The 57671-nt window shown below is 64.3% G+C and carries 54 protein-coding genes and 1 tRNA gene (2 of these 55 running past the window's edge); 41 read left to right on the forward strand and 14 right to left on the reverse strand.

Translation table 11 applies throughout. The features are described 5' to 3' along the window. From B5E42_RS15455 to B5E42_RS15530, 16 genes are all read left to right on the forward strand, one after another. Positions 1 to 1640, forward strand: the 3' portion of a protein-coding gene (locus tag B5E42_RS15455; RefSeq protein ID WP_087241266.1) for a hypothetical protein. 139 nt of this gene lie to the left of the window's left edge; 1640 of the gene's 1779 nt are visible here — the last part of the coding sequence; the start codon falls outside the window, past its left edge; it ends in the stop codon at positions 1638 to 1640. A gap of 34 nt (positions 1641 to 1674) precedes the next feature. Next, complete coding sequence (locus B5E42_RS15460; protein ID WP_087241268.1) at positions 1675 to 2406, forward strand: hypothetical protein; 732 nt, start codon at positions 1675 to 1677, stop codon at positions 2404 to 2406. A gap of 5 nt (positions 2407 to 2411) precedes the next feature. Further along, positions 2412 to 5033 carry a hypothetical protein gene (locus B5E42_RS15465; protein WP_087241270.1) on the forward strand — a complete coding sequence of 874 codons (2622 nt, stop codon included), beginning with the start codon at positions 2412 to 2414 and terminating at the stop codon, positions 5031 to 5033. Between the two features lie 28 nt (positions 5034 to 5061). Further along, positions 5062 to 5466, forward strand: a complete 405-nt coding sequence (locus tag B5E42_RS15470; RefSeq protein ID WP_087241272.1) for a hypothetical protein — start codon at positions 5062 to 5064, stop codon at positions 5464 to 5466. Between the two features lie 32 nt (positions 5467 to 5498). Further along, the gene (locus B5E42_RS15475; RefSeq protein ID WP_087241274.1) at positions 5499 to 8084 is read left to right on the forward strand and encodes a TolC family protein; all 2586 of its coding nucleotides are present in this window, start codon (positions 5499 to 5501) and stop codon (positions 8082 to 8084) included. A 16-nt stretch (positions 8085 to 8100) separates the two neighbouring features. Then, positions 8101 to 8691 (forward strand): DUF4255 domain-containing protein, encoded by a 591-nt coding sequence (locus B5E42_RS15480; RefSeq protein ID WP_087241276.1) that lies wholly within the window; start codon positions 8101 to 8103, stop codon positions 8689 to 8691. Further along, positions 8688 to 9416, forward strand: a complete 729-nt coding sequence (locus B5E42_RS15485) for a hypothetical protein (protein WP_087241278.1) — start codon at positions 8688 to 8690, stop codon at positions 9414 to 9416. Before B5E42_RS15480 ends, B5E42_RS15485 begins: the two co-directional genes overlap by 4 nt. A gap of 196 nt (positions 9417 to 9612) precedes the next feature. Beyond that, complete coding sequence (locus tag B5E42_RS15490; protein WP_087241280.1) at positions 9613 to 9996, forward strand: DUF4280 domain-containing protein; 384 nt, start codon at positions 9613 to 9615, stop codon at positions 9994 to 9996. Positions 9997 to 10033: 37 nt separating this feature from the next. After that, on the forward strand, positions 10034 to 12178 hold the full coding sequence (locus B5E42_RS19745; protein WP_087241282.1) for an ATP-binding protein: 2145 nt from the start codon (positions 10034 to 10036) through the stop codon (positions 12176 to 12178). A 61-nt stretch (positions 12179 to 12239) separates the two neighbouring features. Beyond that, positions 12240 to 12536 (forward strand): STAS domain-containing protein, encoded by a 297-nt coding sequence (locus B5E42_RS15500; protein WP_087241284.1) that lies wholly within the window; start codon positions 12240 to 12242, stop codon positions 12534 to 12536. Positions 12537 to 12547: 11 nt separating this feature from the next. Next, positions 12548 to 14302: an MATE family efflux transporter gene (locus B5E42_RS15505; RefSeq protein WP_087241286.1), complete on the forward strand. Its 1755-nt coding sequence runs from the start codon at positions 12548 to 12550 to the stop codon at positions 14300 to 14302. 34 nt (positions 14303 to 14336) lie between these two features. Next, a complete protein-coding gene (locus B5E42_RS15510) occupies positions 14337 to 16376 on the forward strand; it encodes a SpoIIE family protein phosphatase (protein WP_162614007.1) in 2040 nt (679 codons plus the stop codon). Beyond that, positions 16373 to 18022 carry a SpoIIE family protein phosphatase gene (locus B5E42_RS15515; protein ID WP_087241290.1) on the forward strand — a complete coding sequence of 550 codons (1650 nt, stop codon included), beginning with the start codon at positions 16373 to 16375 and terminating at the stop codon, positions 18020 to 18022. The genes B5E42_RS15510 and B5E42_RS15515 overlap by 4 nt, the downstream gene beginning before the upstream one ends. Continuing rightward, complete coding sequence (locus B5E42_RS15520) at positions 18015 to 18431, forward strand: ATP-binding protein (protein ID WP_087241292.1); 417 nt, start codon at positions 18015 to 18017, stop codon at positions 18429 to 18431. The genes B5E42_RS15515 and B5E42_RS15520 overlap by 8 nt, the downstream gene beginning before the upstream one ends. 18 nt (positions 18432 to 18449) lie before the next feature. After that, the gene (locus tag B5E42_RS15525) at positions 18450 to 19373 is read left to right on the forward strand and encodes a phosphatidylglycerol lysyltransferase domain-containing protein (protein WP_087241294.1); all 924 of its coding nucleotides are present in this window, start codon (positions 18450 to 18452) and stop codon (positions 19371 to 19373) included. A gap of 154 nt (positions 19374 to 19527) precedes the next feature. Further along, positions 19528 to 21285, forward strand: coding sequence for a DUF4157 domain-containing protein (locus B5E42_RS15530; RefSeq protein ID WP_087241296.1), 1758 nt, complete (start codon positions 19528 to 19530; stop codon positions 21283 to 21285). 47 nt (positions 21286 to 21332) lie between these two features. Here B5E42_RS15530 and B5E42_RS15535 read toward each other — a convergent pair whose 3' ends face one another. The 7 genes from B5E42_RS15535 to B5E42_RS15565 form a co-directional block, all read right to left on the reverse strand. Continuing rightward, on the reverse strand, positions 21333 to 22079 hold the full coding sequence (locus B5E42_RS15535) for a GHKL domain-containing protein (protein WP_087241298.1): 747 nt from the start codon (positions 22077 to 22079) through the stop codon (positions 21333 to 21335). Next, entirely contained in the window at positions 22076 to 22807 is a 732-nt protein-coding gene (locus tag B5E42_RS15540; RefSeq protein ID WP_087241300.1) for a LytTR family DNA-binding domain-containing protein, read from the reverse strand. Before B5E42_RS15540 ends, B5E42_RS15535 begins: the two co-directional genes overlap by 4 nt. Further along, positions 22800 to 23489: a LytTR family DNA-binding domain-containing protein gene (locus tag B5E42_RS15545; RefSeq protein WP_162614008.1), complete on the reverse strand. Its 690-nt coding sequence runs from the start codon at positions 23487 to 23489 to the stop codon at positions 22800 to 22802. Before B5E42_RS15545 ends, B5E42_RS15540 begins: the two co-directional genes overlap by 8 nt. Positions 23490 to 23734: 245 nt before the next feature. After that, positions 23735 to 24586 carry a LytTR family DNA-binding domain-containing protein gene (locus B5E42_RS19245; RefSeq protein WP_087241304.1) on the reverse strand — a complete coding sequence of 284 codons (852 nt, stop codon included), beginning with the start codon at positions 24584 to 24586 and terminating at the stop codon, positions 23735 to 23737. A 96-nt stretch (positions 24587 to 24682) separates the two neighbouring features. Further along, positions 24683 to 24758: transfer RNA gene (locus tag B5E42_RS15555), tRNA-Ala, on the reverse strand. Between the two features lie 113 nt (positions 24759 to 24871). Next, positions 24872 to 25126, reverse strand: coding sequence for a heavy-metal-associated domain-containing protein (locus B5E42_RS15560; RefSeq protein WP_087241306.1), 255 nt, complete (start codon positions 25124 to 25126; stop codon positions 24872 to 24874). A 277-nt stretch (positions 25127 to 25403) separates the two neighbouring features. After that, entirely contained in the window at positions 25404 to 25871 is a 468-nt protein-coding gene (locus tag B5E42_RS15565; RefSeq protein WP_087241308.1) for an NAD(P)H-dependent oxidoreductase subunit E, read from the reverse strand. 132 nt (positions 25872 to 26003) lie between these two features. On the opposite strand from B5E42_RS15565, the gene B5E42_RS15570 reads away from it, so the two are divergent. Further along, entirely contained in the window at positions 26004 to 26468 is a 465-nt protein-coding gene (locus B5E42_RS15570) for a helix-turn-helix transcriptional regulator (protein ID WP_087241310.1), read from the forward strand. Between the two features lie 48 nt (positions 26469 to 26516). Here B5E42_RS15570 and B5E42_RS15575 read toward each other — a convergent pair whose 3' ends face one another. Next, entirely contained in the window at positions 26517 to 27917 is a 1401-nt protein-coding gene (locus tag B5E42_RS15575) for a PLP-dependent aminotransferase family protein (RefSeq protein ID WP_162614009.1), read from the reverse strand. A gap of 191 nt (positions 27918 to 28108) precedes the next feature. Between B5E42_RS15575 and sigG the strand changes: the two genes are divergently transcribed. The 6 genes from sigG (at position 28109) to B5E42_RS15605 (ending at position 33348) form a co-directional block, all read left to right on the forward strand. Further along, entirely contained in the window at positions 28109 to 28879 is a 771-nt protein-coding gene (gene sigG / locus B5E42_RS15580) for an RNA polymerase sporulation sigma factor SigG (protein ID WP_087241314.1), read from the forward strand. Between the two features lie 197 nt (positions 28880 to 29076). Then, positions 29077 to 30510 (forward strand): ECF transporter S component, encoded by a 1434-nt coding sequence (locus B5E42_RS15585; protein ID WP_087241316.1) that lies wholly within the window; start codon positions 29077 to 29079, stop codon positions 30508 to 30510. Positions 30511 to 30605: 95 nt separating this feature from the next. Continuing rightward, the gene (locus B5E42_RS15590) at positions 30606 to 31688 is read left to right on the forward strand and encodes a hypothetical protein (protein WP_087241318.1); all 1083 of its coding nucleotides are present in this window, start codon (positions 30606 to 30608) and stop codon (positions 31686 to 31688) included. Between the two features lie 17 nt (positions 31689 to 31705). After that, entirely contained in the window at positions 31706 to 32005 is a 300-nt protein-coding gene (locus B5E42_RS15595; protein ID WP_087241320.1) for a cysteine-rich small domain-containing protein, read from the forward strand. A gap of 129 nt (positions 32006 to 32134) precedes the next feature. Then, a complete protein-coding gene (locus B5E42_RS15600) occupies positions 32135 to 32515 on the forward strand; it encodes a metal-dependent transcriptional regulator (protein WP_087241322.1) in 381 nt (126 codons plus the stop codon). 83 nt (positions 32516 to 32598) lie between these two features. Next, on the forward strand, positions 32599 to 33348 hold the full coding sequence (locus B5E42_RS15605) for a GH25 family lysozyme (RefSeq protein WP_087241324.1): 750 nt from the start codon (positions 32599 to 32601) through the stop codon (positions 33346 to 33348). On the opposite strand, the gene B5E42_RS19000 is transcribed toward B5E42_RS15605, so the two are convergent. After that, complete coding sequence (locus B5E42_RS19000; protein WP_162614010.1) at positions 33296 to 34207, reverse strand: DDE-type integrase/transposase/recombinase; 912 nt, start codon at positions 34205 to 34207, stop codon at positions 33296 to 33298. The genes B5E42_RS15605 and B5E42_RS19000 overlap by 53 nt on opposite strands. A gap of 293 nt (positions 34208 to 34500) precedes the next feature. On the opposite strand from B5E42_RS19000, the gene thiS reads away from it, so the two are divergent. From thiS to B5E42_RS15635, 5 genes are read left to right on the forward strand one after another with little or no spacing between them, the layout of a single operon-like run. After that, positions 34501 to 34695 (forward strand): sulfur carrier protein ThiS, encoded by a 195-nt coding sequence (gene thiS / locus B5E42_RS15615; RefSeq protein ID WP_087241325.1) that lies wholly within the window; start codon positions 34501 to 34503, stop codon positions 34693 to 34695. Position 34696: 1 nt separating this feature from the next. Further along, positions 34697 to 35332: a sulfur carrier protein ThiS adenylyltransferase ThiF gene (gene thiF, locus B5E42_RS15620; RefSeq protein WP_087241327.1), complete on the forward strand. Its 636-nt coding sequence runs from the start codon at positions 34697 to 34699 to the stop codon at positions 35330 to 35332. A 43-nt stretch (positions 35333 to 35375) separates the two neighbouring features. Then, on the forward strand, positions 35376 to 36161 hold the full coding sequence (locus tag B5E42_RS15625) for a thiazole synthase (protein WP_009261111.1): 786 nt from the start codon (positions 35376 to 35378) through the stop codon (positions 36159 to 36161). A 15-nt stretch (positions 36162 to 36176) separates the two neighbouring features. Then, positions 36177 to 37430, forward strand: coding sequence for a 2-iminoacetate synthase ThiH (gene thiH, locus B5E42_RS15630; RefSeq protein WP_087241329.1), 1254 nt, complete (start codon positions 36177 to 36179; stop codon positions 37428 to 37430). After that, positions 37423 to 38022, forward strand: coding sequence for a thiamine phosphate synthase (locus B5E42_RS15635; RefSeq protein WP_087241332.1), 600 nt, complete (start codon positions 37423 to 37425; stop codon positions 38020 to 38022). The genes thiH and B5E42_RS15635 overlap by 8 nt, the downstream gene beginning before the upstream one ends. A gap of 339 nt (positions 38023 to 38361) precedes the next feature. Here the strand turns inward: B5E42_RS15635 and B5E42_RS20065 are convergent, their stop codons facing one another. Together B5E42_RS20065 and B5E42_RS20070 are read right to left on the reverse strand one after the other, a co-directional pair. Next, a complete protein-coding gene (locus tag B5E42_RS20065; protein ID WP_343214202.1) occupies positions 38362 to 38523 on the reverse strand; it encodes a hypothetical protein in 162 nt (53 codons plus the stop codon). A gap of 6 nt (positions 38524 to 38529) precedes the next feature. After that, entirely contained in the window at positions 38530 to 38805 is a 276-nt protein-coding gene (locus B5E42_RS20070) for a transposase (RefSeq protein WP_343214203.1), read from the reverse strand. A gap of 86 nt (positions 38806 to 38891) precedes the next feature. Between B5E42_RS20070 and B5E42_RS15645 the strand changes: the two genes are divergently transcribed. After that, positions 38892 to 39650, forward strand: coding sequence for an IS5 family transposase (locus B5E42_RS15645; protein ID WP_087241334.1), 759 nt, complete (start codon positions 38892 to 38894; stop codon positions 39648 to 39650). Positions 39651 to 39868: 218 nt separating this feature from the next. On the opposite strand, the gene B5E42_RS15650 is transcribed toward B5E42_RS15645, so the two are convergent. After that, the gene (locus B5E42_RS15650; protein ID WP_087241336.1) at positions 39869 to 41782 is read right to left on the reverse strand and encodes a S41 family peptidase; all 1914 of its coding nucleotides are present in this window, start codon (positions 41780 to 41782) and stop codon (positions 39869 to 39871) included. 221 nt (positions 41783 to 42003) lie between these two features. Between B5E42_RS15650 and B5E42_RS15655 the strand changes: the two genes are divergently transcribed. Further along, the gene (locus B5E42_RS15655) at positions 42004 to 43422 is read left to right on the forward strand and encodes a carbohydrate-binding domain-containing protein (RefSeq protein ID WP_087241338.1); all 1419 of its coding nucleotides are present in this window, start codon (positions 42004 to 42006) and stop codon (positions 43420 to 43422) included. Between the two features lie 252 nt (positions 43423 to 43674). Here the strand turns inward: B5E42_RS15655 and B5E42_RS15660 are convergent, their stop codons facing one another. After that, complete coding sequence (locus tag B5E42_RS15660; protein ID WP_087241340.1) at positions 43675 to 43995, reverse strand: YbjQ family protein; 321 nt, start codon at positions 43993 to 43995, stop codon at positions 43675 to 43677. Beyond that, complete coding sequence (locus B5E42_RS15665; protein WP_087241342.1) at positions 43976 to 44629, reverse strand: MerR family transcriptional regulator; 654 nt, start codon at positions 44627 to 44629, stop codon at positions 43976 to 43978. The genes B5E42_RS15660 and B5E42_RS15665 overlap by 20 nt, the downstream gene beginning before the upstream one ends. 227 nt (positions 44630 to 44856) lie before the next feature. On the opposite strand from B5E42_RS15665, the gene B5E42_RS15670 reads away from it, so the two are divergent. The 11 genes from B5E42_RS15670 to B5E42_RS15720 form a co-directional block, all read left to right on the forward strand. Continuing rightward, positions 44857 to 45075, forward strand: coding sequence for a helix-turn-helix transcriptional regulator (locus tag B5E42_RS15670; RefSeq protein WP_087241344.1), 219 nt, complete (start codon positions 44857 to 44859; stop codon positions 45073 to 45075). Continuing rightward, the gene (locus tag B5E42_RS15675; protein ID WP_087241346.1) at positions 45068 to 47344 is read left to right on the forward strand and encodes a DNA internalization-related competence protein ComEC/Rec2; all 2277 of its coding nucleotides are present in this window, start codon (positions 45068 to 45070) and stop codon (positions 47342 to 47344) included. Before B5E42_RS15670 ends, B5E42_RS15675 begins: the two co-directional genes overlap by 8 nt. 14 nt (positions 47345 to 47358) lie before the next feature. Continuing rightward, positions 47359 to 48396, forward strand: a complete 1038-nt coding sequence (gene holA, locus B5E42_RS15680; RefSeq protein ID WP_087241348.1) for a DNA polymerase III subunit delta — start codon at positions 47359 to 47361, stop codon at positions 48394 to 48396. Between the two features lie 2 nt (positions 48397 to 48398). Further along, on the forward strand, positions 48399 to 48827 hold the full coding sequence (locus B5E42_RS15685; protein WP_087241350.1) for a toxin-antitoxin system antitoxin subunit: 429 nt from the start codon (positions 48399 to 48401) through the stop codon (positions 48825 to 48827). A gap of 1 nt (position 48828) precedes the next feature. Continuing rightward, positions 48829 to 49440, forward strand: coding sequence for a DUF4093 domain-containing protein (locus B5E42_RS15690; RefSeq protein ID WP_087241352.1), 612 nt, complete (start codon positions 48829 to 48831; stop codon positions 49438 to 49440). A gap of 153 nt (positions 49441 to 49593) precedes the next feature. After that, positions 49594 to 50136, forward strand: a complete 543-nt coding sequence (locus B5E42_RS15695; protein WP_087241354.1) for an NADH peroxidase — start codon at positions 49594 to 49596, stop codon at positions 50134 to 50136. A gap of 561 nt (positions 50137 to 50697) precedes the next feature. Beyond that, entirely contained in the window at positions 50698 to 52089 is a 1392-nt protein-coding gene (trkA, locus tag B5E42_RS15700) for a Trk system potassium transporter TrkA (RefSeq protein WP_087241356.1), read from the forward strand. Next, positions 52086 to 53522 carry a TrkH family potassium uptake protein gene (locus B5E42_RS15705; protein ID WP_087241358.1) on the forward strand — a complete coding sequence of 479 codons (1437 nt, stop codon included), beginning with the start codon at positions 52086 to 52088 and terminating at the stop codon, positions 53520 to 53522. Before trkA ends, B5E42_RS15705 begins: the two co-directional genes overlap by 4 nt. A gap of 169 nt (positions 53523 to 53691) precedes the next feature. Then, entirely contained in the window at positions 53692 to 55797 is a 2106-nt protein-coding gene (locus tag B5E42_RS15710) for a sodium-translocating pyrophosphatase (RefSeq protein ID WP_087241360.1), read from the forward strand. A gap of 151 nt (positions 55798 to 55948) precedes the next feature. After that, positions 55949 to 56353, forward strand: coding sequence for an Rrf2 family transcriptional regulator (locus B5E42_RS15715; RefSeq protein WP_087241362.1), 405 nt, complete (start codon positions 55949 to 55951; stop codon positions 56351 to 56353). A 60-nt stretch (positions 56354 to 56413) separates the two neighbouring features. Further along, on the forward strand, positions 56414 to 57671 hold the 5' portion of the coding sequence (locus tag B5E42_RS15720) for an acyl-CoA dehydrogenase family protein (protein WP_087241364.1). 656 nt of this gene lie beyond the right edge of the window; 1258 of the gene's 1914 nt are visible here — the first part of the coding sequence; its start codon is at positions 56414 to 56416; its stop codon lies off the right edge, out of view.

A 57671-nucleotide genomic window follows, 5' to 3' on the forward strand; every position in this document is an offset into this window, starting at 1 on the left:
GCGTGGTATGCGGCCTGGGGGTGACCGCCAGCGACGAGTCCACCCTGATGATCGAGAGCGGCGTGGCCCTGGACTACCAGGGGCGGGAGATTGTCCTGCCCGAGACCCTGTTCCGGAAGCTCCAGATGCTGGAGGGGCAGGAGACCCTGGAAGGCAAAAAGGACGCCTTCCTCTGCCTGTCCTATGCCCAGGAGGACGTGGAGCCGGTGAACGCCACCGGCGCCGACGCGGGGGAGGGGCAGCAGTTCGACCTGACCCGGGAGGGCTTCCGCCTCTACCTCACCGCCGAGCCGCCCGCCTACCAGAGCCTGCTGGAGGCTTCCGGCCGGGAGAACGTGTCGGTGCTCTACCAGAGCGACGATCTGATTCTGGTGCTCTCCGTGCCCGCCAACGTGTGCAGCGGGGAGGAGTTCCAGGCCAGCGTGCTGGTGGTGAAGAATGAGAATACTCCGCCGGTTCAGTTCACCCTGGAGGGGGAGAACACCTTTGTGGAGAGCGACAACGGCCGGGTGCGCCTGGCCTGGCGGGAGAGCCGGGAGGAGAAGCGGTGCGTCTATACCGTGGACTTCCCCCTGCGGGCCCGGGCCCTCAGTGATGTGGACAGCCAGATGTTCCCCGGCAGCTGTGAGCTCAATGTGGAGCTGGGCAGCCACCACTACAAGAACTACCTGACCGTGGAGGCCGCCGTCCACCTGTGCCGGGATCAGGAGGACTGCCGCATGCGCCGCCAGCGGCTGGACGATCTGGAGCGGCACCTGCGGGGGCGGGAGCTGCCCATCTACCTGGCTAAGCTGGAGCTGATCCACTCCGCCGGCGGGGTGTTTGTGGGCTCCGTCACCAGCCTGCCCTTCCAGCAGTCCGTCTCCCGCGAGGCGGAGCAGGGCGCGGGCGGCGCCGGGGACTTTACCGTGACCACCTCGGTGCGCAGCCTGGAGTACTGGCAGAAGCCGGACGTGAAGGCGGTGTACCAGCCCTCTGTCGGGGCGCTCCATCTGGACTTCGGCATCCCGTCTCCGGAGCAGTATGACTACGCCGTGGCCCACGGCACGGTGGATCTCACCATGCCCGGCGGCATCCGGGTCAACAGCCGGGTGTTCTCCGAGGAGATCGCCCACGGCCTGGGGGCCGGGGCGGTGGATGTGCGCCTGAGCGTGGAGTTTGTGGACAGCGAGAAGGAGGAGACCGCCCTGCTGTGCGGCAACAGCGAGGTGTTCAAGTCCAAGAACATCAAGCTCTCCCCCCCGTGGGTGGAGGCGGCCGCCGTGGTGTACCCGGAGCGGGGCACCATGCGCATCGGCCTGTGGCTCCACGACACGGTGGACGGCAACCTGGTGCGGGTGCACTACTTTGCCCAGAAGCCGGAGCGGGACACCAGCCGCATCCTGTCCCAGCGGCGGGTGAGCCTGTCGGTGACGCCGGAGTTCTCCCGGCTGAGCTGCCGGGGCAAGCTCCAGTTCCAGGCCGATGTGGTGGGCAGCGAGGACAAGAGCGTCATCTGGGCCGTCCGGGAGGAGAGCGGCGGCGCCATCGACCGGAACGGGCTCTACCAGGCGCCGGAGCTGCCCGGCACCTATGAGATCACCGCCACGGCGGGGGCGGATGAGAAAGTGACGGCCAGCGCCTTTGTGATCGTGGAATAAATCGGCTCCGCCGGGCGGAGAGGAGGGGAGAGGCTTGGATACCCTGCTGGTACGGGAGCGGTATAAGCTTGTCCGGGTGCTGGAGACCCGGGAGAACTACGCCTGCGCAGAGGCGGTGGACATCCTGGATCGGGAGAAGCGATCCTGTCTGCTCAATATCTACGAGGGGCCGCTGCTGCGGGCGTTCCTGCCCTGCTTCGACCGGCTCTCCGCCTGTCCGGAGTTCCAGGGAATGTTTCTGGAGGGGGAGAGCCTGGTCACCGTGTTTGACGACTGCGGCGGGGTTCCCATCGACCAGGTGTTCTACCGGGGGGATCGGCACAGCTGGCAGACCCGGCTGGACTATGCGGAAAAGCTCCTCTACCTGGCTCTGAGCATGGCGGACTTCCCCCCGGAGGTGAGCTGTGCCGCCCTGCTGTCGGAGAACGTGCGGGTGGACGAGAAGAGCAACACCCTCCGCCTGCGCTTTCGGGTGGTTCCCATGGAGGGAATGAATGAACGCGAGATGGTCTACCTGGCAACAGACCAGGTGCGCAAGATCCTGCTGCCCCGCTTTGCCTCGCCCAGGGAGGAACTGGAGTTCCTGGACGAGCTGGAGCAGGGGCTCTGCCGGAACGCGGTGCAGCTCTACGGCCTGTGGCGGGAGCAGGAGGGACGGATCCGGGCGGCCTATGAGGCGCTGGACAAAAAGAATTTCTTTCGGCGCTGGTGCGCCTTGCTGTGGGGGCGCGCCAAGCGGCGGGCCGCCCGGCGGAAGCGGAGGTGAGGAACGTGGCGGGACTGAAAAAGCTGGGAATATTCGTGCTGATCCTGGCCCTGCTGGGCTGCGGCACGGCCCTGCTGTTCTGGGATATCGGGGCGGACTGCCTGTCCGTCCTGCGCACCGGGACGGGAAGGGCGGAATATCTGCTCGCCGCCTCCGACGCAGAGGGCGGCATCTATGCCCTGGGCCGGACTGACCGGGGCTATCAGCTGGTGGTCGGTGATCAGACCGGCCGGCGAACCGGGGTATGGCGGCTGACGGCGGAGGGCCTGCCCGAGGAGAGCACGCCCGCCCTGCTCTACCCGGCGGCAGGCGGAGCGGTCTACCTGGGCCTCTACAACACGGAGGAGGAGACCCGCCTGGAGCTCTACCGGATCACGCAGGAGGGCGCGGCGGCGGAGCTGCTGCTCAGCGAGCCCTGCCCGGGCGGAAACCTCCAGGATCAGATGTCGGCCTTGACCCTGTCCAGCTTCTCCCAGGTGGACAGCGTGGTCACCTTTGCCCTGCTCCGGGGTGATACCGCCGAGTTTTACCAGCGAACCAGCGCCTCCAGCGGCCTGGAGCAGACAGAGAGTGTGGAGCAGCCCGGCCTGCGTGCCGCCCTGGCCCTGTCCGACGGCACTCTGGTGCTGGCCGCCGGGGACAGTCTGATCCGCACCGACCGGGAGCCCATCCCCCTGACGGACGGGGAGAATATCATACAGCTGACCCAGGCTGGTACAGGCGTTTACTACGTGGACGGTGCCAGTCTTGAGGTGTTTTATGCCGACTTTGCCGACTGGCAGCCCTATTCCTACCTGACCCTGGAAAAAGACGCCTACGATCTGGATGCATGCAGCGATCTGCATCTGACCCGGGACGGGGATGTCCTGCTGCTGATGGAGGGCCGCCGCCTGCTGCTGGATCGGGGAAGCGTGGTGTCGGATCTCAGCGGGATGCTCTATCGCCCGGCGGCCCAGTGCGGGCTGATCCTGGCGGGGATGGCCGCGGCGGTGGCGGCGGTCACCGTCTTGCTGTGGTACGCGGTGTGTGAGCAGCGCAGATTCCGTCTGCCCCTGCTGCTGCGCTGGGGCGTGCTGACGGCTGCGGCAGCCGCCCTGGGCGTGGGCATCCTGGTGCGGGGGGCGGTGCTCCCCGTCAGCCGGACGTCGGCGGAGCGGGAGGCCGCCGGGCTGACCGGCGCCGTCACCGCGCAGCTGCTCCAGACCCTCCCCATGGACGACGCGGAGCTCCCGGATCGCCTGGGAGACAGCCTGGCCGGGGCGGAGGGCGGACTCTATGCCGACACGGCCGTATCGGTGTATCGGGTGGACGAGAGCGGCGTCTGGACGCTGGAGCGGGACAATGCCGGCCGGGCGGCCGGCCTGCGGGCGGAGCTGAGTCCCAGCTTCGACCGAAGCCGGGCGGAGGAGGCCAGGACAGATGGCTCTGTGTTCTGGAGCCGCTCCCAGGGGGGCGAGACCCGCTATCTTCTCTACCGGACGGAGGGGGATCTCCTGCTGGCAGTGGATGTGGACGGGAGCGCCCTGCTGGAGCACGGGCGGAGCAGCTGCCGGTGGATGATCCAGGGCCTGACGGCGCTGGCCGTGCTCCTCACCGCGGTCTCCCTGGCCATTTTGTGCTGGATCACCATCGGCCTGCGCCGGGCGCTCCGCGGCATGGAGCGGCTGGCGGCGGGAGAGCGGGATGTGGCCGTAAGGCTGGGCGGCGGCGATGAGCTGACCAGCCTGGCCGACGATGTGAACGCCCTGTCCGCCGCCCTCCAGGACGTGGATCGGCAGCAGAGCGAGCTGGCCCAGTCCTACCGCCGGTTCGTGCCGGAGCGGGTGCTGTCCCTGCTGGGAAAGACCAGCATCCTGGAGGTGGATAAGCAGACCTTTGTCTCCCGCCACCTGGCGGCCATGATGCTCTCCTTCCACTTCCCGAACCAGGTGTATGAGAAGAGCGGACGGGAGCTGTTCGACAACCTCAACGAGGTCATCGAGCGCACCGCGTCCATCGTCAACAGCAAGGGCGGGGCGGTCTTCAACTTCGCCTACGACGGCTACGACGCGGTGTTTGAGGGTGGCAGCGCCGCGGCGGTGAGCACCGCCGTGGCGGTGCAGCAGGAGATCCTGGAGCTGAACCGGGAGCGGGAGGCGGAGGGACGTCCCCCGGTGGAGGTGCGCATCGCCCTGGACGAAGGGGACGTGATGCTGGGCGTGGTGGGCGACGAGAACCAGATCGAGCCCGCCTCCATCTCCGCCAGCTTCTCGGTGGCCCGCCATCTGGTGGCGCTGTGCGGCCGGCTGGAGGCCAACATCCTGTGCACCGAGGCGGTGCTGGACGGGGCCAGGGGCTATGGCAGCCGGTATATGGGCAAGTGCCTGGAGAGGGGCCAGCCCGTCCGCACCTACGAGATTTTTGACGGGGATCCCTACGACATCCGCAAGGTGAAGGAGGCCACCGGCAGCCGCTTCTCTGAGGGGGTCTACGCCCTGTACAGCCGGGATTTCTCCAAGGCCAAGCGCATCTTCCTGAGCCTGGTTCACCACAATACCGGGGACGGAGGGGCCCGCTATTACCTGTACCTGGCCGACCGCCTGGAAAAGCGGCCGGAGGAGGAGATCAGCCTGGATTCCGGCCTGTGACTGCGCCAAACTGGGGAGGTCTTGCACCATGGGAATCACACAATTTGACATCATCCGGCAGCAGGCGGAGGCGGCCGCGAAAAACGCGGTGAGCCGGGCGTCGGCCAGCCTGCGCCGGGACACCAGCCTGGTGAACCAGGCCTCCCGGCTCACGGGGAAGGCCATCCGGGAGGGGGAGGCCGCGGTGAAGCGGGCGGCCGGGAGAGACCGCCGGCGGACGGCCGGCGAACCCCGGGCCACGGCGGCCGCCGACCGGCCCCGGCCCCGGCAGGCGGCGGACGGCTATGTGCGCCGCTCCCCGGTGCAGCCCATCCATGAGGCGGCGGACTACCGGAGCCGGCTGCTCCGCCGGGGGGTGGGGGCCGTGCTTCTGCTGGCCGCGGTCTGCGCGGGCGTGATTCTGCTGTTCCGGCTGGGCATCTTTGCGTGGTAAAGCCTTTCACGGATACATAGGGGGATATACCTTTGCTGAGTTATCTGCTGCGACAACTGACCAACTCCTTCGGGATCTTTTTCCGCACCATCCGGGCCTTCTTCACCCGGAAGCTGGTGGGGGTGTGGTCTTATCTGCGCCGCATCACCAACTTCTCCCGGCAGGCCACCAAGGTGGCCTCCGCCTCCCTCCAGGGGGCGGCCGCGGCGGTGAAGAAGCCCACCAGGCGGGAGGACTATATTGAGACCCGGCGGCTGTTCATCTCCAAGTCCTTCCTGATCCTGCTGGCCATCGGGGTGGTGCTGCTGGCCCTGCTGATCTACTTTGTGATCTGGCCCTTCCTGCTGCGCACCTTCTTCACCGCCCGCCTCTGGCAGGACGATCCGGAGCTGGAGACATGGTCGGGCCGGGTTGTCATCTATTACGACGAGGCCAAGAAGAATCCCAGGTACAGCGGCACCCTGCAGGACGGCCTCCTCCAGGGCCGGGGCACGGAGTATGACGAGGACGGCCTGCTGGTCTATGAGGGGAACTTTGTGGACGGCCTCTATGACGGTACCGGCTCCCGGTATGAGGCGGGTGTGCTGGTCTATCAGGGGGATTTCTCCGCCGGCACGGCCAACGGCATGGGCACCGCCTATTCCGACGGGGTTATGTGCTATGAGGGGGCCTTTGTGAACGGCCTCTACAAGGGAGAGGGCACCGAGTACAACGCCGACGGCTCCGTCCGGTACAAGGGCTCCTTCTCCGCCGGGGTGTACGAGGGGGTGGGCACGGCCTACTATTCCAGCGGCACCCGGGCCTACGTGGGCAATTTCTCCGGTGGCCTCTACGAGGGGGAGGGCACCGAGTACAACGCCGACGGCTCTGTCCGGTACAAGGGCTCCTTTGCCGGGGGCCTCTACGACGGCACCGGCACCCGCTTCCTGGACAATGGCGACCAGATCCAGGCCGAGTTCACCGCCGGGGCCGCCAACGGCGCCATCCAGTGGTACCGGAGCGGCAAGCTGTGGTACGACGGCGGGGCGGACGATCTGACCCCCGACGGCTTCGGCACCCTCTACGCGGAGAGCGGCGACCCGGTCTACGCCGGGGAGTTTGACCAGGGCACCCTGGACGGGGCCTGGCTGCTCACCCTCACGGCGGAGGAGCTGCGGGCGGCCTTCGGGGAGGCGTCCCTCACCGAAACCGATCAGGGCACCGGCTTTGTCATTGTCAACGAGGCGCTGGGCCTCACCGCCCTGTGCAGCTATCAGCAGGGGGAGACGGAGGCCCAGGTGTACCGGCTGTGGTTCGCCCCGGAGGCGGGCTCGGCCGCGGAGACCCTGCTGCCCTGGAGCGATCTGGCGGAGGCCCGGGACTGGGCTGCCGCGGAGCGGGAGCCGGAGCCCACCGCCGCATCCTTCCAGGGGGCGGCCTACCGGCCCGACGGCACGGTGGGGGGCGACTGGTATCAAAGCCAGTACCGCTATGAGGACTATGTATGCACCCTCCTCAGCACGGAGGAGGGCGCCGCCCCGGCGGAGCTCTACTGGAGCCGGGATATGACCCTGCCCGGCGGGGACGGCACCTCGGTGGATTCCTCGGTGTCCCAGGCCCAGGAACGGCTGGATGCCCTGCTCTCCGCCCTGGAGGGGGCCGGAAGTTCCGGCGCGGGCTCCGGCGGCACCGTTCAGCAGGGGGATGTGGAGCGTCTGCTGGGCCTGATGCTCACCGCCGACAGCGGACAGGAGCTGGTGGACGCCCTGGCGGACTACTACGTCTACGGCCAGATGCTCACCGCCCTGGAGGGCAGCCAGCCCCTGCTGCAGCAGAATCTGGCCGAGGCCCAGACCCAGCTCTCCCGGGGCAGCGGCACCCAGACCGCCGTGGACAGCGCCAAGTCTGAGCTGGACAGCCTGGATCGCCGGCTGGCCCAGTATGAGACCGCCCGGGAGCAGGCCCTGCTGACCATCCAGGAGCTGTGCAAGCTGAGTCCGGACGACTATGATCTGGCGGCGGTGCTCCTCACCTTTGACCCGGTGGAGCTGGATGCCGCCGCCCTGTATGAGGCGGCGCGGCTCTACGCCGTGTCGGTGGCCGCCGGCCGGTATGAGGTGGATACGGACGCGCTGCAGCGGCAGATCACCTCGGCGGTGCTGGATCTCAGCATGGCCTATGAGTCCATCCGCTCCGCACAGACCGAGGTGGAGCAGGCCGCCGCCGATGTGGAGGCCCAGACCCAGGCCTATGCCAGGGGCACCGCGGACAAGGCGTCGCTGTACGCCGCCCAGTGTGCCCAGAATGAGGCGGTGGCCGCCCTGTACCAGGCGGTTGGGGAGTTCACCCGCCAGGCCAATGCCCTGAACACCCTGTCCGGCGGCTGGATCGCCGGGGAGTACGACTGGATGGCGGACACCTTTGCCGCCCTGTTCCAGAGCGAGATCCTCCGGGGCGAGGCCGCCGCCCAGGAGGCGGAGGAGGATCGGGCACAGCGGGAGGAGGAGGCGGCCCAGGCCATCCAGGAGGAGGCCCAGGCCACCGCCAGCCCCGCCCCGTCGGCAGCTCCGGCGCCCGAGGAGACCCCGGCGGCCGGGGAGGCTGCGGATGACTCCTACACGCTGGTAGGCGGAGCCTGAGAAAGGAAGTGGCTATATGGCAGACTATACGGCTCTGGTGGAGGCGGGGGCCGCCCTGGTGGAACTGCTGCGGGACAATCTGACCCCGGAGCCCATCGGCAACCGGGAGCTGATCTCCCTGTGCTCCCCCCACGAGAGCGAAAACAACCAGCTCACCCTCTACCTCTACCAGGTGGAGGAGGACACCCAGGGGGTGGAGAGCGGCTATTACCAGGTCGGCCGGGATCGGGAGCGCATCCGGCCTGCCCGGTATAACCTCCGTTTTCTGGTGACCGCCCACTCCAAGGCCCCCGCCCAGCTCAAGGAGGCCGACCAGTACCGCATGGTGGGGGCGGCCCTCCAGGTGCTCAAGGATCATCCGGTGATCGACGCCAAGTATCTGGGCGGCTCCCTGGCGGAGCAGAATGCCACAGTCCGGGTGGTGCTGGAAAAGACCAACCAGGATCAGCTGCTCAAGATCTGGAACAACACCTCCAGCACCTATAAGCTGTCCTTCGTTGTGATGCTCACCGGCGTGGAGATCGACTCCCGGCGGGAGCGCCGGTTCAGCCGGGTCACCGACGTGGAGATCCATACCCGGCAGACCCCCCAGGGAGGCGGCCTATGATTGCCTTTCATGCCAGCGCCGTCTGCCGGGTGCGGGACGGCTACACCGGCCGGCCCCTGGAGGGCGCCTCTCTCCTGTGCGCCCTGGACGGGGCCCCGGTGCGGCCCCTGGCCAAGCCCGGCGGGTATCTGATCCTGCTGAACCTGAGCCAGGGCCCCCACCGCCTGGCCCTGCGGTGCCACGGCTACCAGGAGGAATGGGTGGACTTCCCCGTGGAGGGGGGCACCCTGGAGCTGGAGATCACCATGAAGCCGGGGCCGGGCTACCCCTTCCGGGAGGAGATCGTCCGGGCGGAGCTGACCGTGACGGAAAACGGGGCGCCGGTCTCCGGGCGGCAGCTGTGGCTGGCCGCCCCCGCCCGCTGGGAGCTGAAGATCGCCCAGACCAGGGCGGAGGCGGGCGCGCAGCAGTTCCGCCTGTACTGCAAGGGGGCGGAGGCGGCCGTCCCCCCGGGCCCCTATCTCATTGCCGACGGCGCGGACAGCGAGATTGTGCATCTGCGGAGCCTGGCGGAGGAGACGGCCGCACTGGCGGAGCCGCTCCGCCGCTCCCACGGCCGCAGCCGCATCCTGCTGCCCGCCCAGCGATACCACACCGACCGGTTCGGGCACCTGTCCGCCGTGTTTGAAAGCCCGTGCACCCTGGAGATCTGCGGGGAGGCGGGGGGCCTGCTGGCCAGCCTGCCGCTGGAACGGGGCGTGAACCGGCTGGACGTCCGGATATGAAGAGTGGGAGACCCAGGGCCTGTTTGAAACTTGCCGCCATGCCCGATCGGCGGGCCTTTTGCCCCCTGGACGGCGCAGTTTTCCCTTGAAATCCGCTAGGATTCCCGCATAAGAACTGCCTGCCGGCGGGCCCAAAATCCCTCGCCGCCGGGCACATCGCCCATGTTCCAACAAGCCCCAGGAAGGAGAAACAGCTATGGCAAATCCGGTGGTTCAGACAGCAACGTGCACCTGCCCCTTCGGCGCGGCGCCCGCCGTGCTGACGGTGACCAGTCAGCAGACCGTGACCATGTGCGGCATGCCCGCGGCCACCATCATGGATGGAACCATGGCCAATCTGCCCACCTTCGGCATGTGCTCCAGCCTGTCCAATCCGACGGTGGCGTCGGCCACGGCGGCGGCCATGGGGGCGCTCACGCCTATGCCCTGCATCCCCGCCACGGTGAGCTGGGCTCCGGGCTGCCCCACGGTAACCGTGTGCGGCCGGCCCCTGCTGAACAACACCAGCAAGCTCACATGCGCCTACGGCGGCGTGATCCAGGTGAGCGTCACGCCGGCGATGACCGTGAAAACGCCGTAGGGCGGGAGGGCAAGGACAGGGAAGGAGGAGAGCGGCCATGGAAGAATACGATCTACAGGACGTGGCCTATGAAAAGATAGACCGGGGCTATGGCAGCCAGTGGGAGCTGATGGACGATCTCTTCGCCTGGCTGGATCTGCGGCTGTACTTTTTCTACAAGCACCACCAGTGGCTGGGGCCCAGAAACGATATGCGGAATATGATGGGGCTGGTGGTCAGCCGGGAGGAATTTGAGCACAACCTGGCCAAGGCGGCCCAGCTGGGCCTGGCCGCCCAGCTGGATGGGGAGGAGGCCGCCCAGCTGGGGGCCTCCCATGCCGCGATCCGGGTCCGGCTGAACCGGACAGAGCAGGAATTTCCCCTGGCGCAGCTTTTCAGCCGGTGCGGCCTGGACGACTTCCAGCGGGACTGCGTGATTCTGGCCTACGCCGGCGCCCTGGATCAGAAGTACGAAAAGCTCTTTGCCTACCTCCAGGACGACATCACCAGAAAAGCCCCCTCGCCGGCGCTGGCGGTGCAGCTGTTTCTCCCTCCGGACGCCACTTTGGAGGCGTATCTCTCCCGGTTTTCCCGGCGGGACACCTTCACCGGCCTTTTTGACCGGGAGCGGCTGGCGGCGGGGCAGCTGGTTCTGCACCCCATTGTGCTGGAATACCTCAGCACCGGCACGGTAGCCCCGATGCCCGGCCTGCGGCTGTTCGACGGCGCGGCGGAGCGCCCGGGCGGCCCCCTGGTCATCGGGCAGGAGACGGCGCGCCGGCTGGAGCTGCTCTATCGGGAGCCGGGGCAGCGGGTCATCTGCCTCACCGGCGGCCCGGGCTCCGGCAAGCGCTTCCAGGTGGAGCACCTGATGGCCCGGACGGGGGAGCGCTGCGTCTTCCTCTCCCTGGACTGTGACAGCCCGGAGGAGCGGGCCCGGGAGGGGATTCTGACGGCCCGGCTCACGGGCGCCTGCCTTTGCTGCGGGCATATGGAGGGGCAGGATGCGGATGGCAGGCCGCTCCCGGCCGAGGGGAAGCTGCTCCAGGCCATCCTGGCTCTGGAGCCCGCCCATGAGAAGGTGTTTTTCCTCTCCCGGCTGCCCATCCGGGCCCGGCTGGATCGGCTGACTGTAGAGCTGGAGCTGCCGGACACCACCGAAGACGAGCGCATTGCCCTCTTCCGGGCCTTCCTCAGGGACACCCCCCTGGGCGACGGCCTGACCGTGGAAGAGCTGGCCTCCAAATTCCGCTTCTCCCCCCGGCAGGTAGAGCTGGCCTGCCGCCAGGCGGTGGGGCTGATCCGGCTGGACGGCCTGTCGGCCATCCCCAGCCGCCAGATGCACCAGTGCTGCTACCGCCAGGTGGTTCATAAGCTGGGAGATCTGGCCACCCCCGTCCGACCCGCCTTCCAGTGGGACGATGTGGTCATACCGCCGGAGCAGAAGCGGCTGCTCCGGCACGCGTGCGGCCACATCCGATTCCGGCACCGGGTTTACAGCGAGTGGGGCTTTGACCGGAAGATCACCTATGGCAGGGGGCTCTCCATTCTCTTTGCCGGGGCGCCGGGCACCGGGAAAACCATGTGCGCCCAGGTCATCGCCAATGAGCTGAATATGGAGCTCTACAAGATCAACATCTCCCAGATTGTCAGCAAGTACATCGGCGAGACGGAGAAGAACCTCCAGGCGGTCTTTAACGAGGCCAGGAAGTCCAACTGCATCCTCTTCTTCGACGAGTGCGACGCCATCTTCGGCAAGCGCAGCGAGGTGAAGGATGCCCACGACCGGAACGCCAACGTGGAGGTGGCCTACCTGCTGCAGCAGATTGAGGAGCACGACGGGGTGTGCATCATGGCCACCAACCTCATCGGCAACATTGACGCGGCATTTATGCGGCGCATTACCTATGTGATCCATTTCCCCTTCCCGGATCCGGCCATGCGGGAGGAGATCTACCGCCGTACCATCCCCCGGGAGGCCCCCTTGTCCGGCGACATCGACTGGGCCTTCCTGGCGGAGAAGTTTGAGCTCTCCGGCGGGCACATCAAGAACATCGTGCTCTCCGCCGCCTTTCTGGCGGCCCTGGAGGAGGAGCCTATCGGTATGCGCCATCTGCTGCGTGCGGCGGTGCAGGAGCTGAAGAAAAATGAGATTGTCGTAGTCCGGGAGGAGCTGCGGGAGTACGCGGATCTGCTGGATTAACAGATATTTACAGATAATGCTGTGACTTTAGCGTCAAGAAGTTTAAGGGAGGAAGCAAAGCATGACCATCACCAAACACACCGAAGGAAAGAAGCTCACCATCGCCCTGGAGGGGCGGCTGGATACCACCACCGCGCCGGAGCTGGAGGCGGAGCTCAATGCCAGCCTGGACGGCGTGACCGATCTGACGCTGGATCTGGAGCAGCTGCTCTATCTGTCCTCTGCGGGCCTGCGCGTGATCCTGGGCGCCCAGAAGCGGATGAACAAGCAGGGGCACATGACCGTCACCCATGTATGCGCCGACATTATGGAGGTCTTTGAGATCACGGGCTTTGTAGATATTCTGGATATTAAATAAGGACTGATTACATGTTGCTGACTGCACATACAGGACGGGAAAATATTTTTGTCCGCAAGGCATTTTACCGCTTTTTCCTGCCGAGCCTGTTCTCCTGTCTCGGCCTGGCCATTGGCGGCCTGGCCGACTGCGTCTTTGTGGGGAATGTGATCGGCCCGGTGGGACTGAGCGCCATCAGCATCGGTCAGCCGGTGTATATGCTTTTCAACACCATCAGCTATTCCCTGTCCATCGGCGGCTCCATCCGGTATGCCACCGCCCTCAGCGAGGGAAAGCCGGAGGAGGGCAACCGCATTTTTGCCAATGTGCTCCGCGCGGATCTGTTCACCAATATTCTGCTGTGCCTGCTGGGACAGATCTTCCTGCCCCAGGTGCTCACGTTCCTGGGGGCGGGCACGCCGGGAACCGAGCTGTGGGAGAACTGTGAGGCCCTGGTGCGCACCCAGCTGCTCCTGGTGCCCGTCATGTTCTGCCAGGGGCCGTTTTACTACTTTGTCAACAGCGACAATAACCCCAAGCTGGCGGCCGCGGCCCTGGTGACCAGCAACACCATCGACATTGTGTTCAACTACGTCTTTGTGGTGGTACTGAAAATGGGCGTGGCCGGTTCGGTGTACTCCACCGGCCTGGGGGCTGCGGTGATGATCCTGCTCAGCCTCACCCATTTTATCCGGAAGAAGGGGTGCCTGCGCTTTACCTGGCCCAGATTTGACGGCACGGCGGTGGTGCAGTCCTTCCGCACGGGCTTTGCCACCTCGGTGCAGTATGTCTACCAGTTTATCACCATCCTGGTGTGCAACCGCCTGCTGATGGGCATCAGCGGGGAGCTGGGCGTGGCCGTGTTCGGCATCGTCTTCAATGTGGCCCTGGTGGCGGCCTCGGTCTATGACGCCATCAGCATGGCCCTCCAGCCCATGGTGAGCACCTTCCACGGGGAGTGCAACAAGTCCAACATCCGCTGCACCCTGCGGCAGGCGTTCCAGGTGGCGGTTATCATGAGCGTGGTGGTCATCGCCATCCTGATGGTCATCCCACAGTGGGTGTGCTTTGCCTTCGGCCTGCGCACCGCGGAGGAGCTGGCCATGGGCTCTGTGGCCGTCCGCATCTACGCGCTGTGCGTGCTGCCGTCGGGGATCAACATGGTGATGACCTATTATTACCAGACGCTGGAGAAGGAGTTTGCCAGCTACCTGTTCTTCACCCTGCGGTCGTTCGTGTTTTTCCTGGCGTTCAGCCTGATTCTGAGCCGGGGCGGGGAGGATCTGTTCTGGTGGACGTATCCCTGCGCGGAGGCGGCCACCCTGCTGGTGATGATCCTCTACAACCGGAAGAAGGGCTCCTGGACGTATCTGGACGAGGACGACAGCCGGGTGTACAGCGCCTTCCTGGACAGCAGGAGCGCCGATCTGGGCGCGGTGGAGCAGGAGGTGTCCGCCTATCTGGAGCGGATGAACGCCAGCCCGGCGCAGGCCTACTTCGCCACCATCACGGTGGAGGAGGTATGCGGGGCGATTCTCAACAACGCCTTTGCGGAGGACGACGGATATATCCAGCTGACCATTGTACCCCATGATGACGGCACGGTGACCATCCACGTGCGGGACAGCGCCCGGCGGTTCAACCCCTTCGAGATGAACACCGACGAGATCAGCCTGGAGGAGGGTACCGGCCTGGACGCCATCGGGGTGAAGATGATCAAGAGAAAGGCCAGGGAGTTTTTCTATCGCCGGTATGCCGGCTTCAATACCCTGGTGGTGCGGGTGTGAGCCGCAGGGACAGCCGGGAGGAGGCGGGACGGACTTGAAACGAAAAATCCGGTTTACCCTTGGAAAGAAAATTGTGGTGATGATCCTGGCGATGAGCGTGATTCTCAGCGCCACGGCGCTGTTTGTCAGCTACCGGACTTACCAGGGGCGTGTTATGTCCTTTTACAAGGAGATCGGCTCCAGCGTGGTGCGCACCCTGGCCAGCCAGCTGGATCCCGACAAGCTCGACTATTACTACGAGACCCTGGAGATGGACGACGCCTATTATGAGACCCAGAAGTTCATCGCGGATCTGGTGGAGAGCAGCGGCAACGTGGAGTACCTCTATGTGGTGCGCCCCCACGGCGTGGGGGTCACCTTCCTGTTTGACTCCGACATGGAGATGGGGGAGAACGGGGACTACACGTCCGGGGGCTACTGCGCCCTGGGCACGTATGTGGAGCTGCTGGGCGGCTTTGCGGAAAACCTGGACAGGCTTCTGGCCGGCCAGGAGGTGGAGCCCATTGTGCAGCAGGATCCCAGCTATGGCTGGCTGATGACGGCCATGGTTCCGGTGCTTCACGACGACGGCACCATGGCCGGCTATGTCATGGCGGATATCAGCATGAACGAGGTCATGCAGGAGCAGCGGAATTTCCTGCTCTACACCGGCGGGCTGCTGGCCGCCCTGACGCTGGTGTTCGTGGTGGTCTATCTCATTCTGATCCGCCGGAACTTTATCCGCCCCATCCAGCAGCTCACCGATGCGGCCCAGGGCTATGAGGGCGGGGAGAGCCGGAAGGCGTTCAGCGCGGTGAAGATCAAAAGCCACGATGAGCTGCGCACCCTGTCCGACGCCTTCCGCATGATGCTGGTGGAGATTGATCTGAACAACATGGAGCAGAAGGAGCTGGCGGTGCGGGAGCAGCGGCTGGACAGCGAGCTCGAGCTGGCCAATGAGCTGAGCCTGTCCATGCTGCCCAAGGAGCTGCCCCGGCGGGAGGGGGGGTATCCCTTCGCCATCCGGGGGAGGCTCCACCAGGGCAGGGAGTTTTCCTGCTGCTTCTACGACTATTTCCTGCTGGGGCCCGACAGGCTTTGCCTGATGGTGGGCGAGGTGCCCGGAGGGGAGCTGTCCCGGGCGCTGTACACCGTCATGGCCCAGGCCACCATCAAGAGCCAGCTGCGCACCGGCCAGTCGCTGAAGGAGGCCATGACATCGGCCAACCGCCAGCTGTATGAAATGAGCGACCGGATGAGCTTCCCCGTGCTGGTGGGGGTGCTGGACGGAACAACCGGCACCTTCTCCTGCATCAGCGCCGGGCAGCGTCCGCCGCTGCTGATGCGCGGACAGGATCGGTATGAGTGGATGAAGGATCTCTCCTATGCCCCGCTGGGGGAGAGCGAAAACGTGGTCTACCAGGAGCTGCAGCTGGAGCTGCGGCAGGGAGACCGGATGTTCTTCCATACCGACGGCCTGGACGACATCCAGGACGGGGAGGGGAGGCCCTTCGGACAGGAGCAGCTGCGCCTGACGCTCAATGAACCGGGCAGCCGCCAGGCGGAGCTGGAGGAGCAGCTGCGCTATGTGACCGACGCGGCGGGCGCCTATGCCGACCGCGTGGGGCAGATCAGCGGATACGCCGTCCTGGCGCTGGAGTACCGCCGCAGGGATCGGGCGCAGGCCCACTGCGTCCTGTCTGCCGGAGCGGAGGGCGGCGGAGAGCTGATGGAGTTCCTCCGGGGCCAGATGGAGGCCAACCACATTACGGGGCGGCGGCAGGCCAGGCTGATGGTGGTGGCGGACGAGCTGTTCGCCCTCTGCCGCGCCCAGAGCGAGCCGGACAGCCGGTTCCTGGCGGAGTGCGCGGTTCCGCCCGGCGAGGGGCTGGTGATTCTGCGCCTGAAAGGCAGCATGGGCGGCCGCCATCCGCTGGATCACACCGAGGGCGAGGCGGCCGAGCACGCCGCGGAGTTTATCCGCCGCACATGCGAGCAGGTGCTGTTTGAGCATGGCAGCGATATGGACACGGTAACGGTGGTCAAGCGGATTGCCGGGAAGCAGGAAGCGGAAGAGGGGGAGTGTTCAGGATGAAACGAAAAGTGCGCTGGTCGCTGGGGAAAAAGCTGACCGGGCTGATTGTGACCATGTGCGTGGTGCTTGGCCTTTTGGCGGCCGTGGTCAGCTACCGCACCTTCAGCGCCTCCATGATGGAATACTACAACCAGCTGGGTACGAACCTGGTGCGCACCCTGGCCAGCCAGCTGGACGCCGACGAGCTGGATCGCTACTATGAGACCGGCGAGATGGATGAGCGCTACTATGAGATCCAGAGCTTCATCTCGGATCTGGTGGCCAGCAACGATGTGGAGTACCTCTATGTGGTTCGCCCCCATGGCGTGGGCGTGACCTTCCTGTTCGACTCGGATATGGAAACCGGGGAGAGCGGGGAGTATGAGGACGGCGGCTACTGTGCCCTGGGCACCTATGTGGATCTGGTCGGCGGCTTTGCGGACAATCTGGACAGGCTGCTGGCCGGCCTGGATGTGGAGCCCATCGTCCAGCGGGACGCCAGCTACGGCTGGCTGATGACGGCCATGACCCCGGTGCTCCATGAGGACGGCACCATGGCCGGCTATGTCATGGCCGACATCAGCATGAACGATGTGATGAACACGCGGCAGACCTTCCTGATCACCCTGGTGGGCCTGCTGGCGGCGGTGGCGGCGGTGTTCCTGGTTACCTTCCTGTTCATCCTGCGCCGGATGGTGCTCCATCCCATCGATCTGCTGACCCAGGCCACCGGGGACTTCATCCAGAGCAACGAGGAGGAGCTGGCGGCAGGCACCGCCACCGTCAATGTGCCGCCCATCCGCACCGGCGACGAGGTGGAGCTGCTGGCCGACTCCTTCCGGAAGATGGAGGAGGACATGATCTCCTATATCCGGGAGTTCATGAAGGCCACCGCCGAAAAGGAGCGCATCGGCGCGGAGCTCAACGTGGCCACCCAGATCCAGGCGGACATGCTGCCCCGGATCTTCCCCGCCTTCCCCGAGCGGCAGGAGTTTGAGGTCTATGCCACCATGAACCCCGCCAAGGAGGTGGGCGGCGACTTCTACGACTTCTTCCTGGTGGATGACGACCACCTGGCGGTGGTGATTGCCGACGTGTCCGGCAAGGGGGTGCCGGCGGCCCTGTTCATGGTGATCGCCAAGACCCTCATCAAAAACCACGCCCAGAACAGGGAGACGCCGGGCGAGGTGTTCACCCAGACCAACGCCCAGCTCTGCGAGGGCAACGATGCCGGGCTGTTCGTTACCGCCTGGATGGGCGTGCTGGAGATCTCCACCGGCAAATTTGTCTACGTCAACGCCGGCCACAATCCGCCCCTGCTCAAGCGGGCCGGCGGGCAGTATGAATGGCTCAAGAGCCGGCCGGGCTTCGTGCTGGCCGGCATGGAGGGCATCCGCTACCGGGAGAACACCCTGGAGCTGATGCCGGGGGATACCCTGTATCTCTACACCGACGGCGTAACCGAGGCCACCAGCTCCGCCCAGGAGCTCTACGGGGAGGAGCGGCTCCAGGCGGCGCTGAATGAGGCGTCCGAACTGCCGGTGAGCCAGCTGCTGCCCCGGATCAAAAACTGCATTGATACATTTGTGGGCGACGCCGAGCAGTTTGACGACATCACCATGCTGGGACTGCAATACCACACGAGAGGGGAGAAGGCAGATGGCTGAACGGATTTTTCCGGCATCCCAGGATCAGCTGGGGCCGGTGCAGGATTTCATCGCGGAGGAGCTGGAGCGCTGCGACTGCCCTCCCAGGGTGAAATTTCAGATTGACGTGGCGGTGGAGGAGATCTTCATCAACATTGCCCACTATGCCTACCACCCGGGCCAGGCGGGCACCGCCACGATCCGCTGCTGCGTGGGAGGGGATCCCCTGCAGGTGACCATCCAGTTCCTGGACAACGGGAAGCCCTTCAACCCCCTGGCAAAAGAGGACACAGACATCACCCTGTCCGCGGAGGAGAGAGGCATCGGCGGCCTGGGCATCCTGATGGTAAAGAAGAGCATGGACGCGGTGGACTACGCCTACGAGAACGGCAGCAATGTGCTGACCATCAAAAAGAGTATTCAGAAGTGACAGGAGCCGTCTGGTATTATGATTGCATTCAGAGATCCGGAGATTGGGGACAGACAATGGGTGGAGGAGCGGTTCCGCGCCTCGGGAAATCAGGGCTGTGAGTACAGCTTTTCCACCCTTTTCCTGTGGAGCGGCGCCTACCAGCAGCAGGTGGCGTCCATGGACGGCTTTGTGCTGGAGCGCCTGCGGGGCAAGCTGGGGGCGGGCTACCTGTTTCCGGCGGGCAGCGGCCCTCTGGAGCCGGTGCTCTCCGCCCTGGAAAAGGACGCGGCGGAGCGGGGGGAACCCTGCCGGTTCTTCTGTGTGACGCCGGAGCAGGCCGAGCGGCTGGAGCAGCTCCGGCCCGGGCAATACGCTTTCCAATCCGACCGGGACGGCTGGGATTACCTGTATGCACTAGACAGGCTGGCCGGGCTGGGGGGCAAAAAGCTCCACGGGAAGCGCAACCACATCCGCCGCTTTGAGGAGAGTCACCCCGACTGGCAGGTGGAGCAGATCACCATGGACAACCTGGCGGAGTGCGCGGAAATGGATCTGGAGTGGAACCGGCGCTACCGCAGTCTGGACGCCGCCGGCGAGGAGGCGGAGGCCCGCACCCGCCTGGACGAGCGCCACGCCATGTCCAGGGCGTTTGCCCACTATGAGGCGCTGGGCATGGACGGGCTGCTGCTTCGAACCGGGGGGAAGGTGGTGGCCTTCACCATGGGCAGCCCCATCAGCGCGGACACCTTTGACGTGCATTTTGAAAAGGCGTACGGAGAGATACAGGGGGCCTACCCGATGATCAACCGGGAGTTTGCCCGCTGGCTCCAGGCCAACCGGCCGGGGGTGCGGTGGCTCAACCGGGAGGATGACATGGGGCTGGAGGGCCTGCGGAAGTCCAAAGAGTCCTATTACCCTGACCGGATGGTGGAGAAGTCCGCCGCAATCCGGAGGGATTGAGCAGTATCAGCGCAGACAGCGGCCAAGCGGGTCAAAAAGCACTGTGGAGCTCAGGCCGGTATGATATAATAAAGAAAACCAGAGGCACGCCGCATGCAGTTGAAGTGCGGATGTGCCGTACCAGTCCGGCCGGGGCAGACAAGGAGGAAGCGCAATGGCTCAGACTTATATGACGCGTCAGAAGAAGCCGGCGGCAGTTTCCGCGGCTGAGAAGACGGCGGCGCCGCCTGCCGTGGATACAGCGGGGGCCGAGATGGTTCAGCGCAGCCTCGATGCGATCCAGAACGTGGAGCCCCACGCCGGGCGCAGGCTGAATCTGGACGCGGAGATGGCAGAGCGGATGCAGCAGCAGTTCGGCATCCGTATGGATCAGGTGGAGCTGAGAGAGTCCTCCCAGGCGGCCGATATGGACGCCAGGGCTTTTGCCAAGGGCAACGTGGTGCAGTTCGCCCCGGGCCAGTTCCGGCCGGACACGGAGCAGGGCCGCCATCTGATTGAGCACGAGCTGTCCCACGTGGCGCAGCAGGCAAGGGGCGGCATCCACGCCGACGTGCCCGGGCTGAACGTCAACGCCGACGAGGGGCTGGAGCATCAGGCGGACATGGGGAACCTGACCGCCGGCACCGGCGCGCCGGTGTCGGTGAGCGGCCTGAACGCGGAGGCCGCGCCGGTGCAGGGCGCCTTTGACAGGATCAAGAACTGGTTCAAAAAGGTCAAGAGATCCCGGGAGGCGGGCAAGGCGCTGGACAAGCGGGATCAGGCGGTCAAGGAGATGACCGCCCAGCACAATGCCGAGCAGGACGAGATCACCGCCGTCATGAAAAAGCAGGGCTACACGGATGAGGAGATCCAGGCCCAGCTGATGTTCCAGCGGGTCAACCAGAACCTGGGGCGGCTGGATCGCTACCAGGACGCCCTGGCCAAGGTTCGGGATTCCGATGTGGAGTCCCCCGAGGAGATGGACAACTTCCACGCCCGCTCCGCTCGTGGGGCGCTTCGGAAGAAGTCCCGGGAGAAGCGGGCCCAGCGGGAGGTAAACTTCCGCGACAATGTCCTGGCCGGGGACAGCGAGTACGCCCAGGCCGAGCAGATGGCGGCCGCGATTGGCAGCCGCCGCGCAGAAGAGGCGGCGAATGAAGCGCGCAGAGTCAAGGCCGAGGCGGCAGTACAGGCGGGATATTCCTCTCAGGGGATGTCCGATGTCATGGACTATATGCGCCCCAGCTTTACAGAAGCGGTCAAAAGAAATTCCGTTGGAGAGAGCGCCAATTCCGGAAACCGCTTTGTCTATATGCGCGGCAACGCGCCGGAGAAAAAGCCCTATTTTAACATGCTCAAACACGCGGGTGCAAAGGTCGACCAGGCCATGTTCCCACGTATCACCTCGGGGCTGGATCAGGGACCGGAGGGGAAGTATACGGAGAGCACGGGGGAGAAGCGCGCCGCATTTAACAACCGGGCCCTGTCCGATTTTGACGAGTATCTGAGGCAGGCCAGCCAGGACGAGAATATGCTCGACGCAATCCGGCAGTCCGCCGACCTATACTCCAGCCTGGGTGAGTACGACGCGGAGAACAATCCCGCCGGTTTGGCCGGCGGCAGGGAGGAGGCTCTGCATCGGGGGCTGAACGATATGCTGCTCAGGGGTTTTTTCCCCGCAATGACAGCGAATCCAGAGGTGGTCGATCGCCCGGATCGGCAGCAGATTGTTGAACGAACCAATGCAATGATGAAGCTGCAGACCAGTGCGCTGACTCAATCCACCGGAACCGAAGGGGACTATGACGAGCAGGAGTTGGCCATGCGGGCCAAGCTGCAGCAGTTCTATCAGGATACGGGCCTGATGCCCGCGCCACAGACCGCCCCGGAGAAAATGAGCTTCAAGGAAAAACTGAAGCGATTTGGAGGCTGAAGAAGAACGGAACAGGAGCCGCCCCCGACGGGGGCGGCTCCTGTTTGCTATTGGGGTGGCGATTGAGGCGGCGCGGCGGCCTCCGAAACCTCCGCCGGGGTGGGGAAGGGGAGAAACACCGACGCCAGGAACTGATGTCCGTCGGCGGTGAACTCCGCCGTGCCGCCATATTTGCGGGCGATGTCCTGGACGGTGGCGAGGCCGATGCCGAAGCGGCCCTCCGCCTTGCTGGAGAGGTAGCGCCCATTGACGCTTTTCAGGGGCGCGGAGGAGGAGTTGCCCACCACCAGGGAGAGATATCCCTGGGCAGAGCGGCAGCGGGCGCGCAGCCAGCCGCCTCCCTCCCGCTGGAGGGCCTCCACCGCATTTTCCAGCAGGTTGCTCAGCACCAGGCAGACGTCGGGCAGGAGCTCCTCGCAGAGCACACCGGCCTCCAGCTGGAGATCCGCCGGGAACCCCAGAGACTCCGCCCGGCTTCGATAGTAGCTGACCAGCGTGGAGACGACCCAGCTTCCGCCGCCGGCGGCCATGGGCCGCTCCAGTGCGGCCTGCAGCTCGGAGGACGGCGCTGAAGAGCCTGCGATCTGGAGATAGTGACGCAGATCGTGCCGCAGCCGCCGCATATATTCCAGCTCGGCGGTGGCCTCCCGGGAGCCGACGGTCAGCATTTTCCGCAGGCGGAGGTTTTCCTGCCGCTCACGCCGCAGCTCCTTCCTCAGGCGGTGCAGGCGGCTCCCCAGCCAGCAGACTGCCGCGGCCGCGGGCAAAAGCAGAAAGGCAAGGATCTCCATCATGGCTGTTCCCACGCCTTTCGATAAGTCCAGTCGATGAAGGCGCTGCGGAGGCTGACGCGGTTTGCGGCGCTGATGGGCACCAAGGCCCCGTCAGACATGCGGAAATCGCTGTCCTCCATACCCTGGATATGGTTCATGTTTACCAGGAAGCTCCGATGACAGCGGAGGAAATCCCCGCTGCTGATGGCGGCCTCCAGATCGTCCAGCCCGCGCCTGGCGACCACGGTCTGGCGCAGGGTATGGATCTGGCAGTGGTGGTCGAGCACCTCGATATACCGGATGGAGGACAGCGGAAGCTCGAGCCATTCCCCTTCCGCGTAAATGGGGAGGGTTCGCAGGCGCTCGGGCAGATGCTCCAGGCACCAGTCCAGGGCGCGTGCCACATCCTCCTCCCGAAAGGGCTTTACCAGGTAGTCGGCGGCCCGTGTCTCAAAGCTTTCCATGCCGTGATCCACGCTGGTGGTGGCATAGATAATGGACATATTGCATCCCGAGGCCCGGAGCCGCCGGGCCGTCTCAATCCCGGACAGGCCGGGCATAAAGATATCGAGAAAAACAAATTGGTAGAGCTCCGGCTGACGGCAGGCGTTCAGCAGCTCCTCCCCGCTGGAAAACGACCGGATCTGCACGGACAGCCCCCGTGACCGCGCCCAGCTGCGGATCATCCGGGCAAGGGAAAGCCGTTCCTCCTCCAGATCATCACACACGGCGACCCACAGTTCACGCATTTCTGATTTCCCCCGTCTCCCCGTGCCGGAGCAGGCAGAGCTGCCGGTAGCGCTCCGCCGCCCCGGCCCGGCTGTTCCGGCTCAGAGGGACAACCGCACCGTCGGACATGTGAAAGCCGAGGGTGTCCAGGCGGCGGACATGGCAGAGATTTACCAGGAACCCCCGCTGGCAGCGGAGGAAGATGGGCCTTGCCAGCCGGCTTTCCAGGGATGCCAGAGGCTCATGGGCCGGGATGGCCGCCCGGGAGCTGTGGATCAGGCAGCCGCGCCGGGCGCTCTCCGCCCAGACAACATCGTAGAGGGGCAGGCGGAACCGGCAGCGGTCACTGACAATCTCCAGCCGCTCCAGAGAGTCCCACCAGAAGTCGACGCAGCGATGAAGAACCGCCTGAAACTCCGGCATCCGGATGGGCTTGCGCAGGAAGCCCGCCGGGTGGATGGCATAGCTGGAAATGGCCGCCCGGCTGCTGGAGGAGCAGAGAACGAGCGCCTCATCCCTGTGGAGGACGGCGGGCGGAGGCCCGTCATCCAGATCCCAGAACAGGATGCCGGGGGCTGGCTCCAGGTCAGGTGTCCAGTCAAAGAGCTCCATGGAAGAACATGTGAGGCTCCGCCAGGCGTCGAGCAGCCGCACAAGGGCCGCCCGGACGTCATGGCTTCCAATATGTATGACAAAGCGCATGGAGCTACCCCTTTTCTCCGCGGCGGCTGCGGCAGCACCGTTGGAAATTTCCATCGGGCACCCATTTCTGAGTTCCCCAAAGGGCGGGAGAGCTGGCTCTCCTGCCGATACCTTCATGGTTCCATTATAGCGATGGATAAAAAATGCGCAAGGTTTTTGCACAAACGACCAATTATTTGACATGAAAACTCAAAAATGATAAATTAGGAATCCCCCATCCGCATTGCAGCGGATGGGGGATTCCTTCAGGTGCGGCCGCCGAAGCCGGTGTCCGCGCCGGTACATGGGTACTGATATATCTGTTCCAGCACCTCCAGCACCTGGCGGTATTTTTTTACCGGGATGGGCAGCTCGTCGCCGTTCTGCATGACGGCTGCATAGGGGCGCAGCCTGATGATATAGGCCATATTGGCCACATAGCAGCGGTGCAGGAAGAAAAAACCATCTCCTGCCGCTTCGGCAAAAGCACGGATCCCGATGCGGGCGCTGATCTCCTCGCCCTTAATGGTTTTGACCGTACACCAGTGCCGGTCGGCGGCAGCGTAGAGAATTTCACCCGGAGAAAGGATATGGGTAATCCCCTCCTGCGTATCGGAGAGAAAAATGCGCCGGCTCAATGCCTGGTCGTGGTGCCGGAGCAGGTATTTCCACGCCATGGGGCCCATCTGGCCGACAACGGCGCTGCCCTCGTCCACCTTCAGCTCTCCCATCGGGTTGGAAATGTGCAGGTGGCGGATGGACAGCCTTCCGTCGGCCAGCTCCCACACAAAGGTGCACCGCTGCTGCACCTGGAGGAAATACTCCTCGCTCTCGTCGGTGGTGGTGAAGTACCGGCCTGCGATGGTGCAGGCGTTCCCGGTATTCTGAACCACGGTATATTCCTGAGCCAGCAGGTGGCAGCGCTGCAGGGCGGGGATAACCGCACGGCAGTCCTCCTGCACGGCCTGAATCCCTTTCAGGTATTGGGACTGAGCCGAGGCCACCCACAAAATATCCTCCGCGCACCAGGAGAGCACATATTCCGCATCTCCCTGCCAATATCGCTCCAGGCACTCCCGGGTCAGCTCCAGCGCCCGGGACAGGATGTCCTTCCGCATAGTATCTGCCTGCCTTTCCTGGCGGTGCCGCGGCGCGGGAAGAGCCGCGGCCTGTATACAAAAAAGCCTTGAAACAAGAGTTTCAAGGCTTTTTGTTGGTGGAGATAAGCGGGATCGAACCGCTGACCTCTTGAATGCCATTCAAGCGCTCTCCCAGCTGAGCTATACCCCCATATTCGCTTGTGCCTTCCGGACTGGCCGACCGAACGAATTGTATTTTAACAGAGCGGGCGGTATTTGTCAACTGTTTTTTCCACTTTTTTTGACGGGCTTTTTTTTGATGTGCTATCTGCCGAAGGAGAAGAGCCCCCGCTTTTCACAGGGCTCACTGGAAATGCTCCCCACCGTATAGCCCGTGCTGTCGATGGCGCTCCGCAGGGCGTCCTCGTCCAGGGGCTGCTCGGAGAGGATGACCGTCTGCTTTTTGGTGTGGGAGGAGGAGACCTTTTTGACCGGGAAGGCCTTGCGGACGGCATCGTTCACATGGGCCTCACACATGCTGCAGGCCATGCCGTCCACCTGGAGGGTGTACTTGGTCATCTGAGACGCTTCCTTTCCGCATCTTGCATTAGTATTGACTAACTGTATGATAGCACAGGATAACGGGAATGTCAAGCGGAGGGCGGCTTTCAGCCGCCCTCCACAGGCTCTCGATAACCCCTCCGGCCGAAGGATTCGGAGGGAAGGATAGTGTGAAAGGGAACCGTCAGGGTTCCCTTTCGCGTTGAATCAAATAACTTTTGAAACTTTTTTGAAGTTTCAAAAAGTTCATCAGCCTGTCGAAAAGACTTTTTCGACAGGCTGCGGAGGGCGGCCTTCAGCCGCCCTCCACCAGGGTGCGGAGCAGCGCCTCATCGGCCCGGGAGTGGAGCTCCCCGTCCCACTTGAGACTGGGGCCGTTGAGGCAGTTCTTCATGCAGCCGGAAATGCGGTAGGAAAAGCCGCCTCTGGCGCTGATGCCGCCGGGCTGCACATCATAGCGCGCCTCCACAAAGGCGGCCAGCCGGGCGGCGTCCCGGCTGGAACAGCGGGGCCCGCCGCATAGCTCCAGCCGGTGGGGCGCTTCCTGGGGACGGAGCCCGGGATAGCGCTTGATGACCGCGGCCAGAAAGGTCTCCTTCAAACCGTAAGCGGCCGCAATGTCCGCCACATCTGCCGGCGGGAGCACGCCGCCCCGCTCCTCCTGCACCTCCCGCAGCAGGGCCACCAGCATCCCCTGGTCGCCGGGCGCACCTTGGCGCCGGTAGTAGTCCACGGCCTCCCGCAGCATCCAATCCTGTGTCATGGTTCCATCCTCCTGTGTGTTTCTGCTCTCATTATGCGGCAAAACGGGGGAAAGATCCACCCACACTTGCGGCTTTGCCCCGTACCCGCTATAATAGAGGGCAGAGTTCATTTCAGAAAGAGGGAATCGGATATGGTGACCATGGCACAGCGGATTGAGGCGCTGCGCACCGAGGCCGGGCTGTCCAGGCCGGCCGCCTCCCAGGCGCTTGGCTTTCCCAAGAACGCCTTTGAGAAGTTTGAGACAGGGCGGCAGACCCCCGCCAAGGAGCAGCAGGAGAAGATGGCCAGCTACTTCGGCGTCTCCCTGTTCTATCTGCGGGGGGAGAGCAACGACCGCACCCGGCAGGAGGACTGGATGAGCGGCACCCTGCCCGCAGAGGAGGAGGACGCGCCGGTCTACCGCCCCGCGCCCGCCCCCAAAAAGGTCAGAACCGAGCCGGCCGCCCCCCAGAGCGCCACCATGCTGGACGCCCTGTTTGCCGGCAAGGCCGCCAGGGAGCAGTTCAAGGCCATGGTGCTGGAGGTGCTGCGCTCCCCGGAGGGCCAGGCGGTGATCGCCCAGGCCGTTTGGAAGGAACTGGCCAAGCACAAGTGAAGAAACAAGGCAGGACGCCGCCCCGACAAGGGCGGCGTCCTGCCTTGTTCAGAAGCCCCAGGCGTCCTTGAGCCTCCGGAGGGCGGGGGCCATGTCCCCGGCGGCGATGCGGGTGTAGCCCAGGATCAGGGCCGGCGGCCGATCCTTGGCCGGGGAGGTGAGGTCGCAGGCGGACAGGGGGGTGACCCCCACGCCGGCGGCGGCCGCCCGCTCCACCAGCTCCGCCTCCGTCCAGCGGGGCTCCATCCACAGCAGCAGGTGGAGTCCCGCGTCGCCGCCGGCAAAGGTGCCCGCCCGGGTGAGGCCGGTGTCCCGGGCGGCGGCCAGCAGGGCCTCCCGCCGGGCCTTATAGCGGGTGCGGCTGCGGTTCAGGTGGCGTTCAAAGTGCCCGCCCTCCATGAAGCGGGCCAGGGCGTACTGCTCAAAGGAGGGGACGGTGGAGGAGTAGAACCAGAAGTCCCGCCGCCACTTTTCCAGCAGGTGCGGGGGGAGCACCATGTAGCTGATGCGCAGGGAGGGGGCCAGGCTCTTGGCGAAGGTGTTCAGGTAGATCACCCGCTCCCCGCCGTCCAGGCTCTGGAGGGCGGGGATGGGCCGGCCGGAGAAGCGGAACTCGCTGTCGTAGTCGTCCTCCAGGATGTAGCGCCCGGGCTGTTCCGCCGCCCAGCGCAGCAGGGCCTGCCGCCGGGCCACCGGCATGATGATGCCCAGGGGGTAGTGGTGGGAGGGGGTCACGTGCACCACCCGCACCGCCCGCTCCCGCACCACATCCACCCGCAGGCCCTGGCCGTCCAGAGGGATGGGGCGCACCACGGCGCCGCAGCTGGTGAGGATCCGGTGGGGCTTGGCGTAGCCGGGATCCTCCACGCCGTATCCCCCGTCCCGGCCCAGCAGCTGCACCAGAAAGGCGAGCAGCGTCTCCGAGCCCGCCCCCACCACGATCTGCTCCGGAGCCGCCCGGATGCCGCGAAAGCGGTACAGGTGCTCGGCGATGGCCCGGCGCAGCTCCGGCACGCCCTGTGGATGGGAGGAGGCCAGCAGGGAGTCTGCCCGGGCGGAGAGCACCTCCCGCATGAGCTTGGCCCAGGTGGAGAAGGGGTACAGGCCGGTGTCCACGCCGCTGGTGGAGAAGTCATAGGGGAGGGAGGGCTTCACCTGGAGGGGCTCCGCCGGGGGGAGCGGGGACGCGGCCGGCCGGTGCTCCTCCTGCACCGCCTGGACGAAAAAGCCCCGCTTGGGCTCGGAGCGGAGGTAGCCCTCCGCCAGCAGCTGGCCGTAGGCCCCCTCCACCGTCACCACGCTGATTTTCAGGTGGGCGGCCAGGGCCCGCTTGGAGGGCAGCCGCTCCCCGGCCCGCAGCCGTCCCCCCTCGATCTCGTCCCGGATGTAGCGGTAGAGCTGCTCGTAGAGGGGGCGGCGGCCGGCGCTGTCCAAAATGGGGGTGAACATGGGCATCTCTCCAATCTGACCTGGCAGTCTTTTGAGAAAAGCATATCACAGGCCATGCCAAAGCGCAAGGCGGCCGGAAAAATCCATCGAAAACCGTCCCACGATAAAAAATATAGGCCGCCCGGCCGCCGTATGAAAGCCCCCGCCCCGGACATACTGAACACAGATTCAGCGGTCAGGGAGGCAGCGGTATGCAGGGAAAGGTTGAGATCTGCGGGGTCAACACGTCCAAGCTGAAGGTGCTCAAAAACGAGGAGACCATGGAGCTGCTCCGCCGCACCAAGCAGGGGGATATGGCCGCCCGGGAGGAGCTGATCGCCGGCAACCTGCGCCTGGTGCTGTCGGTGATCCAGAAGTTCGCCAACCGGGGGGAGAACCTGGACGATCTGTTCCAGGTGGGGTGCATCGGCCTCATCAAGGCCATCGACAACTTCAACACCGACCTGGATGTGCGCTTCTCCACCTACGGCGTGCCCATGATCATCGGGGAAATCCGCCGGTACCTGCGGGACAATTCCACCCTGCGGGTGTCCCGCTCCATGCGGGACACGGCCTACAAGGTGCTCCAGGCCAAGGAGAAGTTCCTGGCCGAGCACCAGCGGGAGCCCAGCGTCGAGGAGATCGCCAAAGAGCTGGAGCTGAAGCGGGAGGACGTGGTGTTTGCCCTGGACGCCATTGTGGATCCGGTATCCCTCTATGAGCCGGTGTACTCCGACGGGGGCGATACCATCTGCGTCATGGATCAGGTGAAGGACTCCAAAAACACCGACGAGAGCTGGCTGGAGCGCATCGCCCTCAAGGAGGCCATGAACCGCCTGTCGGAGCGGGAGCGGCACATCCTCAACCTGCGCTTTTTCGAGGGCAAGACCCAGATGGAGGTGTCCGCCGAGGTGGGCATCTCCCAGGCCCAGGTATCCCGCCTGGAAAAGAGCGCCATCAATCAGATCAAAAAGAATATTTAGGCCATCTGACGCCTGTTGACAGCAAAGCCCCTGCCAGCCCAAAAGCCGGCAGGGGCTTTGTTCGCGCCCTGGGTTCTATCCGGCCGGCGCGGGGCTGCCCCCTGCAGGCAATCATGCCCGCGGGGGTTGGCAGGGAATGATTCCTATGCTAAAATATATATTATGTATAAAAAGCTGGAGGGGGGGAGGAACGCATCGTGGAGGTTTTGCAAAAGCGAAAAGGCGACGCTGTCCGCTGGTATCTGCTGGGAACCCTGGTGGCACTGGAGCTGCTGATGTCCTTCTCTTTCCTGGGGTATTTCCACATGGAGCCGATCTCCATCACCACCGCCTACCTTCCGGTTCTGCTGGCCGGTGCGGTGCTGGGGCCGCTGGATGCCCTGACTGTGGGGACGGTTTTCGGCCTGGCCAGCATGTGGAAGGCCTCCGCCAGCTATACCATGGCCTTCGATCAGCTCTTTTCCCCCATTATGAGCGGCAACCCGGTGGGCAGCATTTTTCTCAGCGTGGTCAGCCGGGCCCTGTTCGGCCTGCTGACCGGCCTGCTCTATGCCGCGGCCCGGCGGGCACGGCACCCGGCTGTCTGGGTGGGGGTGATCACCTATTTTGGGCGGCATATCCATTCCGCACTGGTCTATAGCATGATGTGGCTCTTTTTCCCGGAGACGGGCTACACCCCTGCAGATTCCTTCCAGACCCTGCTGTCCTGGGACGGAGCGCTCTCCAATCTGCTGCAGGCCGGACTGATTCTGCTGCTCTGGAGCCTGATGCGCACCAAGACCTGGGGCAAATTTGTACAGCGGGTGGAGGGCGCGCAGGTCGCCCAGATGTCGGAGCGCTACCATGTCCTGTCCCTGGTGGGCATGATCCTTCTGGCATTTTTCTCCTCTGTGGCGGTGGCGCTGTATTTTGTCCACCGGATGTCCTCGGCACTGAGCCAGAAGGGGATCTCCATCCCGGAGGACGGATACGCGGATCTGGTGCACCTGCAGATCCAATTCCTGTTCGGCATCCTCGCCATGATGGCGCTGGTGATCATTTTCCTGATCTTCAACCGCCGCTATACCACCTACATCAACCGGGAGGCCAGGATGGACGCCCTCACCGGCGTGCTGACCCGCAAGGCATTTTTCCCGGCCTGTGAGAAGCTCCTGAAGCGGTTCGACGGGGCGGAGGGCGCTGCCGGCTACTTCCTCATGGTGGATCTGGATCGGTTCAAGGAGATCAACGACCTCTACGGGCATCCGGAGGGGGATCGGGCCCTGAAGGAGACGGCCACGGCCATGAAGCTGCTCTTCGGCAAGGACAGCCTGATCGGCCGGATGGGCGGCGACGAGTTCGCCCTGCTGGTCTATGTCCCGGTGAGCCGGATGGAGATAGAGGATCGGATGCGGCAGCTGATTGACTGCATCGAGCGCATTCACATCGGAGATTCCCACATGTCCTGCAGCATCGGCGCCCAGCCGGTACTCCGTCCCGGGCCGGCGGAAGCGCTGTACCGGGAGGCGGACGGGCTGCTCTACCTGGCCAAGAACCGGGGGAAGCGGCAGTATGTGGTCGGCCCGGAGGGAGAGAGGGCCTGCGGCGCACCGGAGAGCCCGCGGAAGGAGCGCGTCAAGGATCCGCCCTGATGCCGCGCCGGCGGAAAAACCTGCCGGCGGGGTTGGCAGGGCGGATTTTCCATGATAGAATGGACAGGAGAAAACGAAAGAAAGGGGATTCTGTTATGAGCTTTACCCTGCCTCAGTACCATGCGCCAGATTTCCGGGAGGAGCGCTTTCAGAGCGCGCCGGACGCCGTGCTGTGTCCGGCCCCCAGGGACGGAGTGGCCCCGGAGAACTACCACGCCACCTCCATCTATCCGGAGTACTTCAAGGTGGACGGCCGTTGGCTGCTGGCGGAGGAGAGCCGCATGGACTGCGTGGCCGCCCTGCGGGACGGGAAGATCGCCGTGGTGGAGTTCCGCAACCTGAAGGCCGGGGAGCCGGTGGTGGTGGGCCGCACCGAGGACGCCTCCGAGGGCATCTATGTCTACCCCGACGGCTTCGGGGAGGAGAAGGGGGAGGCGGAGACCTTCGCCTTCCGGCAGGGCCGCTCCCGGGAGACCGCCTACTCCATGGATTACGACTCCATCTATGAGCTGCTGCGCTACGAAAAGGAGCATGGCCGCATCCTGTGGGTCATGGGCCCGGCCTGCGCCTTTGACCACGACGCCCGGGCCGCCTTCGCCGCCCTGGTGCGGGGCGGGTATGTCCACGGCCTGCTGGCGGGCAACGCCCTGGCCACCCACGATCTGGAGGCCAGCTACCGCCGCACCGCCCTGGGCCAGGACATCTACACCCAGCGGAGCGTGCCCAACGGCCACTACAACCACATTGACACCCTCAACGCCATCCGCCTGCGGGGCTCCACCGCCGCCTTCATCGAGGAGGGCAAGGTGACCGACGGCATCATCTACGAGTGCGTCAAGCACCACATCCCCTATGTGCTGGTGGGCTCCGTCCGGGACGACGGCCCCCTGCCCGAGGTGTACGGCAACGTCTACGAGGGCCAGGACGCCATGCGCGCCCTGGTGAAGGACGCCACCACCGTCATCTGCATGGCCTCCACCCTCCACACCGTGGCCACCGGCAACATGACCCCCTCCTACCGGGTGGTGGACGGCGTGGTGCGCCCGGTGTACTTCTACTCGGTGGACGTATCCGAGTTCGCGGTAAACAAGCTCCGCGACCGGGGCAGCCTGTCGGTGCGCACCATCGTCACCAACGTGCAGGACTTTGTGGTCAACGTCAGCAAGGGCGTGCTGTAACGAAAGGAGAGGCTTACATGGCCGAGGAAAAGGCATACTGGGAGGGCAAGCACTTTGCCTTCTTCACCAACAAGGAGTGCGAATACTACCCCTGCCATCCGGTGAAGGAGGGGGAGGAGTTCAACTGCCTGTTCTGCTACTGCCCCCTGTACATGCTGGGGCGGGACTGCGGCGGAAACTTCACCTATCTGGAGAACGGGGTCAAGGACTGCAGCAAGTGCCTGGTGCCCCACCGGCGGAACAATTACGGCTACATCGCCTCCCGCTTCCAGAGCATTGTGGAGGAGATGTCCAGACGGGAGGGGAAGGGGGACTGAGCCCCTCCCGCCCGGCGGCCCGCTGCCCGCGGCAGCGGGCCGCTTTTCGCGCCCGGACGGAAATGCTTGTCAAACCGGCCGCTTTGTGCTAATCTGTATAAAAGGCCATGCACAGGAAAGGATAGACTTATGAATATCTATGAATCTGCGGAGAACTATCTGGAGGCCATTCTCAGCCTGCACGAGCGCAACGGCCTGGTGCGCTCCATCGACATTGCCAACGAGCTGCACTTCTCCAAGCCCAGCGTCAGTGTTGCCATGAAAAAGCTCCGGGAGAGCGGATATATCGAGATGGACAAGGAGGGCTTCATCTCCCTGCTACCGGCGGGGGAGGAGATTGCCGCCCGCATTTACGAACGGCACAAGCTGCTGACCCAGTTTTTCATCCGCCTTGGGGTCACGCCGGAGGTGGCGGCGGCGGATGCCTGCAAGATTGAGCACGATCTCAGCGACGAGACCTTCCAGAAGATCAAGGAGCACGCCATGCAGGGTGCCCTGCCGGAGCAATAGGCGGGGGGCGGGGCCCGCGGCCCCGGGAGGCTCTTTCCGTCCTGCCGGGCAGGGCGGGCAATCATGTTTACTGGTGATGCGGATTGAAACGGATTCTGCGGGCGCTGGGACGGCTGCTCCTGGCGCTCCTTCTTTTGGCCGCCGCCGCGCTGGCGGCCCTGGGGCTGCTGCGCTGGCGGGGGCTCATTCTCCTGTCCCATGAAGCCGATCCGGAGCAGTGGGAGCTCTTCGGCGTGGACGTGTCCTCCTATCAGGGGAACGTGGACTGGGCCGTCCTGGCCGGGCAGGGGGTGGAGTTTGCCTTCATCAAGGCAACCGAGGGCTCCATCCTCCAGGACAGGCAGTTCGCCGCCAACTGGGCCGGGGCTGCGGAGGCCGGCGTCCGGGCGGGGGCCTACCACTTCCTCAGCTATGACAGCCCGGGCGACACCCAGGCGGACAACTATATCGCCACGGTGCCGGTGACCGAGGGGGCTCTGCCCCCGGTGGTGGACATCGAGTTTTACGGGAAGTACCTGGAGGAGCCGCCGGAAAAGGCCCATGTGAAGGCCATTCTGGATCCCCTGCTGGAGCGGCTGGAGGAGCACTACGGCGTCAAGCCCATCCTCTACGTGACCTACCGCTCCTATTACCGCTACATCGCCGGGGGCGGATATGGGGATTATCCCATCTGGTGTTCCAGCCCCACCATTTTCCCCCTGGTGCCGGGCTGGGACTTCTGGCAGTACTCCCACTCGGCCCGGCTGGAGGGCTATGACGGCGCCCAGGATCGGATTGATCTCAACATCTTCCGGGGCAGCCGGGCGGAATTTGAACAGCTCGGGCGCCCCTGACGCCGGACTGGAGGACAGGCGTATTTTGTCGCCTGTTGGACAGCGAGCTGCATTGCAAAGTCATCCAGAGAGTAAAAGCTGTGGCAGGAGAAAAACGCTTCTGATCCTCGCGGTGGCTGCGCTCCACTTTGCCGTTGTGGCGAGGCGTGTAGGGACGGATGAGCTTGTGGCGGATACCCAGCTGGGCAGCAGTGGTCTCAAACAGGGTGGTCAGATCGCGCCTGCTGTTGGAAAAACGGTTGGTGAACTCAAATCCATTGTCAGTCTGGACACACTCCACACGGATACCTCGGCGGGCATACCACTTGAACAGCTTTTTCAGAAAATCGGCGGAGGAACAGGTGGACTGCTCCGGGTAGGCGGCCAGGAAGCGCAGGCGTGTAAACTCGTCAATAGCCGTGTATTGGTATAAGCGGAGTTCCGGGGCTGTGATACAACGCCCGGGAAGCACCTTCACATCCACCTGGATGCGCTGGCCGGGATAGGTCATCTGCTGGTAGGGCTTGGGTTTATAAGCTGGTTTCTTCTCCTTCGACGGGAACAGGCCCAGCTTTCTCATGACCCGGAACAGGCTCTCCAGGCGGCGAGTGCAGCCCCGCTGGCGCAGCCGGTGCCACAGTTCCACCATGCCGAGGCAGGAGTTCCTGCGGCGCATGTCCCGGATCAGCTTGAGTTCCGCTTCTGTATGCTGGTTCAGGTGCCTGTGGGGCCGCCGGGAGTGGCAGGCCAGGGATTCCACGGTTCCATCCCAGCGCGCCCTCCAGAAGTAGATATACGAGCGGCTCTTGTTGTACCTCCGGCCGGCCTGCTTGACGCCGTGTCTCTCCGCATACTTCATCAGGGATTGCCGGTATGCCATGTCTTGTGTTATACTCTTGCTCATGAAGGATATGGCCCCCTCGCGTTGTGTTGTTGTCTGCAATTCCAACTTTAACCGATGAGGCTCTATCTTTCATCCTTTTTCTTCACTTGTCCAACATGTATTGTAATCCTACACAGTTCTGTTGGGATGGCATACGGATAAGGGTTGACATCTTTTCAGTCTTTGCTATAATAGGGAAAAGAGTGCCGGTAAAAGCCGCACGAAGGGGTACACCACCACGGGTGTAATTCTTTCGTGCGGCTTTTTTTATTGCGGAAGGAGGAGACCAGTTGGTAAAGATCAACGGAGAATGGCTGGAGCTGGCCGGTCGCACCCTGGCCGACTATCTGGCCGATGCGGGCTTTGACGCCAAGCGGGTTGCGGTAGAGCGCAACGGGGAGATCGTCCCCAAGAGGCTCTACAGAGAGACCGTCCTGGCGGACGGGGACACCCTGGAAGTCGTGGGCTTTGTGGGGGGCGGCTGACATGATTCCCACACGGGAGGAGATGCACCGGGCCCTTCAGGAGCGGCACGGCGCGGAGCTGCAGGCCCGGTTTGACGCGGGCCGGGTGGCGGTCTGCGGCCTGGGGGGCCTGGGCTCCAACGTGGCCATCGCCCTGGCACGGGCCGGGGTGGGCCGCCTGCACCTGATCGACTTTGACCGGGTGGATTTGACAAACCTGAACCGCCAGCAGTATACGGTGGAGCAGCTGGGGCAGTACAAGACCCAGGCCCTGGCGGAGACTTTATGGAAGATTGCCCCTTACTGCGAGATCCTGACAGACACCGTCCGGGTGACGGAGGAAAATCTGCCTGCGCTGCTGGAGAAGGACGGCATCGTATGCGAGGCCTTCGACCGGCCGGAGGCCAAGGCCATGCTGGTCTCCGGCGTGCTGGAGCATTTTCCGGACAAGCCCCTGGTCGCCGCCTCCGGCATGGCGGGGCTGGGCAGCGCCAACACCATACGCACCAGGCGGGCCTTCGGCCGTCTGTATCTGTGCGGCGACGGCGCGTCGGACGTGTCCGACGGGCTGGGGCTAATGTCCGCCCGGGTGGCGGTGTGCGCCGCCCACCAGGCTCACATGATCCTCCGGCTCCTGGCCGGAGAGACGGAACCGTAACGCAGAGAAACAGAACATACACACCAAATGGGAGGAGATATCCATGCAGACAGTACAGCACAACAGCGATCCCCTGGTGATTGGCGGGCACACCTTCACATCCCGCTTCATTCTGGGCTCAGGGAAGTACTCCCTGAAGCTCATCGAGGCCGCCGTCCGGGATGCGGGGGCGGAGCTCATCACCCTGGCGGTCCGCCGGGCCAACACCAGGGAGCACGAGAACATTCTGGACTACATCCCCCAGGGCGTCACCCTGCTGCCCAACACCTCCGGCGCCCGGAACGCCGAGGAGGCGGTGCGCATCGCCCGGCTGGCCCGGGAGCTGGGCTGCGGCGATTTTGTGAAGATCGAGATCATGCGGGACTCCAAGTATCTCCTTCCGGACAACCAGGAGACCATCCGGGCCACGGAGACGCTGGCGAAGGAGGGCTTTGTGGTCATGCCCTACATGTATCCGGATCTGAACACGGCCCGGGATCTGGTGAACGCGGGCGCGGCGGCGGTGATGCCCCTGGCGTCCCCCATTGGCTCCAACAAGGGGCTGGCCACCCGGGAGTTCATCCAGATCCTCATCGACGAGATCGACCTGCCCATCATCGTGGACGCGGGCATCGGCCGGCCCTCCCAGGCCTGCGAGGCCATGGAGATGGGAGCGGCGGCCATTATGGCCAACACAGCCCTGGCCACCGCGGGGGATCTGCCCCTGATGGCCTCCGCGTTCCGGAAGGCCATTGAGGCGGGACGGCAGGCCTATCTCTCCGGCCTGGGCCGGGTGCTGGTGCGGGGCGCCGCCGCCTCCGACCCCCTGACCGGCTTTCTCCGGGACTGAGAGGGGGCGCGGAACATGGAAAATCAGTTCTTTGTGGACTCCGAATACCTGAGCCCCGAGGCGCTCTCCCGCAAGCACCAACTGGAGACCGACCCCGCCAGCCGCACGGACCACATGGCCTACCTGCCCGGCATGGAGCGCATCCAGTCCGACGTGATGGACAAGGTCATGGCCCAGATGGGCGCCTACGAGCCGGACCAGTACACCGCCCGGGACGTGGAGGCGGCCCTGGCCCACGAGACCTGCTCCATCGAGGACTTCAAGGCTTTGCTCTCGCCGGCGGCGGAGCCCTATCTGGAGCGGATGGCCCAGCGGGCCCGGCTGGAGACCCGGAAGCACTTCGGCAATACGGTCTACCTCTTCACCCCCCTGTACATCGCCAACTACTGCGAGAACTACTGCATCTACTGCGGCTTCAACTGCTACAACCACATCAAGCGCATGAAGCTGAACGCAGAGCAGATCGAGCACGAGATGCGGGTGATCGCCGACTCCGGCATGGAGGAGGTGCTCCTCCTCACCGGCGAGAGCCGGTCCATGAGCGGGGTGGAGTACATCGGCGAGGCCTGCAAGCTGGCCCGGAAGTACTTCCGCATGGTGGGGCTGGAGATCTATCCGGTCAACAGCGACGAGTACCGCTACCTGCGGGCGTGCGGGGCCGACTACGTCACCGTGTTTCAGGAGACCTATGACCCGGACAAATATGAGACCCTCCACCTGATGGGCCACAAGCGGGTGTGGCCCTACCGGTTTGAGGCCCAGGAGCGGGCTTTGATGGGCGGCATGCGGGGCGTGGGCTTCTCGGCCCTGCTGGGGCTGGCGGACTTCCGCAAGGACGCCCTGGCCACCGGCCTGCACGTCTACTACCTCCAGCGCAAGTACCCCCACGCGGAGATGTCCCTGTCCTGTCCCCGGCTGCGGCCCATCATCAACAACGACAGGATCAACCCACGGGATGTCCACGAGCGGCAGCTCTGCCAGGTGCTGTGCGCCTACCGGATCTTCCTGCCCTTCGCGGGCATCACCGTCTCCTCCCGGGAGAGCGCGGAGTTCCGCAATGGCATCGTGAAGATCGCCGCCACCAAGGTGTCCGCCGGCGTGTCCACCGGCATCGGCGACCACGAGAGCAAGTATACCGGCCAGGAGAGCGGCGGGGCCGAGGGGGACGAGCAGTTTGAGATCAACGACGGCCGCAGCTTTGCCAGGATGTATGATGACATGTCCGCCGAGGGCCTTCAGCCCGTGCTGAACGACTACCTGTATGTCTGATATTCTGTGTGTGACCAGCCGGAGCCTGTGCCGGGAGGACTTCCTCACCCGGCTGGAGCGAATTGCCGCCGCCGGCCCCGCCGGGGTGATCCTGCGGGAGAAGGATCTGCCCCCGGAGGACTACCGCGCCCTGGCGGAGCGGGCGCTGGCCCTCTGCCGGGCCAGGGGGGTGCCCTGCATCCTCCACAGCTTCCCGGAGATTGCGGAGGCGCTGGGGGAGCGGGCCATTCACCTGCCGCTGCCCCTGCTGCGCGCCCTCCCGCCGGAGCGGCGGGGGGCTTTCCGGGTTCTGGGGACATCCTGCCACAGCGTGGAGGACGCCCGGGAAGCGGAGAAGCTGGGGTGTACCTACATCACTGCGGGCCACGTGTTTGCCACCGACTGCAAGAAGGGCCTGGCCCCCAGGGGACTGGACTTCCTCCGGGCGGTATGCCGCGCCGTGGATCTCCCGGTGTGGGCCATCGGGGGCATCACCCCGGAGAACTTCCCGTCCGTGCGGGCGACCGGTGCCAGAGGAGTATGCGTCATGAGCGGCCTGATGACCTGTGCCGACCCGGCGGCGCTGCTGAAGCGCTTTGCGCGGCGGGACTGAGCCAATGGCGCAAAGATGGTGGAGCTCTACGCTGGAGCGGAAATGGCTGGTTTACTGGGGGCATGGCCCCGGGCCGCCGGGGAGCTGCAACAGCGACTATGAGGAATACGGCCTGCTCATTAGGATTGATCAGAAGAACTTCAAGAACGCCAAGGAATGTGGGGCCAATCCAAAAATCCTGTGCAAATTCCATGTGAGGTGGGAATAGAGCGGAAATTTATTCAGGGCGGTAGCCGGGGGATCCGGTTGTTGCCTTTTCAACAACATAACGCCGGTGGTGCCGGATATCAAGAGCGGGCGGAGCCGTTCATCTCGCCCTGACATCTGGCTCCGGCGGTGTTACTCAGACATGCGCTCGGCAAAATAGATCGCCATCTGGGCGTGAATTCGGCTCCAGTTCTGCCGCCGCCCGGTCCATCTTTTCGTAATGCCCATCATGGGCAGGTACAGCATCTTTTGCAGGCTGTCATCGGTGGGGAAAACGGACTTAGCCTTGGTCACCTTAACTCACATGCCCAGGATATCTTTCCGGCCATCCAGATTGACACCAATGGCAATGTATACTGCTTTCTTCACAATCTGCCCTTCGCTGCGGACGTGAAAATGGATGGCGTCCAGAAAAACCACAATGTAGATGGATTCCAGGGGCCGCTGCCGGCAATTTTTGACGATGGGCAGAATCTTGTCGGTAATCCAGCTGATGATACTATCTGGAACAGAAATGCCATAGATGTCCTGGATGTGAGCCTCAATATCTCCTGTAGTCACCCCCTTGACGTACATAGACAGGATTTTCCTCAATGTCCTGACTAGGGCTTGTTTGAAAAATAAAAGCTGCACAAAAGGAGCAGAAATGCGAAGCTAGAGGTATGAAACGGTATGAATTAACAACAGAACAACGGAAACGTGTCAAACCTCTTCTGCCGCCGGAAGAGACAGGGAAGCGTGGCCGCCCCCGTAAGGACAACCGGACGATGCTGAACGGGATGCTCTGGATTGCCGGAAGCGGTGCCCAATGGCGGGAACTGCCGGAGGCCTACGGCCCCTGGCAGTCCGTGTATGCCCGATTTGCCAAATGGCGGGATGATGGCACACTGGAAACCGTGTTTCGCGCATTGTCTGAGGATGCGGATATGGAAAATCTAAGCATAGATTCCACCTGCATCAAGGTACACGAAAGCGCCATTGGCGGGGAAAAAACGGAGGATAAGGCAGTTGGTCGTACCAGAGGTGGTCTGAACACAAAGCTCCATGCCATTGTAGACGGGCTGGGCAACCCAGTGGAGTTCCTTCTCTCAGCTGGAAATGATAACGATTGTGTTCATGCCATAGAACTGCTGGAAAACGTTGAACTCTGCGGAAGCAACGTGCTGGCAGACCGGGCTTATGGTGCTCAATCCATTCGGGAATACATCTCAAAGCATGGGGCCAATTACGTGATCCCGCCACAAAGCAATGTGTCTAATCCTTGGCCGGCAGACTGGTATCTGTATAAGGAGAGACATTTGGTCGAGTGCTTCTTCCAGAAAATCAAGTGGTTTCGCAGAATTGCCGCCAGTTACGTCAAGCTGGACGCCTCCTTCTTGGCCTTCGTTTACCTTGCCGCCATTGCAATTCTGTTGATTTAGAACAAGTCTCCTGATTTTTCAAACAAGCCCTAGTGGCTCAAAAAAGTGGCTTTAGCCACTTTTTTGAAAAAGCTGTGAACTCTGCGAGGCTTTTGGAGAAGCGGCGAGGCGGACGACAAGCTGCTGGGGGAATCCGGGCGGCCTCCGCCCGAATTCCCCGGGAAAATAGGGAAGGCCCCCGGAACCGATTCAAACTGGTTCCGGGGGCCTTCCCCATTTTAAGAAGGAAGAATACCCAGATAGGTAAGCAGAGAGCAGGTTAAGGCGGCGGCCTCCGCGCGGGTGGCGGGGGCGCCGGGGTCGATATCCTCCAGAGGCGCCCACAGCAGGCTGATGGTGTTGCCCAGCAGGCCGGTCTGGCTCTCGGCCAGGAGCCACACGGACTCCCTGGCCCAGGAGGCATAGGACTGGTAGGCGGCCCCGTCCGCCGCGCCGTCGGGGATATCCCGGGCGGCCAGCTCCAGCCTCATCCCCAGCCGCTGGCCCAGACGGGCGGCGATGGTGATGAGCTCCTGCTGGGTAACGGTGCCGTCAGGGTTGAAGCGGCCGCCGCCCACGCCCTCCACCAGGCCCAGGGCGGCCACGGCGTTGACGCACATGCCGTACCAGTCGTCCATGGACACGTCGGTAAAGCGGCTCTCGCCGGTGGGCACCCGGCAGTTGAGAGCCTTGGCCAGCAGGGCGCACAGCTCCGCCCGGGTAAGGCTGCCCTCCGGGTTGTAGGTGCCGTCGCCGGAGCCGGATACAATGCCGTAGGCGGCCAGCCGGTCAATGAGGGCGGCATAGGGGGAATCCGCCGTGTCGGAGAAGCCCCGGCTCTGATAGCCGGTGAGGCCGCAGTCCCCCGCCACAGCCGCGGGCTCGACGTCGGCCCAGCTGCCGCCGGTGCCGCTCTGGAGGGTGACCCCCACGGGCAGGGCCTCCAGCAGGGCGGTAAAGGCGGCCTGATACTCCGGGCTGGAGGCCTGCTCCAGGGAGATATACCAGACCCGGTTGAAATCCAGGCGCAGGTAGCCCTCGGTGGAGCCCTCCGGCGCGGGGGAGCAGAGGAGGACGGCCACCTCGTCGGCCAGATCCGGATCCACCAGCAGGTGGGGGATCACGCCCACCGTGTCGGTGGTGCCGCCGCCGGGGGCGTAGAAGCGGTAGGTGGTGATCTTCATGGCGTCCCCGTCGTCAAAATAGCCGGGCAGGGAGTTCTCGTCCAGGACGATCTGGGCCACCCCTTTGCCGAAGGAGCGGGAGCCGATGACAATGCCGACGCCGGTGTCCCGGACGTCGGAGGCGAAGAGCTCGGATGCGCTGGCGGTATTCTCGTCGGCCAGCACAATCACCGGGGCGGTGGTAAGGGCCTCGTCGTTGCTGCCGAAGGCCCCGTAGGAGCCGTCGCTGTCCTTCAGATAGGCCAGCAGGCCGGAGCCGGAGAAGGTGCTCACCGCCCCGATGGCCGCGTCCACCACGCCGCCGCCGTTGCCCCGGAGATCCACAATCCACCGGTCGGCCTGATCCCCGTAAGTCTCCAGGCCGTCGGTGAAGTGCTCCACCGTCTCGCCGCCGAAGGTGTCACAGTCGATGTAGCCGATGTGGCCGTCCCACAGCTCGGTGTAGGCGGTGGGGATGGTGATGGCCGCCCGGGTGAGGCTGACGGTGGTGCTCTCGCCGTCCCGCAGGTAGGTGACGGCGACCTGGGTGCCCGGCTCACCCTGCAGCAGGCCGGTCATGGTGTCCCCGTCCTGCCCGGCGATATCGGTTCCGTCCACGGCGGTGATCAGATCCCCCGCCTGGAGGCCGCCGGAGGCGGCAGGCGTGTCCTCATATACCCGCTGAATCAGCAGGCCCTCCCCGGTAATCAGGGAGGAGATGCCGATGCCCACCAGCTCGGTGTCCGACAGGGAGCTGCTGAACAGGGCGTACTCCTCCGGGGTGAAATACTGGGTATAGGGGTCGCCCAGGGCCTCCAGCATGCCGGAGATGGTGGACTGCTCCAGTACCTCCTCCGGCACGTCGTCAATATAGTAGACATCCAGCAGATCTCCGGCCTGCTCCGGGGTCAGGGCCCGGACGGCGGGGGAGAGGGCCAGGGACAGGCCCAGGAACAGGGACAGCAGGCGGGTGCGGCGCTTTCGTTTCATCGGGAAATGCCTCCTTGGGCATAATTGTTATGTAACCCAATTCTACGACAAAACGGGGGCGGGCGCAAGGGTGTAAGCCAAATTGTAGCTATTTGTCACTTTTTTGAACGGGGCCGCCTCTCCCGCAGGCAAACGGTTCACGGTAGGTTTACAGGCCGTTCACGGCCGGTTCATGTTCCGCAGATAAAATAACCGGGAGTTCAAAAAAGGAAGTGAAGCAGATGACAGATGGAAAAGCATGGCGGCTGGGTTCGGCGCTGATGTGCCTGGCCCTGCTCACCGCCTGCGCCGGCGGCGGTGGAACACCGGAGACCGTTGCCCCGGCGGCGGACGAGACGTCCATTGTCCTCTCCGACAGCGGGGTGGAGGTGGACGGCCAGGCTGCCCCCGACAGCGCGGACGCGGCGGTCTACGTGGGGGCGAACATCGTCTACTACGAGGACGGCCGGGACGAGACCTACGGCGAGGGCACCGAGGAGGATGCCCACACCGCCGAAGAGGCGGCGGCCCATACGGTGGTGACCATCACGCAGCCGGGCACCTATCGCGTCTCCGGCACCCTGAGCCTGGGCCAGTTGGCGGTGGATCTGGGCGAGGGCGCTGAGGAGGATCCGGAGGCGGTGGTCACCCTGATTCTGGATGGGGCGGACATCACCTGCACCGTGGCCCCGGCGGTGATCTTCTACAACGTGTATGAGTGCGCCTCCGGCGACGGGGAGGACGCCTCCCCCGCGGTGGATACCTCGGCGGCGGGGGCCAACGTGGTGCTGGCCGACGGCTCGGTGAACAACATCACCGGCTCCTATGTGGCGCGGATCTACAAGGAGGGTACCACCGACAAGCTCCACAAGTACGACGGGGCCTTCTACTCCAAGATGTCCATGAACGTGGACGGGGAGACGGCGGGCACCGGCGTGCTCAACCTCACGGCGGACAACGAGGGGCTGGACTCCGAGCTCCATCTGACCATCAACGGCGGCGTCATCAACATCACCGCAGAGAACGACGGCATCAACACCAATGAGGACGGGGTGAGCGTCACCACCATCAACGGCGGCACCATTACCATCACCGGCGGCCTGGGGGCCGAGGGGGACGGCATCGACTCCAACGGCTATCTGGTGGTGAACGGCGGCACGGTGCTCACCACAGCCAATCCCCAGGCGGGGGAGGGCGGCATCGACTCGGACAGCGGCATCTACCTCAACGGCGGCACGGTGATCGCCCTGGGCAGCCGCAACGACAGCGCCGCGGCGGACTCCGCCCAGGCCCTGATAGAGCTCACCTTCCGCACCACTGTGCCCGAAGGCAGCGAGGTGGAGCTCCGGGACAGCGAGGGAACTGCGGTGGTGTCCTTTACCGCCCCACGGGATTTCTCCAGCGCCATCCTCTCCGTGCCGGAGCTGGCCTGGGACAGCACCTACACCCTGTGGGTGGACGGCGTGCAGCAGCAGTATACCGGTACCGGCACAATGGATGCGCCCGGTGGAGGTGGAGGCGGCCAGCCGCCGGAGGGCATGGCGCCCGGCGGGCGGCCGGGTGACGGCGGTGCCGCCGACGAGCCCGGGGAAACGGCGTTTGTCATCACGGCGGACAGCCACGCATTCCAGGGCGTGGGTGACCTGGTATCCGGGGAATAGAAATAGATAGAAAGAGCAAGCGGCTGGGAAGTTTTCCCAGCCGCTTTGAGACTGTCGATAAACCCTCCTGCCAAAGGACTCGGAGGGAAGGATAGTGTGAAAGGGAACCGTCAGGGTTCCCTTTCGCGTTGGATCAAACAACTTTTTGAAACTTTTTGAAGTTTCAAAAAGTTTGGCAGCCTGTCGAAAAGACGTTTTCGACAGGCTGCAAGCGGCTGGGAAGTATTCCCAGCCGCTTTGTCAATGTTGACGCTATGCCTCTCCGATGACCCGGACGGCGGTGCCGTAGGCGCAGATCTCGGCGGCGGACTGCATGATGGAGGCGGAGGCATAGCGGATGGCGATCACCGCGTCGGCCTCCATGGCGATGGCCTCGTCCACCATGCGCTTGGTGGCGATCTGCCGGGCCTCATTGAGCATCTCGGTATAGCCCTCGATCTCGCCGCCCACCAGGGTCTTCATGCCGGCCATGAAGTCCTTGCCGAAGTTCTTGCACTGCACCACGCTGCCCTTGACCATGCCCAGGGCCTCGATCCGCTTGCCGGGGATATATTCAATATTTAGAAGCAGCATCCTCTTCTCCTCCTTGAATTTGCTTGAGCCGCTGCCAGAGGGCCAGCAGGACACCCACGATCACAGCGGAGGGGACGGCGATGAGAATCAGCAGCAGCCACAGCGGCAGCGCGTCCGCGGGATCCAGGGAGATGGCCCACAGAATCAGCCCGATGATGCCGGCCATGAGGCCCACAAACACCGCCGCGGCCACCACCGGCCCCACATACCGTTTTCTGGTATCCTTCTTCCGAATGTTCACGAATTGGGTTCCCTCCTCCTGCTCCATACGCTCCATCTCTGCCAGCCAGCGGCCGGCGTCCAGGTTGGGGAGCTGTTCGTCTGTTCGGGCCAGCTCCTGGCAGAGAGAGCGCATGGTTCCCAGGTTTTTCTGGGCCCGCTCCAGCTGGATGACGTGGCGCAGCAGGCCGTCGGCGAGGGTAAGTTCTCCCTGCTGCATCCGCCGGATCTCCTCCAGGGGCACGTCCAGCTTGCGCAGCAGCTTGATCTTGCGCAGGGTCTCCACATCCTCCTCACCATAATCCCGGTAGCCGTTGTCTGCGTTCCGACCGGGGGAGAGCAGTCCCTCCTTTTCATAGAAGCGGATATTCCGCTTTGAAATTCCAACCAGCTGCTCTACCTCGTTTATCTTCACGCAAATCACCTCGGCTTATGCTTACCATACACCTTCCACCGGGTGGAAGGTCAAGGGAAATCATTCCCGATCCGTAGTATACACCAGCCCGCACGAAATTGCCAGAGCCATTTGATACCGCGCCCCCACTTCGGCTTGCAATAGGGGTATCAGTCTGATAAAATAACACCGAATGGCATGGTGCCATTCCACAGCGCGGCCCAACGACAATGTTTTCAGGTGATAGTATGTATTTTCGCCGTATTGCGGATCTCAGAGTAGACAGCGATCTGACCCAGCGGGCGGTGGCGGCCCACCTGAATATGAATCTGGAGGTCTACCGCCGCTACGAGAAGGGTATCCGGGAGATCCCGGTGTGGGCCCTGCTCAAGCTGGCGGAGCTCTACCACACCAGCACGGACTATATCCTGGGCCGGACTGACGACCCGAGGCCGCCCCGTGCGTAAGCTGGCATGGTTTGCCGGCGCCTTCTCGGCGGCGGTCTTCCTGGCGGTATACCTGCTGCCGGAGGGGCTTCTGCTCCCGGCAGGGGCGGCGTGTGCCCTGGCGGCCCTGCTGGGGCGGCTGCTCCAAGGTGACCACCGCCGGCGGATGATGCTGGCCTGCCTGGGTCTGGCGGCGGGGCTGATGTGGACGGGCACCTATGGCCAGCTGACCCACGCCCCGGCCCAAGCCCTGGCGGGGACGGAGGGCACCATCTCCGCCACGGCGGCGGACTGGCCCCGGGAGACCGCCTACGGCAGCTCGGTGCTGGTGTATCTCCGCCCGGAGAAGGGCCTGCCCATCTCCACCCGGCTGTACCTGGACGATCCGTCCCCCGGGCTGCGGCCCGGTGACCGGCTGACCGTTCCGGCGGAGCTGCGCCTGGCGGACACCATCGCCGGGGAGCACACCGACTACTACTACGCCAAGGGCATCCTGCTGGTGGCCTACGGCGAGGGGGAGGCGGAGGTATCCCGTCCGGCCCGTCCGCCCTGGTGGACGTGGCCGGCCTATGCGGCCAGGGCCCTGGAGGACAGCGTGGCCCGGGCCTTCCCCGACTGGGCCGCGCCTCTGATCACCGCCCTGATCACCGGCGAGGACTCAGGTATGGACGGGGGCGAGTACGCCGCCCTCCGGCGTACCGGCCTGTCCCACGTCATCTCGGTGTCCGGCCTTCACGTGTCCTTTCTGGCGGGGTGCCTGGCCGCCCTGCTGGGGGCGTGGAGGCGGCGCACCGCCGTGATCAGCATCGCCCTTATGTTCTTCTTCGCCGCCGCGGTGGGGAACACTCCGGCGGTGCTGCGGGCGGCCTTCATGCAGTCCATGCTGCTGCTGGCGCCCCTGGTGGGGCGGGAGGACGACCGTGCCACCTCCCTCTTTACCATCCTGATGCTCCTGCTGGCGGCCAACCCCTACGCGGCGGCCAGCGTGTCCCTCCAGCTCTCCTTCGCCGCCGTGGCGGGGATCTACCTGTTCACCGGTGGGCTGAACGACAGGCTCCGGGCCCTGCTCCCAAGCGAGCCCAAGGGCTTCTGGCCCCGGCTGGGCAAACTGGCAGGGGAGTTCGTGTCTGCCAGCCTGTCCACAACCCTGGGGGCCATTGTGTTCACCACGCCCCTGACGGCGGTGTATTTCCACTCGGTGTCCCTCATCGCGCCCCTGGCCAACCTGCTCACCCTGTGGGCCTTCTCCCTGGCCTTTCTGGGCGGGCTGGCGGTGTCGCTGGCGGGGCTGGCCCTCCCGGCCCTGGCCGGGGTGCTGGCCTGGCCCGTGTCCCTGGCGGTATGGTTTGTCCAGACCGTGACGGCGGCCCTGGCCCGCCTGCCCTTCGCCTCGGTGTCCACCCAGTCGGTCTATCTCAGGCTGTGGCTGCTGCTGGTGTACGGCCTGCTGCTGCTCTACCTGCTCTGGCGGGGAGAGAAAAAGCGGCCTCTGGTGCCCGTGGGGCTGGGGAGCGCGGCCCTGTGCGGGGCCCTGGTATTCAGCGCCGCCGCCCGCACCGGCGGCGCCCTCACCGTGTCGGTGCTGGACGTGGGGCAGGGCCTGTCGGTGGCCCTCGCCTCCGGCGGCCGCACCGCCCTGGTGGACTGCGGCGGCACCGGCTCCGACGATCCCGGCGACGTGGCCGCCGACTACTTTCAGGATCTGGGCCTGCGGCGCATTGATCTGGTGGTGCTCACCCACTACCATGAGGATCACGCCGGCGGGGTGCCGGAGCTGCTCAACCGCCTGGACGTGGGCCTGCTGATCCTCCCCGACGTGGAGGAGGATGACCATCTGCGGGCGGAGATCACCGCGCTGGCCGCGGAGCGGGGCGTGGAGACCCTGTTTGTCAGCGAGAACACCGGCGTGGAGCTGGGGGAGGCCGCCTTGACAATCTACGGCCCCCTGGGCACCGGCGGGGGCAATGAGGAGGGCTTGTCCATCCTCTGCACCGCCGGGGACTTCGACGCCCTGATTACCGGGGACATGAACAGCGCGGTGGAGCACCGGCTGGTGAAGTACGGGAACCTGCCCGACATCGAGCTGCTGGTGGCGGGCCACCACGGCTCCAAGTACTCCACCTCGGAGGAGCTGCTGCTGGAGACACGGCCGGAGACGGCGGTGATCTCCACCGGCTACAACACCTACGGCCACCCGGCCCCCGAGACCCTGGAGCGCCTGGCCGCCGCCGGGTGCGACATCTACCGCACCGACTGGTCGGGGACGGTCACCGTCACCGCCCAACCATAGAAACGAGGGATTTCATGCCGCCCAAAGGAAAAGCGGACAACACTGCCTATCAGAAATTGAAGAAGGATATTAAGGAGGGAACCATCGGCACCCTCTACGTGTTCCACGGGGAGGAGGCCTACCTCCGGGATTTCTACCTGGGGCAGATGAAGAAAAAGCTCCTGCCCGCCGGCATGGAGGAGTTCAACCTCCACACCATGAACGGGAAGGAGTTCGACGTGAAGACCCTGGCCCAGATGGTGGACTGCCTGCCCATGATGAGCCAGCGCACCATGATCGTGGTCAGCGACTACGACATCTTCAAGGGGGACAAGGACGCCCTGGCGGCGGTGCTGAAGGATCTGCCCGACTACGTGTGCCTGGTGTTTGTCTACGACCTGCTGGAATATAAATCAGACGCCCGTACCAGGCTGGCCGCCCTGCTGAAGGAGAAGGGGAGCGTGGTGCCCTTCAACCGCCAGGGCCAGGGTGACTTGATCGACTGGATTTCCCGCCGCTTCCGGGCCCTGGATCACGACATCGGCACCGAGGACGCCAAGTATCTGATCTTCCTGTGCGGCGACCTGATGAACAACCTGATCTCCGAGATCGGCAAGATCGGGGCCTATGCCAGGCACCACCGGGTGACCCGGCAGGACATCGACGCCGTGGCCACTCCTCAGCTGGACGCGGTGGTGTTCCAGATGACCGACGCCATCGCCGCCGGCAACTTTGACCAGGCGGCCTCGGTGCTGGGGGATCTCCTCCACATGCAGGAGGCCCCCATCAAGCTGCTGGCCGTGCTGGGCAAGCAGCTGCGGCAGCTCTACACTGCCCGGCTGGCCATCGAGCACAAGAAGGGGACAAAATACCTGATGGAGCTGTGGGGGATGCGCTCCTCCTATCCGGCGGAGCGGCTGATGCAGTCCGCCCGGCGCTTCTCCCTGCCCTGGTGCCGCCGGGCGGTGGTGCGCTGCGGGGAGACGGATCTGGCCATGAAGTCCACCGGGGCGGACGGCGAGGAACTGCTCATCGGCCTGCTCATGGAGCTGGCCGTCAAGAAAGGAGCCTGAATATGAAGAACAAGACCTGGATGGGAGTGGCCGCCGCGGCGGCCGTGGGGGCCGCGGGCTGGTACTGGGCGGCTGGCAGCCGCCGCCGGGCGGTGGAGCATCTGCGCCGGGAGGCCAAGCGCCTGCTGGCGGTGCGCAGGGACGAGCTGGCCGCGCTGTGCGCCGCCGCCGAGGCCGGGGAGCTGGCCGCCGACGCCCTGGGGCCGGTGCCTCTGGACGGGGTGGAGCTGGAGTCCGTCCGCCTGGAGAACGGCGCCGCGGTGCTCACGCTCCGGGGAGAGCGGGGGGCCGCCTGGCTGTCCAGCGTCCCGCTGGCCCAGCTGGGCATCCACGGACAGCCCTGGCGGGGGAGCGCCCGGCCCGGCGCCCTCTACACCGAGTACCTGGGGGGCGGCTGGTACGCCGGCTACGCCTGCCTGGGCTGGCGCTGACATGCTGCGCATCCGGGAGGCCATTGTGGTGGAGGGCCGCTACGACAAAAACACCCTCTCCCAGCTGGTGGACACCGTCATTATTGAGACCTCCGGCTTCGGTATCTTTAAGGATAAGGAGCGGCTGGCCCTGCTGCGCCGCCTGGCGGAAAAGCGGGGGCTGATCGTCCTCACCGATCCGGACGGGGCGGGCTTTGTGATCCGCAGCCACCTGAGGGGCAGCCTGCCTCCGGATCGGGTGAAGCACGCCTATGTGCCCGACATCTACGGCAAGGAGCGCCGCAAGCGCCAGGGCGGCAAGGAGGGCAAGCTGGGCGTGGAGGGCATGCGGCCGGAGGTGCTGGAGGCCGCCCTCCGACGGGCGGGGGCCACCTTCCTGGACGAGGAGGGGGAGCGGGCCGCCCCGGCCGGACGTCCTATCACCAAGGCGGATTTTGTCGCTCTGGGCCTGTCCGGCGGCCCCGGGGCGGCGGAAAAGCGGCGGGCCCTGCTCCAGCGGCTGGGGCTGCCCGAACACCTGTCCCCCAACGCCATGCTGGAGGTGCTCAACGCCCTGTTTACCCGCGAGGAGCTGGACGGTCTGCTACGGGGCCCGTCAGGCGGATCCCTCTGAAAAATTTCCTCCCAAAATTTCAAAAAGGGCTTGACGAAGAAGTTAAGTTGTGCTATCTTATTATCAGAAATAATAATTATTACTGATTACTATTTCTCTACACAATGAGATCAAAGTAAACAAATGGTAAATATGTTTAGGAGGTAATGAAACATGAAAAAGTGGGTTTGCTCCGTCTGTGGTTACGTGCATGAGGGTGACGCCGCCCCCGACTTCTGCCCCATCTGCAAGGCCCCCAAGGAGAAGTTCGTCCTCCAGGGCGGCGACCGCACCTGGGCTGCCGAGCACGTGGTGGGCGTGGCCAAGGGCGCTCCCGAGGAGATCATCCAGGGCCTGCGTGAGAACTTCCAGGGCGAGTGCTCCGAGGTCGGCATGTATCTGGCCATGTCCCGGGTGGCTCACCGCGAGGGCTATCCCGAGATCGGCCTGTACTGGGAGAAGGCCGCCTATGAGGAGGCCGAGCACGCCGCCAAGTTCGCCGAGCTGCTGGGCGAGGTGCTGACCGACTCCACCAAGAAGAACCTGGAGATGCGCGTCGACGCCGAGAACGGCGCCACCGCAGGCAAGTTCGAGCTGGCCAAGAAGGCCAAGGAGCTCAACCTGGACGCCATCCACGACACTGTTCACGAGATGGCCCGCGACGAGGCCCGCCACGGCAAGGCTTTCGAGGGCCTGCTGAAGCGCTACTTCGGCTAATCAAAACCGCAGAAACAAGCACTTTTTGAGAGGGAATGGGGAGACCTGTTCCCTCTCTTTTTATTTCATCTTGTACAAAACTGGTACATGGAGCTTTTCAGGCCCCATGTTTTCTCTTCAAGTGGTACAAATATGTACCATTTCGCAGGTCTTGCTTGAAAAATGTCAGCATGCCCAGTCAGCGGGCCTTTAGCCCCCTGGTCGGTACAATTTTTCTTGAAACCAGCCAGGATATCTGCGGAAAATGGTTTGCCAGCGGCCACGAGTTCTTTGCCTGTCGGGTACATCGCCAATTTTCAAACAAAACCCACGTGCTTTGACTCCAGCCAGTCCGGCTAGAAACAGCGGATGAACCTGGCTCTGGTTCAGGAAACTCCGGCCTGCCGGAGTGGCGGCCGGGCCGCAGAACAGCCGGCGAAAGCGGGATTTGACAGGGCCGAATAGGAGAATAGAAACAAAATTTCATTCCGCTCTTGCATATCGGTACAGTTTGCGCTAAGATGGGCTTTACAGCGTGTGTGCTGGATTGAATTGGGATTGTTTGAAAGGAATGAAACAGGTTTGAAAATCATCATCGTGGGAGATGGCAAGGTCGGCTTTGCCCTGGCGGAGCACCTCTCCCAGGAGGAGCACGACGTCACGGTCATTGATACCAACGACGACGCCCTCCGCCGGGCCTCTGAGGCCCTGGACGTTCTGTGCGTCAAGGGCAATGGTGCGTCCCTGTCCGCCCTGCGGGAGGCGGAGGCGGGGAGCGCGGACGTGGTGATCGCCGCGACCAGCATGGATGAGATCAACATGGTCTGCTCCCTGGCCGCGAAGAGGCTGGGCGCCAAGTACACCATCGCCCGGGTGCGCAACGTGGAGTACGCCAAGGAGCTCTCCCTGCTCAAGGATTCCCTGGGTATTGATCTGGTGATCAATCCGGAGAATGCCGCGGCGGTGGAGATCTCCCGCCTGCTCCGTTTCCCCCCGGCCTCCAATCTGGAGACCTTCTGCCGGGGCAGGGTGGAGCTCATCAGCTTCCGCGTCCGGGAGGAGGACTTCCTGGTGGGCAAGCCCCTGTCGGCCCAGAGCAGCCAGATCCAGGAGCTGCCCATGCTCTTCTGCGCGGTGGAGCGGGAAGGGGAGGACGTGGTGATCCCCGACGGCTCCTTCGTGCCCCGGGTGGGCGACCGGCTCTACCTCATCGGCCAGCCCACCGGCCTGACCGCCTTCTTCCGCCTGCTGGGCCGCCACACCCCCAAGAGCCGCAACGTCTTCCTGGTGGGCGGCGGGCGCATCGCCTACTACCTGGCCGCCATCCTGGATCGTCTGGGCGTGCGGGTGAAGATCGTGGAGCGGAGTGAGGAGCGGTGCCGGGTGCTCAGCGAGGCCCTGCCCCACGCCACCATCCTGTGCGGGGACGGCACCGACCAGCAGCTGCTGGAGGAGGAGAACGTGGCCGCCGCCGACGCCTTTGTGGCCCTCACCGACCGGGATGAGGATAACCTCATCATCTCCCTCTACGCCATGCAGCAGGGTATTGCCAAAGTGGTGGCCAAGTCCAACCGGCAGAACTATGCCGGCATCGCCCACGCCGCCGGGCTGGACAGCGTGATCTCCCCCAAGCTGATCACCGCCGGCCAGATCCTCCAGGTGGTGCGCGGCATGCAGAACTCCAAGGGCAGCGTGATGAACGCCCTGTACAAGATCGCCGACGGCCACGCGGAGGCCATGGAGTTTGTAGCCAACGAGACCACCCGCTATCAGGGAGTGCCCCTGAAGGAGCTGAAGCTGAAGAAGGGGATCCTGATCGCGGTGCTGGTTCACAACGGACGCATCATCATCCCCGACGGCTCCGCCGTGATCTCCGCCGGCGACACCGTGATCATCGTCTCCCGCAGCCATGGCATCCTGGACATCAACGATATCTATGACGATGCCCTGCTGGATCTGGGAGGCGTCCAATGAACTTCCGACTGGTATTCCGCGTCACGGGCAAGACCCTGATGGTGCTGTCCATGACCATGCTGCTCCCCCTGCTGGTCTGCCTGATCTACCGGGAGAACCCCGTGCCCTTCCTGCTTGCCATCGCCATCACCGGGGGCGTGGGGCTGCTGCTCTCGCTGATCCGCAGCGACGACCACTTCTTCCCCCGGGAGGGCTTCTTCGCCGTGGCCCTGATCTGGCTGCTGGTGGGGGCATGCGGGGCCCTGCCCTTCTACTTCTGCGGGCAGTTTGCCTCCTACATAGACTGCTTTTTTGAGGCGGTGTCCGGCTTCACCACCACCGGCTCCTCCATCCTGACCGAGGTGGAATCCCTGCCCCATGGCATCCTCTTCTGGCGCTCCTTCATGCACTTCTTGGGCGGCATGGGGGTGCTGGTGCTCACCATCGCCCTGATGCCCAGCCTGGGCGGGCGCACCCTCCACCTGATGAAGGCGGAGAGCCCCGGCCCCATCGTCAGCAAGCTGGTGCCCAAGGCCAGCCAGTCCTCCAAGATCCTCTACGGCATCTACTGCGGCATGACCATCGTGGAGATCTTTGTGCTCTGCCTGGTGGGCATGCCCTGGTTTGACAGCGTGGTCAACTCCTTCGCCATCGCCGGCACCGGCGGCTTCGCCATCAAGAACATCTCCATCGCCGCCTACGGCAGCCCCGCCATCGAGATCGCCTGCACCGTGTTCATGCTGCTCTTCTCCGTGAACTTCTCGGTGTACTTCCTGATCCTCTGCGGCAAGATCCGCCAGGCCCTGCGCAGCGACGAGCTGAAGTTCTTCCTGATTGTGGTGGCGGCCAGTACCGTGCTGATCTCCTTCAATATTTACAGCATGGTGGGCACGGCCGGGGACAGCGTCCGCCACGCCGCCTTCCAGGTGGCCTCCATCATCTCCACCACCGGCTTCGCCAGCACGGACTTTAACCTGTGGCCGGAGTTCTCCAAGACGATCCTGGTGCTGCTCATGTTCATCGGCGCCTGCGCCGGCTCCACCGGCGGCGCCATCAAGTGCTCCCGGGTGCTGCTGCTCCTGCGGGCCATCCGCCGGGAGATCCGGCAGATCATCCACCCCCGGTCGGTCAACGTGGTCAAGCTGGACGGACGGGTGGTGGACGAAAAGGATCTCCGCTCCACCATGATCTTTTTCGCCGCCTATATGTTCATCACCCTGGCGGCCATTCTCCTGGTCTCGGTGGACAACTTCTCCTTTGGCACCACCTTTACCGCCGTGGTCACCTGCATCGGCAACGTGGGCCCCGGCCTGGAGATGGTAGGCCCCATGGGCAACTTCTCCGCATTCTCCGGCTTCTCCAAGATCGTGCTGTCCATGTGCATGATCCTGGGCAGACTGGAAATCATTCCCGTCCTTGTGCTCTTTAGTGGAACTGCATGGAAGAAATCCTGAACCGCTGATTCGTTTTTGTGGAAAGCGTCAAATCCATCGGATTTGACGCTTTCTTTTTTAAGATATACTTGCCAAATGCCCCCGTATTGGAGTAATATACTATTGTCTCTTATACCGGAAAAGCCTTGCGGTGCAAGGGGTTTCCAAAACAAAGGAGTGGGGTAAGTCAATGGAAAACTTGTTTTGGCTGGGATTTGCGGGTGCTCTGATAGCACTAATCTTCGCCTTAACGCAGGCAAAGAAGGTATTAAAGTTCTCTGAGGGCACGGAGCTGATGCAAAAGCTAGCTTCGTCGATTCGAAAGGGCGCCAACGCATACCTTAAGCGCCAGTATACGACGGTTGCAAAGATCTTTATTATCGTCTTCGTGATTTTGTTGATTTTGGCATGGCTGGACATGCTGGACAACTGGTTTATCCCCTTTGCCTTCCTCACCGGCGGCATCTGGTCTGGCCTGGCGGGCTTCGTGGGCATGAAGATCGCCACCTCCGCCAATGCCCGCACCGCCAACGCCGCTCATGAGAGCCTGAACCGGGGCCTGAGCGTGGCCTTCTCCTCCGGCGCGGTCATGGGCTTCACCGTAGTGGGCCTGGGCTTGCTGGACGTGTCCATCTGGTTCCATATCCTCAAGTACATCGCCGGCTTCGGCGCGGCCCAGATCGCCCAGACCATGGTTATGTTCGGCATGGGCGCCTCCTTCATGGCCCTGTTCGGCCGCGTGGGCGGCGGCATCTTCACCAAGGCTGCCGACGTGGGCGCCGACCTGGTGGGCAAGGTGGAGGCCGGCATCCCCGAGGATGACCCCCGCAACCCCGCCACCATCGCCGACAACGTGGGCGACAACGTGGGCGACGTGGCCGGCATGGGCGCCGATCTGTACGAGTCCTATGTGGGCTCCATCCTGGCCACCTTTGCCCTGGGCGCCACCGCCTATGCCTCTGAGGGCCTGGAGTGGAACGCCATCCTGCTGCCCCTGGTGATCTCCGTGGTGGGCGTGGTGTGCTCCGTGTTCGGCACCTTCCTGATCCGCACCCGGGAGGAGGCCACCCAGAAGTCCCTGCTGGCCACCCTGCGCAAGGGCACCTATACCGCCGCTGTGCTGGCCGCCGTCATCGGCGCCCCGGTGACCTACTTCCTGATGGGCTCCTGGGGCCCCTACATCGCCATTCTGGCGGGCCTGGTGGCCGGCTGCGCCATCGGCTACTTCACCGAGTACTACACCTCCGACACCTATAAGCCCACCCAGGCCCTGGCGGACTCCACCGAGACCGGCGCCGCCACCACCATCATCGGCGGCATCTCCCTGGGCATGAAGTCCACCGCCGCCCCCATCGTGATCATCGGCATCGCCATCATCGTCTCCTTCCTGGCCGCCGGCGGCACCCTGTCCACCGCCTCCGGCGAGTATGAGCTCCTGTTCTCCAAGGGCCTGTACGGCATCGGCATCGCCGCCGTGGGTATGCTGTCCACCCTGGGCATCACCCTGGCCACCGACGCCTACGGCCCCGTGGCCGACAACGCCGGCGGCATCGCCGAGATGAGCGGCCTGGGCGAGGAGGTGCGCAACCGCACCGACGCCCTGGACTCCCTGGGCAACACCACCGCCGCCACCGGCAAGGGCTTCGCCATCGGCTCCGCCGCCCTCACCGCCCTGGCCCTGCTGGTCAGCTACGTGGACGTGGTGGAGGGCAAGGTGGACGCCCTGGATCTGTCCATCACCAACCCCGCCGTGCTGGTGGGCCTGTTTGTGGGCGCCATGCTCACCTTCCTCTTCGCCGCCCTGACCATGAGCGGCGTGCAGCGGGCCGCCCAGTCCATTGTGGTGGAGGTTCGCCGGCAGTTCAAGGAGATCGCCGGGATCATGGAGGGCAAGGCCGACCCCGACTACGCCTCCTGTGTGGATCTGTGCACCAAGGGCGCCCTGCATGAGATGGTGGTGCCCTCCCTGCTGGCCATCGTGGTTCCCGTGGTCACCGGCCTGATCCTGGGTGCGGAGGCCGTGGTGGGCCTGCTGGGCGGCGTTACCGTCACCGGCTTCGTGGTGGCCGTGTTCATGGCCAACGCCGGCGGCGCCTGGGACAACGCCAAGAAGTACATCGAGGGCGGCCACCACGGCGGCAAGGGCTCCGAGTGCCACAAGGCCGCCGTCATCGGCGACACCGTGGGCGACCCCTTCAAGGACACCTCCGGCCCCTCCCTGAACATCCTCATCAAGCTGTGCTCCACTGTCTCCATCGTGTTCTCCGGACTGATCACCACCGTGCATCTGTTCTGAGACAAGGCTTTCAGCCCCCCGCGCCCTTCGGGCGCGGGGGGCTTTTTCGGCCCATTTTCAGCAAGTTGACGAAACTGGGAAACCATACTTGACAAAGTTTATCCAGAATGATATGTTATACTCAGCAGTACAGAAGGGAGGGAGGACGCCGGTGATCACCCGGGAGACCGACTACGCGATCCGTCTGCTGCGCACCCTCAGCGACAGAGAGCGGCACACCGCGGCGGAGGCGGCGGAGCGGGAGCTGGTGCCCCAGCCCTTTGCGTACAAGATCCTCAAGAAGCTGTCCAAGGCGGGCCTTGTGGAGGTGACCCGGGGGGCCGACGGCGGCTGCCGCCTGCTGGCCGATCTGGAAAAGACCTCCCTCTATGACCTGATGGAGGCCATGGGGGAGAGCTGCCGGCTCAGCGGCTGCACAGTGCCGGGCCACCGGTGTACCTGGCGGGAGGCCCACGGCGGCTGCACCGTCCACTGTCATCTGGCCGCCATTCAGGAAAAGCTGAATGGGGAGCTGAAAGCCCACACCCTGGCGGAGATCCTGCGGGAACCAACATAGCGTTTCTTTTACCCTGAAAATAGATAAAATTTATCCACTTTATAAAAAGGAGGACGCGACATGTTATTCCAGACCACCCAGGCGCATGAGGAGCTGCGCGCCAAGATCCGGGCCTTTGCCGAGGAAGAGGTGAAGCCCATTGCCTTCTCTCTGGATCAGGCCAACGAGTTCCCTGCCGAAGCAGTGAAGAAGCTGGGGGAGATGGGCCTGATGGGCATCCCCTATCCCAAGGAGTACGGCGGCGCGGGGCTGGACGCCATCAGCTATGCCATCGCCGTGGAGGAGCTGTCCCGGGTGGACGGCGGCACGGGCGTCATTCTCTCTGCCCATGTGTCCCTGGGCTCCTGGCCCATCTTCGCCTTCGGCACCGAGGAGCAGAAGCAGAAGTACCTGGTGCCCCTGGCCCGTGGTGAGAAGATCGGCGCCTTCGGCCTGACCGAGCCCAACGCCGGCTCCGACGCCGGCGGCACCGAGACCACCGCCGTGGACAAGGGCGACCACTACCTGCTCAACGGCGGCAAGATCTTCATCACCAACGCCCCCAAGGCGGACACCTACGTGGTCTTCGCCGTCACCACCCCCGACATCGGCACCCGCGGCATCTCCGCCTTCATCGTGGAGAAGGGCTGGAAGGGCTTCGAGTTCGGCGACCACTACGACAAGATGGGCATCCGCTCCTCCTCCACCGCCGAGCTGATCTTCAACGATGTGAAGGTGCCCAAGGAGAACCTGCTGGGCAAAGAGGGCGAGGGCTTCAAGATCGCCATGGCCACCCTGGACGGCGGCCGCATCGGCATCGCGGCCCAGGCCCTGGGCATCGCCCAGGGGGCCTACGAGTCCGCCCTGGAGTACTCCAAGGAGCGCGTCCAGTTCGGCAAGCCCATCGCCGCCCAGCAGTCCCTGGCTTTCAAGCTGGCCGACATGGCCACCAAGCTGCGCTGCGCCCGGTTCCTGATCTACTCCGCCGCCGAGCTGAAGGAGCACCACGCCCCCTATGGCATGGAGTCCGCCATGGCCAAGATGTACGCCTCCGACATCGCCCTGGAGGTCACCAACGACGCGGTGCAGATCTACGGCGGCACCGGCTTCCTCAAGGGCATGGACGTGGAGCGGATGTACCGCGACGCCAAGATCACCACCATCTACGAGGGCACCAACGAGATCCAGCGGGTGGTCATCGCCTCCCACCTCATCGGCAAGATCTCCAAGGGCAGCGAGGGCTCCAGCCGCTCCGTAGCCAAGAAGCCCGCCCCCATCACCGGCGTGCGCAAGCGCCAGATCTTCCGGGACGGCGAGTCCAAGGACAAAGTGGCCGCCC

The organism is Flavonifractor sp. An10, from assembly GCF_002161215.1.
GTDB lineage: Bacteria > Bacillota > Clostridia > Oscillospirales > Oscillospiraceae > Flavonifractor > Flavonifractor avistercoris.

Bases quoted from the DNA above. Each gene is read 5' to 3' on its own strand.
- B5E42_RS15645 (WP_087241334.1), top strand. From the start codon at position 38,892: ATGAAACGGTATGAATTAACAACAGAACAACGGAAACGTGTCAAACCT.
- B5E42_RS19745 (WP_087241282.1), top strand. From the start codon at position 10,034: ATGGAAGAATACGATCTACAGGACGTGGCCTATGAAAAGATAGACCGG.
- B5E42_RS15485 (WP_087241278.1), top strand. From the start codon at position 8,688: ATGATTGCCTTTCATGCCAGCGCCGTCTGCCGGGTGCGGGACGGCTAC.
- B5E42_RS15625 (WP_009261111.1), top strand. From the start codon at position 35,376: ATGCAGACAGTACAGCACAACAGCGATCCCCTGGTGATTGGCGGGCAC.
- B5E42_RS15570 (WP_087241310.1), top strand. From the start codon at position 26,004: ATGGTGACCATGGCACAGCGGATTGAGGCGCTGCGCACCGAGGCCGGG.
- B5E42_RS15515 (WP_087241290.1), top strand. From the start codon at position 16,373: ATGAAACGAAAAGTGCGCTGGTCGCTGGGGAAAAAGCTGACCGGGCTG.
- sigG (WP_087241314.1), top strand. From the start codon at position 28,109: ATGCAGGGAAAGGTTGAGATCTGCGGGGTCAACACGTCCAAGCTGAAG.
- B5E42_RS15540 (WP_087241300.1), bottom strand. From the start codon at position 22,807: ATGCGTGAACTGTGGGTCGCCGTGTGTGATGATCTGGAGGAGGAACGG.
- thiF (WP_087241327.1), top strand. From the start codon at position 34,697: ATGATTCCCACACGGGAGGAGATGCACCGGGCCCTTCAGGAGCGGCAC.
- B5E42_RS15490 (WP_087241280.1), top strand. From the start codon at position 9,613: ATGGCAAATCCGGTGGTTCAGACAGCAACGTGCACCTGCCCCTTCGGC.
- B5E42_RS19245 (WP_087241304.1), bottom strand. From the start codon at position 24,586: ATGCGGAAGGACATCCTGTCCCGGGCGCTGGAGCTGACCCGGGAGTGC.
- B5E42_RS15525 (WP_087241294.1), top strand. From the start codon at position 18,450: ATGATTGCATTCAGAGATCCGGAGATTGGGGACAGACAATGGGTGGAG.
- B5E42_RS15565 (WP_087241308.1), bottom strand. From the start codon at position 25,871: ATGACACAGGATTGGATGCTGCGGGAGGCCGTGGACTACTACCGGCGC.
- B5E42_RS15685 (WP_087241350.1), top strand. From the start codon at position 48,399: ATGAAGAACAAGACCTGGATGGGAGTGGCCGCCGCGGCGGCCGTGGGG.
- B5E42_RS15650 (WP_087241336.1), bottom strand. From the start codon at position 41,782: ATGAAACGAAAGCGCCGCACCCGCCTGCTGTCCCTGTTCCTGGGCCTG.
- B5E42_RS15480 (WP_087241276.1), top strand. From the start codon at position 8,101: ATGGCAGACTATACGGCTCTGGTGGAGGCGGGGGCCGCCCTGGTGGAA.
- B5E42_RS15635 (WP_087241332.1), top strand. From the start codon at position 37,423: ATGTCTGATATTCTGTGTGTGACCAGCCGGAGCCTGTGCCGGGAGGAC.
- B5E42_RS15655 (WP_087241338.1), top strand. From the start codon at position 42,004: ATGACAGATGGAAAAGCATGGCGGCTGGGTTCGGCGCTGATGTGCCTG.
- B5E42_RS15705 (WP_087241358.1), top strand. From the start codon at position 52,086: ATGAACTTCCGACTGGTATTCCGCGTCACGGGCAAGACCCTGATGGTG.
- B5E42_RS19000 (WP_162614010.1), bottom strand. From the start codon at position 34,207: ATGGCATACCGGCAATCCCTGATGAAGTATGCGGAGAGACACGGCGTC.
- B5E42_RS15530 (WP_087241296.1), top strand. From the start codon at position 19,528: ATGGCTCAGACTTATATGACGCGTCAGAAGAAGCCGGCGGCAGTTTCC.
- B5E42_RS15695 (WP_087241354.1), top strand. From the start codon at position 49,594: ATGAAAAAGTGGGTTTGCTCCGTCTGTGGTTACGTGCATGAGGGTGAC.
- B5E42_RS15670 (WP_087241344.1), top strand. From the start codon at position 44,857: ATGTATTTTCGCCGTATTGCGGATCTCAGAGTAGACAGCGATCTGACC.
- B5E42_RS15575 (WP_162614009.1), bottom strand. From the start codon at position 27,917: ATGTTCACCCCCATTTTGGACAGCGCCGGCCGCCGCCCCCTCTACGAG.
- B5E42_RS15535 (WP_087241298.1), bottom strand. From the start codon at position 22,079: ATGATGGAGATCCTTGCCTTTCTGCTTTTGCCCGCGGCCGCGGCAGTC.
- B5E42_RS15600 (WP_087241322.1), top strand. From the start codon at position 32,135: ATGAATATCTATGAATCTGCGGAGAACTATCTGGAGGCCATTCTCAGC.
- B5E42_RS15505 (WP_087241286.1), top strand. From the start codon at position 12,548: ATGTTGCTGACTGCACATACAGGACGGGAAAATATTTTTGTCCGCAAG.
- B5E42_RS15545 (WP_162614008.1), bottom strand. From the start codon at position 23,489: ATGCGCTTTGTCATACATATTGGAAGCCATGACGTCCGGGCGGCCCTT.
- B5E42_RS15590 (WP_087241318.1), top strand. From the start codon at position 30,606: ATGAGCTTTACCCTGCCTCAGTACCATGCGCCAGATTTCCGGGAGGAG.
- B5E42_RS15520 (WP_087241292.1), top strand. From the start codon at position 18,015: ATGGCTGAACGGATTTTTCCGGCATCCCAGGATCAGCTGGGGCCGGTG.
- B5E42_RS15560 (WP_087241306.1), bottom strand. From the start codon at position 25,126: ATGACCAAGTACACCCTCCAGGTGGACGGCATGGCCTGCAGCATGTGT.
- holA (WP_087241348.1), top strand. From the start codon at position 47,359: ATGCCGCCCAAAGGAAAAGCGGACAACACTGCCTATCAGAAATTGAAG.
- B5E42_RS15710 (WP_087241360.1), top strand. From the start codon at position 53,692: ATGGAAAACTTGTTTTGGCTGGGATTTGCGGGTGCTCTGATAGCACTA.
- B5E42_RS15660 (WP_087241340.1), bottom strand. From the start codon at position 43,995: ATGCTGCTTCTAAATATTGAATATATCCCCGGCAAGCGGATCGAGGCC.
- B5E42_RS20070 (WP_343214203.1), bottom strand. From the start codon at position 38,805: ATGTACGTCAAGGGGGTGACTACAGGAGATATTGAGGCTCACATCCAG.
- B5E42_RS15470 (WP_087241272.1), top strand. From the start codon at position 5,062: ATGGGAATCACACAATTTGACATCATCCGGCAGCAGGCGGAGGCGGCC.
- thiH (WP_087241329.1), top strand. From the start codon at position 36,177: ATGGAAAATCAGTTCTTTGTGGACTCCGAATACCTGAGCCCCGAGGCG.
- B5E42_RS15500 (WP_087241284.1), top strand. From the start codon at position 12,240: ATGACCATCACCAAACACACCGAAGGAAAGAAGCTCACCATCGCCCTG.
- B5E42_RS15595 (WP_087241320.1), top strand. From the start codon at position 31,706: ATGGCCGAGGAAAAGGCATACTGGGAGGGCAAGCACTTTGCCTTCTTC.
- B5E42_RS15690 (WP_087241352.1), top strand. From the start codon at position 48,829: ATGCTGCGCATCCGGGAGGCCATTGTGGTGGAGGGCCGCTACGACAAA.